The following is a 57,671-nucleotide window of genomic DNA, read 5'->3' on the forward strand; positions in this document are numbered from 1 at the left end:
AACTGGTATGAAGTCCAAAGGAATTTATTCACTTCAGTTATACGTGAGCATATTTTGGCAAACCTGAGCCGTGATGGTATCGTCTAGAATACATAGATGATATTTTTTGTCAATGCGTAAGTCCTAGGTAATTGATAATTGGTGGACTTTTACCAAAATAATTGGTTTAAAGCCTCTCCTTTTAGCGAAAAATTAAAATCGGACTATTCATTACCCTTTGAGGGAGACATTAAAGTCAGACTATTCATTACTTCAATCCTATTCTTTCTAGGTAGAGGTTGCTCTCAAACTGTCAACTGTCAACTGTCAACTGTCAACTGTCAACTGTCAACTGTCAACTGTCAACTGTTTAATCAAATCCTCTTCCTTCCAGGTAGAGTTCACTGTCAACTGTTATCCCTAACAAACTTAAGAAAAGCCCATACCACTCGGAACAATATAATTGCCAAAATGCCCAATGCCCGATGCCCGATGCCCCATGCCCAATCCCCAAATCTAAAATCAGTATGCGTCCACTAGAACTTTTGCTCGAAGGATTTACCAGCTTCCGCCGGGAACAACGTTTAGATTTTTCTCAACTCGATTTGTTTGCAATTACTGGCGCTACTGGTGCGGGTAAATCTTCACTGCTAGATGCGATGACTTACGCACTTTTTGGTACGACAAATCGCAGTGGCAAACAAGTAGCTGATTTGGTAAGTCAAGGAAGCGAGAATTTAAAGGTGCAGTTACGTTTTGCTGTGGGTTTGGCACAGTATCGGGTGACGCGGAGGTGGCGTTTTCGTCCGAAATCTCCCGAGAACAAGGTGATTTTGGAAAGTTGGCAAAATGGCGGTTGGGAAACTTTGGGGACGAGTATTGTTGCTGTTCAAAATACGATTGAACAGATTTTGGGAATGGATTTTGATACTTTTACTAGAGCGATTATTCTGCCTCAAGGTAAGTTTGATGAGTTTATTAAAGGAGATACTTCTAAACGCCGAGAGATTTTGCGGCAGTTAGCGGGATTTGAAATTTTTGAGCAGATGAGGAAGGAAGCAAATGAACTCGCAAAGTTGCTGAAACAAGAACGAGAAATGGTGGAAAGACAGTTAGCCGATTTGAGCGCTCCCTCGAAGGATGAGGTAGACTTAAAACGATCGCAACTTTGGATTTTAGATCGGCAGTTACCTCAGTTCGAGCGCGCTGTTATGGAAGCTCAGAAGGCTGTGGATGAAGAAGAACAGCTATTTTCCCAAATCACTCGCTGGCAAGAGTTGCAACAACAATTAGCGAAATTAAATGCTAATTCCGCCGAGATAGCAATTTTAGCACAGCGCTTAGAAAGAGCGCAAGCTGCCAACCATTTACAGGGAGATTGGGCTTTAGTGCGATCGGCTCGCAGTCAGTATGAAACTGCGGAAAGTGCTGCTTTATCAGCGCGAGAGCGGTTAACTAAAGCTCGCTCGGAGCAAGCAACAGAGCAACAGCAATTTGAAGCTGCCAAAGCCAAATTTGAGGTATTAGCACCACAAATTAAGGCTCGCGAAGATGCTCTAGCTGCTGCGAAAGTATATGAAGAACAGCGCACTCAATTAGACAAAGAAGTTGCCCTCGCCCAGAACAATCAACAGGAAAAACTCCGCTTTCTCCAAGTAGCAGATAAAGAACTGCACGCTGCTAATACTAAAATTCAGGTGGCTGGTTTTCGGGTTACTCAAGTAGCGGCAATGCTCGAAAACTATTCGCCGGGAGGAAAGCATTTTGAAAAATTGCAGGAAGTTGCACCTTTATTGATGGAACTTCAGCTAATTGCCAAACAGGTAAAAACTCAGCGCGAACAGTTGAATAAATCTGTCGCCGAAAAAGCAAGTGCCGAACAGAATTACGTGCAGGTTGCAACTAATTTAGCAGCAGCCGAAATCAGGCTAAAAGAGTGCAGTGCCGAGTTAGAAGCGGTGGAAACTGCTAATGCGGAAGCGGCGCGTTTAGAGAGTGTTGCTGCTGTCAGGATGTCGCTGAATGCTGGGGATAATTGCCCGGTGTGCGGGGGGGTGCATCCTGAGAGCGATTTGCTCCCTGCTTTGCCGATTTCTAAGATTGTCGATGTTGCTGGTTTGCGCCGGAAAGTGGCGGCTGCAAATCAGGTTTTGCCAACTGCTCAAATGGCGGTGGCTGAGGGGAAAAGCGCAGTTTTGGCCTGCGAGCAAAAACAGTCAGAAATTGCTCTAGCATTGGAATTGACAGAGAAGAGAGTTGCTCAGTTGCAGCAGGAAATTACTCAAGTTCTGGAAAATCCTGAGTGGGAAGTCTTGCAGTTGCAGCAGGAGTTGGTTATACTTGCAGAGAGCGATCGCCAATACCGCGAAACCGAGCAGCAATTCCAACTCGCATCCTTGGAATATAACAATTACGAACAAAGATTTAATTTTGCGGTGACGGCTCAGGCTGCTAAACAGCAAGAATATCAAGATGCGATCGCCGAATCAGACCGTCGGAAGCAGCAGTTGCAAATTTGTGTGAATGCGCTTTATCAAATTACGGAATATCAACCCTATGCTAATTTAGCAAAAGCCTTAGCAGAAGACAAGCAAGAGTTGGCAGATCTGCTGGCAACTGCCGAAAAATCCTATCAATCTGCTCAAAATACTGCTATTCAAGCAGCCGAGAGAGAGCAACAAGCAGGGGAGGTTTTTGCACGAGCCCAAGCCAGCAAACAGCAGTTAAACCAAGATTGGCTAGCAAAATTAACAGCGGCGGATTTCACCGAAGAGACATTTTTAGCAGCGGTGGCGACTGTTAGCGAACAATCGCAGTGGGAAAACGCGATTCGATCTGTGCGCGAGTCAAAAATTCAGTTGGAGACGCGGGCGAAGGATTTAAGCGAGGCGATCGCAGGCAGGACTACCGATGAAGATACTTTAGCACAAGTGCGATCGGCAAAACACACCGCTCAAGAAAACTTCAAACAAGCCAACAACAACCGCGCCGAGCTTTTAGCGTGGATTCAAGTAGCCGCCCAAACCCTCGAACAAGCCGAAAGACTGTCCCAGCAAATTACAAATTTCACAGAACAAGAGCAAACCTATCATACCTTAGCACAGAATCTCAAATCCAACGAATTTCAATCCTACATCTTAGAACATTTAGAAGCAGAATTAGTCGGCAGTGCCACCTTGATTTTGCAAGAATTAACCGAAAATCGCTACAAGTTAAAAAACCAAGACGGCGAATACTGGGTAACAGATAATTGGAATGGCGGCGAAGCCAGACGAGTGCGAACCCTTTCCGGTGGCGAAACCTTCGCCACTTCCCTATCAATGGCTTTAGCTTTATCAGAAAAACTATCTCAAGGAGCTCAACTGGGAAGCTTATTTCTGGATGAAGGATTCGGCACTTTAGATGCAGAAACCCTCGAAAGCGTCACTCAAATTTTAGAATCATTGCGGCAGCGAGAAAGGCTGATTGGAGTGATTACCCACGTTAGAGGATTGGGGGAAAGATTGCCCGCTCAAGTTAAAGTGTTCAAGTCTCCGCAAGGCTCTAGAATAGAAATAGAAAGAGTTTAAGTAGAAGGAAGTTCGGCAGCGGATTTTGTAACGGATGTAACGGATGGATGGTAGAAGGAGGAAACAATGACCAAAAGCATCTTATCTGAGAAAGGCTATATTCTATATTTCTTGTGTTTCTTCTTCTGTAAAGATAGGAGGCCACAATTCAGAAACTGGCAATTCCCAACCGCGGAAAAGTTCTGGTACTGTTAAAATATCCCCATTTTGCAAGATTTGCGGTTCGCCAGCAGAGCGATAAATCTTCACTGTTTCGGCATCAGGATCGATCGCAATTCCGACAATCGCTCCGAGTTCAACAAACTTCAAAACCTTGGTTTCGAGAGGCTGAGTGCGATCGCTCTGAGACTTAATTTCTACCACTAAATCAGGAACCAACTGTCCAAAATAACGGGGACTTTGGCGCAATCGTGCGGCGCGCACAAAAGAAACATCCGGTGCTTTTAAGTTACTATCTGGCATGATGAAACCGCCTGCGGAGTCAAAAACTCGTCCGAGACGGCGGGGATTTATCCAAGCGAAAAGGAAGGCAATGAGACGGCTGCTGATTTCGCTGGATACGATGTCGGATGGGCCCATAATTGAAAGTCTCCCGCCTTCTAATTCAATTTGGTAATCTAAACCAGCTTCAGAAAAAGCGGTTTGAACTTGCTCAACATCTTTGACAGTCATGGTTGACATAGGAACTTTCTCCCGTTATGAGCCGATATTTAATTTTAGCACGATTTTGCGTTAGCATAAATTATCGGCTAAACTCCTGGCAAAAATCCCTACTTATCTCGAAATTCTCTGCGTTAACCTGTATGATATCGTTTCCGGTTGTATCGGATTTTTTTTACCGCAGAGGGCGCAGAGGGCGCAGAGAGAGAAGAGAGAGATTCATCATTCCTATGTTACTGGATTTGAGATTAATCCAAGATTTATGCAATGTGTTAATCTGCTTGATATCGTTTCTGGTTGTATCGGATTTTTTTTACCGCAGAGGGCGCAGAGGACACAGAGAGAGAAGAGAGAAGAGAGAGATTCATCATTCCTATGTTACTGGATTTGAGATTAATCTAAGATTTATGCAATGTGTTAATCTGCTTGATATCGTTTCCGGTTGTATCGGATTTTTTTTACCGCAGAGGGCGCAGAGGACACAGAGAGAGAAGAGAGAAGAGAGAGATTCATCATTCCAATGTTACCGGATTTGAGATTAATCCAAGATTGAAGTATACTATATAAATTTGCCTGTAAAATTTCCTATAATATATGATCGAAAATCACCTAACTCGAATGCAATCGGTACAATCGCCAATAATTCCAGTAGTTGGCGAATTAATCCGGCAAAATCCGGGAACGATATCTTTAGGACAAGGCATAGTTTACTACAATCCGCCCCCAGAATCATTTAACAAAATTCCCGAATTCTTCGCAAATCCCGACAATCACAAATACAAAGCCGTCGAAGGCATCCCACAATTACAAGATGCCATCGCAGCTAAACTCAAAACAGATAACGGCATAGAAATTAACAACACAAACTGCATAGTCGTTACCGCCGGTAGCAATATGGGATTTACCAACGCCATTCTCGCTATCACCTCGGCGGGAGACGAGGTTATCATTCAATCACCTTATTATTTTAACCACGAAATGGCGGCTGTTATGGCAAATTGCCGTCCCGTGATAGTAGAAACTGACGCCAACTATCAACTCAATATTGCTGCGATTAAACAAGCCATCACCGACAAAACGCGAGCAATTGTCACTATTTCACCCAATAACCCAACAGGCGTGGTTTATTCTGCGGAATCTCTCCGGGAAGTGAACGAGATTTGCCGCCAACACAATATCTATCACATCAGCGATGAAGCCTACGAATATTTTACCTATGACGGCGCGCAACACTGTTCGCCCGCAAGTTTTTCCAACAGCAGCCAACATACAATTTCCCTGTTTAGCCTTTCCAAAGCCTACGGTTTTGCGAGTTGGCGCATCGGGTATATGGTGATTCCACAGCATTTGCTGGTTTCGGTGATAAAAATTCAAGATACTATCTTAATTTGTCCGCCGGTAATTTCCCAGTATGCAGCCCTGGGAGCCTTGCAAGTTGGTAGAGTTTACTGCGATAATTATCTAAGGGCGATCGCACTTGTACGCCAAGTCGTATTAGATGAACTCAATACTATCCAAAATCTGTGTACAATTTCGCCAGCCGCCGGGGCTTTCTACTTTTTCTTGAAAGTTGACACCGAACTCGATACCATGGAATTAGTAGAGCGATTAATCCGCGAACATCATGTAGCCGTACTTCCCGGGACAACCTTCGGTATGGATAGCGGCTGCTATTTGCGCGTTGCTTACGGTGCTCTAGAAACTGCCACAGCCACCGCAGGAATTAGGAGGCTGGTGAAAGGTTTGAAGACAATTTTAAACAAGTAATATAGGATATTAAAATAATGGTTGTAACTAACTTTAAATCTGAACCCATTCTGGAGAATACCTCCGTTGAAAAAATTGCTACTTTGCGTGCTTTGATGGCAAACTATGACTTAGATTGCTATTTCATCCCAGCCGTTGACGAACACTTAAACTTATCAGTCCCAGCAGCAAAGCAGCGACGAGCTTGGATTTCCGGTTTTACGGGTTCGGCTGGCGATTTGTTAGTTGGCAAAAATTCGGCTTGGTTGTTTGTCGATTCCCGCTATTACGAACAAGCAGAGTTACAAGTCGATGCCGGATTGATTCAAATATCGAAACTCGGCTTGGAAGGAAATTTAAGCTTAATTGAAACTTTAGAAAAATTAGCAACTGAATCCGCACCAAAATCAACTAAGATTAGATTCGGTTTCGATCCGTTTACCGCAGCCACAGAGCAATATCAAAATTGGGTGAAAAAATTTGCAACAGCGGGAATTGAACTCGTACCGATACCGGAGAATTTAGCAGACAAGGTTCGACAAACAACAGAGACTTTACCCGCAATTGACGAATCTCCTATATTTAGCTTACCAGCATCCTTGACCGGAGAAACCGCCACGCAAAAATTAGTCCGAGTCAGGGAAGCGATGCAGAAAGCCAACATCGACTTGCTCCCAATTACCAACCTCAATCAAATAGCGTGGCTGTTCAATCTGCGAGGCTCGGATATTCCCCACATTCCCATTTTCATATCCTACGCGATTGTCACGGCAGATGCAGCATTTTTGTTCACAAATCTCGAACGAGTTTCACCACAAATCGAGCAAGAATTGGCGGCGGCTGTAACTTTGCTTCCCTACTCCGACTATCCGTCAACGTTGGAACGTTGTTTGAATTTGCAAAAACAAGTTCGGGTGCTGTTAGATGCGAAACACAGTACAGCAGGTACTTACCAGTTATTGTTAAACCAGCAAAAAGCTAGCGAAAATAAGATAGAAATAGTTTTCCAGCTAAATCCCGTAGAAGGGATGAAAGCTCGGAAAAATCCGGTGGAAATCGAGCAGATGCAATCTGCCAATTTTAAGGCAAGTCGAGCTAAAACTCTAACTTTAAAATGGTTGAGCGAACAGCTAGAAAATGGTAAAGTTCTTACCGAGTTTGATGTTAAAGAAAGCATCGAAAGTTTTTATCAACAAGAAGCTGACTTTCATATTTTAACATTTAGAACGATCGCAGGTGCGGGAGCAAATAGCTCGATCGTACATTACGGCACTCCCAGCCCCGAAATCACGCTCAAACCCGGAGAATTGCTGCTGCTAGACTCAGGTGCACAGTATCTAGCTGGAACAACCGACGACACCAGAACCATGATAGTCGGGGAACCGACAACGCAGCAAATCGAACACTACACCACAGTTTTGATAGCACACATCAACTGTGCCATGCAGCAATTCCCGAAAGGTACAACCGGATCGCAGTTAGATGCGATCGCCCGTGCGGTATTATGGCAACAACAGCTAGATTACGGACACGGTACAGGCCACGGAGTTGGCGCATTTTTAGCCGGTCACGAAGGCCCCAACGGTATCAGCAAATTTGTCCAATATCCCCTGGAACCGGGAATGATAACCAGTATCGAACCGGGATATTATGAACCAGGCTGGGGCGGAATTCGCCTCGAAAATCTCTATGTTGTCAGGGAAATGCCGTCTAAAAACGGTACGGCTTGGTACGGATTTGAACCGCTGACGTATATTCCGTTCGAGCAAAAATTGATAAATGTCGATCGGCTGTCAACAACTCAATTACAATGGTTAAACAACTATCACGCTTCGGTAGTTGAGAAACTCTCACCCGTATTCGATGCTGCCACAATCGCCTGGTTGAAAAAAGCCTGCACTGCGTCTTGAAAAAATAGGTACGTTGTTGGGCTTTAGCCCTCTTTATTTATATCTTGAAAGAGGGCTAAAGCCCAACAACGTACCTTGATTTGGATTATAATAAATTTGCCTTAAGCAAACGTCTTTTCAATCCAGAGCGACTGCTATATTTATTATGCAGTTGTTGAACCCGTGTTAAAAATTTAACTGTTTGGTTTTGATGATCCGCTAAATCTTGGAGTTTTAAAAGTAACGGCACTACTTCATCGTAAGAGCTAGAAGTTCCTTTTTGAATAAGAGCGTCTATATCTTCCCAAGCAGCCGGTTCTCGCTTCGCCAAAGCTTCTAATTCTCTGATTCGTGCAGCTTTAGCTAGCTCTTTCTTTGTGTATTCTTCCTCTATTTCTGCCTTTTTTGCGCTTTCTAAAAGCTGACGAATTGTTCGTTTACCAGGATTCTCCTCTTTCTTAACTTCTATCATTCCTGATAATTTCTTAGTCAATTCAATAGAGAGATTAGCTTCTCCATTGAGCAAGCGGAGTAAAAAAGTATCTACTTCAGAACGATCGAGTTTTTTGATAGCTTCTTTCAGATTCTTTTCAGGAATTGAACGTTTAGTAACACTAGCACTGATTGCAGCTTTGAGTAGATGCTCATCCAATTCAAAAATATCGATAAAAGCCTGTAACGATGGAGATAACTTGCCAAAATTAGGAGGAACAGGTGGCTCTAGCCTTTCTTTTGCATCATCATCTTCTTCTTCTTCTTCTTCATAATCCTCCTCATCTTCGTCGTCGTCTAATCCCTCAAGATAGGTAATTGCTTTCAACCAAGCCAAATAAAGTAAACGATAATCTCCCTGCAAAATTTCCTGACGCAAACCTATCAAAGAGGATAAACTGCCTTCTCCCTCTATCCAATCATCAAAACCTTCTTCCTCATTAATTAAAATTTCTAAAATGACATAATTATTAAGTTCAGAAACCTCCACTATATCTTCAATGCAATATTTTCGCATCTGTTCTACATCAATCAAACCTTTAGGGAAACGAAACATTAGTTGTATTGTTCCCCAATTAGCTATGTAAAACATAGCATCAAAATATTTGACTAATAATTCTTTTTCATTGCCCGGTAAATCTCCATAGCTATAGACAAAAATAGCTTTACTAGAGCTTATTCTCGCGCGACTAGAGAGTTGGCTGAGTGCTTCTTGTTCGGATTGAGTCAAACGTCGATCGACACTTTGAAACTCGTAATATTGATATTCGCTCATTTTGGGTTATTCTAAGTACATGGAAGAAATGGCAAAAGCTTCTTCAGGGTACCGTAGAAAGTGCCATTTCGGAACATACAAGGCTCGTATTTTTCACTGCTATAGGCATAAAACCCCAGAGTCCAAGCTTCTTCATCACTAAAGTAACGCAGCCGACACAGGTGAAGGGGGGTATTTCGCCTTCTTTCTAAATATTCCTCACGAGATACAGACAAATCTTTCGCCGGAAAATCTAGGGGGACATCAGGTTCTGTATAGGCATCAATGTAACAAAACTGACTGCGAAAACGGATGCCTAGGCGAGTGTACTTACCTGCGTAGTGAGCGGCAGCATAACTGAGAATACGCTGTTTCACCCGTTGTTGCACTTCCGGTGGGATTTTAACTCCTCCTGAATGTGGATCTTTTACCCAAGGGGACATTTGACTGCTCCTGTAGACCGATCGCAGAATTAGTTTATAATGAATTGCTAAGTTGAGTGGCCAACATTTAATTAAACTTTAGAATCAGACGCTCAAGTTTGCGATCGCCCGATTCAATATAACCATAGATATTTCTATTTTTGGAAAAAAGATTGCGTTAACAATCAAAATTGCTGAGGCGGATGATAAGGACTTTGAGGCGCTTGCGGGCAAAAAAAATTAAGGCTAGAAGTTTTATCTAGCCTTAATTTCATTAAGTAAGCTGGTGACAAGACTCGAACTTGCGACAGGCTGATTACAAATCAGCTACTCTACCAACTGAGTTACACCAGCAGTTAAACTTAATATAGCAAACTTATCGCCATTAGCGCAACCCCCCCAGCAAACTTTTTTTTCAAATTCGCCCAAAACCGCTTCCGGTAAGGGCAGAACCGAAATTACTGTCCCCGAGATTCAGAAACCGGGTTTCTTTCTATATTTCTCGTTACTCAACCCAAATTTTTTGTAGAAACCCGGTTTCTCGCTTCCGTGGGTAAAGTTTGTTGAACTTCTCGCTGCTGGCTTCAAACCGGGCGGACTCTGGGCCAAAGCAGATTATCTAAACTAATGACTAATGACTGATGACTAATGACTAATGACTAATGACTAATGACTAATGACTAATCGCAACGCCAAATCTTAATTGTCTCATCCGCGCTGCCGCTGGCTAGCAAATTGCCCGAAGGTGCGATCGCCACCGAGTATACTGTACCCGAATGTCCTTCAAGAGTGCTCAACAGCTCCCCTGTCTGCAAACTCCAAATATTAATCGTATTGTCATCGCAGCCGCTAGCCAAAGTCAAACCGTCCCTACTGATAGCAACCGAATCGCCCCGACTTACATAATTCCGCAAAATATGCACAGCCTCATTCATCCCTAAATTCGCTATACCCTTCCCCTTGGCAGAATTAGAATTTAAGATCCGCAACAAACTGCCCGTGTGCAAATTCCGCAGCTTAATCGTATAATCATTGCTGACGCTAGCCAGAATTTGACCGTCCGGCGCGATCGCCACAGAATTCACCCCAACATTCAAACCCGAAAGAGTCCGCAGCAACTTACCGCTTTCCACATCCCAAACCTTGCTCGTCGCATCCGAACTGCCGCTCGCCAATATCTTACCATCCGGGCTAAAAACCACCGCATTCACATTGTCTGAATGACCCCTCAAAGTCCGCAGCAACTCACCAGTCCGCAAATTCCACAGCTTAATCGTATTATCAGCCCCGCCGCAGCTAGCAATCACCTGCCCCTTCGGGTTGATCGCCACCGAATTCACCTCCATAGAATGTCCTGGGAAAGTACACAATAGATCGCCGTTGTACAAATTCCAAAACTTAATTGTTTCATCCGAACTGCCGCTGACCAACATTTTTCCATCATAGCTAATCGCAACCGAATTTACGCGATCGGAATGTCCCGTCAAAGTGCCAACTAATTCCCTTGTTTCTAAATTCCAAATCTTAATAGTTTTATCCCAACTACCACTAGCCAGAATTTCGCCATCAGGACTAATCGCCAGAGAATTCACAAACGATGAATGTCCCGGCAGGGTGTAAGCGCACCGCCATTTCAGATTTTTTAATTTGTGAGCGAACTCCTTCGCCCGCTTTGATTTCGCCTCAGCTTCCTGTCTGCTTTTTATTGCCTCCTCCTCCAAACGCTTGCGTTCCGCCCTAGCTTTCGCCTCTCGCAGTGCTAACCGCCGCATCTCTCCCTTATAGGTTATTCGCTGCTGCTCCTGAATTTCTTTAAGAGTTTCTATATACGGTAGAGCCCAATCTTGAGAAAACCATTCCTGAGCAAATTCCGCCTCTAAATTAAATAGCTGAGGTTCGTGAGTAAAATCTATTTTTAAATAATACAAATCCGCTAAAAAAGCAGCCAGCAACTTATGAATTGTCACAATTATTTGCCGAATAATCCGCAGTCTCACCTTTTCATCTTTCCCCTCGGCTTCCAACTGGTGATAAACTTCTTCCCAATTCCAAGGCTGCATCGCCACTAGGGAAACATTCTGATTGATTATCCCCCAAAAACCGACATGAAAATTAACTTCATAATCGCTGATGTCGCTGTACAATATAGCGGTTGGCACGGGAGACAAAACAGTCTGCAACCGCTCCACATCAATATCAGAAATAGGGTTTTTGAAATAATCTCCGTAAAACTGAACTGGACAGGATTCTCCGTGCTGGGGGTAGTGCTGGTTCAAAAAAGTTCTCAACTTAGCCGGCAGCTCGATATTCAGATTGTGGCGAAACGAATCCGGGCAATCTTGGCTAATTTTTGCCGGAGCAACTAACAACAGCAATCGGTGCTGCTGCTGCTGCAAAATCTGTTCAGTTTCCTGCCTGCTCAAATTAGAAAACCAGTTGTCCCTGTCCCAAATAATTTGAATTTCGTTCAGCTTAACTCGAATTGCTTCTGATTGAATCTCCCGCATTAACTCGCGGCCGAGCCGGCTAATAGCCCGCTGATCTCTCAATTCTTCCGCCCTAATTCGATTGGCGCGTTCTTCCTTTACATTTTCTTCTTCTATGCTGGCGATCGCAATTAACTCTTGTTCTCGGGCCTGCTGCCGCTGCAAATACTTCACTTGTGCTTTAATCCAGCGGGGGTCTTTTTTGATTTGCTGGTTCAAAGCAGAAGAACCAGACGGCTCAATTTCTGCATAGCGTTCGTTGACAGCACTTGCTCCCAATCTTTCTCCCAATTCGCAGGCTACAGGTTTCAACAGTTCAATTAGGGTGTCTGAGACGGGGCGGGGTAATGACATACCAGTTAAAACTTTTTCTTACTTTGCGGGCGACAAGCAGCCAGTCAGGCTTATCCCGCTGGGCACAGACTCTTAGCACGGCCTTACATTTGGGCGATCTATTGGCGATCTATTTTAGATTTTAGATTTTAGATTTACTCCACAGATGAATCAGGCAGCTAAAACTTGAGTCTGCTCGCGACAATTGTCGGGGCACGGTATCCGTTTTTGAGCGGAGCCAGCGTATCCGTAAGGCGTATCGTACAGCGGCGCAAGCTTAGCACCTTAACTCAATCATAGTGTTTGTACGGTTTACATTTTACGGCGAATCTGAGTGGAAACCACCGAGGCAAAAGACTTGAGGATATTCGATCGACTCTGAGTGCCAGAATTCGTTTTTTTTGTTGCGATTGTTACCCGCCCTTGTCTATAATCGTACTTCCCCACCATAATTACGGTATTCCGACCTAATAACCGTACTTTAGTAGAGGAACAAATATAGTCAGCAACTCAGGGAATCAACGCCACTGAGCTTGTAAGAGCAATCGAGCAAGCTGTGTTGACGGGCCAAGCGTCTTAACTGACTACGTTATTTGAGTCACGACACCCTGGGATGCGTAGCTAGTTCCTTGCTCTGTCATCTGCAATTAAACAGTTTGAAAGTCACGCTCAACAGTGTTGCAGGTCTCTCAAGCTCTCATAACATTGGGCGTTGCCTAACATTACCCGTAAGGGCTTGGAGACAACCATATCTCCGCAGAGGGGCAACCATACCCCTCTACCCCGCAAGGGGATTCACGGCGGTTGAAACCGCTTTCTTCGTTTCCCTCTCAGGACTAAAGTCTCTGAGTTTTCCACTTACCGAGTGTTTTTATGAGCCCGTTGCAACACCTAACTCAACAATTTCACCGACCACAACAGCTACCAATTGGCAAAAATCGATCGCTCGCTGCACTGAAAAGATTTGTGTCGCTATTTGTAGTAGGAATAACTTTAAGTTTGGCAATTGTATCCTGCCAGCAGGGAACCCCGAACAACTCCGCCACCACTCCAGGCGGTGCTAACCCAGCCAAAAAAGGCAAAGTAGAATTAACCCTCGTTTCCTTCGCCGTCACCAAAGCCGCCCACGCAGCGATAATTCCCAAATTTGTCGAACAATGGCAAAAAGAAAAAGGACAAACCGTCACCTTCAGCGAAAGTTATGGCGGTTCCGGTTCCCAAACTAGAGCAGTAATTGACGGATTAGAAGCAGATATCGTACACCTAGCCCTCGCCCTCGACACCTCGAAAATCGAGAAAGCCGGACTCATCCAACCGGGCTGGGAAAAAGAATTTCCCAAGGGCGGCATCGTCAGCAAATCCGTAGCTGCAATAGTTACCCGCGAAGGTAATCCCAAAGGCATTAAAACCTGGGAAGATTTAAGCAAAGACGGAGTTAAATTAATTACCGCCGATCCCAAAACCTCAGGAGTTGCTCGTTGGAATTTCCTAGCACTTTGGGGTTCGATTCTCAAAACCGGAGGAGACGACACCAAAGCATTAGACTTTACTACCAAAGTTTACAAAAACGTTCCGATTCTGACTAAAGATGCCCGTGAAGCTATGGATGTATTTTTTAAACAAGGCCAAGGCGACGCCTTAATCAACTACGAAAACGAAGTTATTTTAGTAGCTCAGAAAGGCGAAAAACCGAGTTATGCTATTCCAGATGTGAATGTGTCGATCGACAATCCGATTGCGATCGTCGATAAAAACGTGGATAGACACGGCAATCGCGAAGTCGCCGAAGCCTTTGTCAAGTATCTGTACACTCCAGAAGCCCAGCGAGAATTTGCCAAAGCAGGATTTCGCCCAGTAGATGAGACAGTAGCCAAAGAAGCAGAATTTGCCCAAAAATATCCCGCCGTCAAAACCCTATTTACAGCTAAAGATTTGGGAGGTTGGGGAGAAATTCAGAAGAAATTCTTTGATGACGGAGCCACGTTTGACAAAATCCAAGGATCTATTAAACGCTAATTCCCGAATTACCCGCTCGTAGTGAGGACTTCAGTCCTCTCCAAACGGTTCGATCGTTCGGACTTCAGTCCTCCCCAAAATATTAGCTTTTCAAGGATTTGCATTCCTTACTACAAACGAAGAAATACTCAAACCTAAATGGCAGTATCATCTCCAGCAACCAACTCTCAATCGGCGATCGCAAATATCAAAAGAGCGATCGGCAAAATCACACTACCTTGGGGAATCACCATCGGCTACCTCAGCCTCATGCTACTTCTCCCAGTCACAGCCATGCTGCTAAAAGCGAGCACAGCAAACCCCGGCGAATTTTGGAAAATCGCTACAAGCCCGATCGCCCTTTCCGCCTACGATGTCACCTTCGTCACATCATTAATCGCCGCCCTAATCAACGGAGTTTTCGGCACATTAATAGCCTGGGTATTAGTCCGCTACGACTTTCCCTTAAAACGCATTGTCGATGCAGCAGTCGATTTACCCTTTGCGCTACCAACATCCGTCGCAGGTTTAACCCTCGCCACAGTTTACAGCGATAACGGCTGGATCGGCTCCCTATTTGCACCATTGGGAATCAAAATATCATTCACTCGCTTGGGCGTAGGCGTAGCCATGATCTTTATTTCCTTACCCTTCATCGTGCGAACTGTACAGCCAGTTTTACACGAAATGGAAAAAGACATCGAAGAAGCAGCTTGGTGCTTGGGTGCTTCTCAATTTCAAACCTTTTGGCGAGTTGTTTTACCGCCGCTCTTTCCGTCAATTTTAACCGGAGTTGCTCTCGGATTTTCCCGAGCCGTTGGCGAGTACGGTTCGACGGTAATTGTAGCAGCTAACGTACCGTTTAAAGATTTAATTGCACCTGTTTTAATTTTCCAAAGATTGGAACAGTACGACTATGCAGGAGCCACAGTCATCGGCACTGTCATGTTAGGAATTTCCCTAGCAATGCTGTTCACAATTAATATTTTACAGGCCTGGAGGAGACGCTATGACGGGTGATATCAATTTATCTAAAAATTACACAGTTCCGCCAGCGGGTTCGTCGCGGGGTAACGAAAAAGCATGGGTAAAGCCAACGTTGATCGGAATTGCGATCGGCTATCTCGCCCTCGTCTTATTTATCCCAACCCTCAACGTTTTTTACCAAGCTTTCAAAAAGGGAATCGAGCCATTTTTCGCCAACTTAACCTCACCAGATTTTCTATCAGCAGCCCAACTTACCCTGCTGATAGCTCTGATAGTTGTACCTATAAACACAGTATTTGGTTTGTGTGCAGCTTGGGTAATCGGCCGCAACAAATTTCCCGGACGTACCCTATTAATCACCATTTTAGACGTGCCGTTTGCCATCTCTCCCGTAGTCGCAGGTTTAATGATTGTACTGCTTTACGGTAGGCTGGGATGGTTCGGCCCGTGGCTGGAAAGTGCCGGGATTAGGATTATCTTTGCTTTGCCAGGAATGGTGCTAGCTACTGCTTTTGTCACTCTACCTTTTGTTGCCCGCGAAGTGATTCCTGTTTTAGAAGAAGTGGGAACCGATCAAGAAGAAGCTGCGAAAACTTTGGGAGCAAATGATTGGCAAATCTTCTGGAATGTGACGCTGCCGAATATTCGCTGGGGCTTGCTTTACGGTGTGATTTTGACAAATGCTAGGGCAATGGGAGAATTTGGAGCTGTTTCTGTGGTATCGGGAAATATTGCTAAAAAAACTCAGACTTTGCCTTTGTTTGTCGAGGATGCTTACAAGCAGTACGCGACGCAAGCAGCTTTTTCCGCTGCGGTAGTTCTCGGTTTTTTAGCGGTTGTTACTCTGGTGCTTAAGGAGATTTTGGAACGAAAAACTACCATTAAGGAAGTTAAGGAATAGTCATTAGTCATTAGTCATTAGTCATTAGTCATTAGTCATTAGTCATTAGTGCTGTCCCCGCTCGCCAAAGTCTAACGTTATTAGTTAGTGCGAGCGTCCCCGCTCGCGAACGTTATTAGTTAGTGCGAGCGTCCCCGCTCGTGAACAGCATTAGTCATTAGTCATTGATAGGGTGCGTCGCCTTCGACAATCTCCTTGAAAGCTGGAAAATCTCGCAGCGAGGCACCCTACCAGATATTGGTGGAATCTGCAAACAGAAACAAACATTGGAGGTTGAAATGTTAAATCACAACAATAACAATACCGAACCTGAATTTGAGCCGATCGACAATTTCCACCAAACTCAACAATCAGACATACCGCACACTGAGTCAGGAGACAGCAGACCAACTCAAACCCGCATTCGGATTCGCATTCCCAAAGAATACCATCAGGAACCTGTCATCTCTAACCTGATTTCGGAACACGGTTTAAAGGTAAATTTTAATGCAGCTTTGTTGGGTGGAAAAAATTCCGATGACGGTTGGTTTGATTTGGAGCTTAACGGTACAAGCCAACAAATTGAAAGTGCTCTGATTTATCTCAACGATTTAGATGTGGAAATCTGGAGCAATTCCAATCATCCCGATGAGGAAACTTGGTAAACGTTTGTAGTGAGGACTTTAGTCCTTATTAAGACTAGGACTGAAGTCCTCACTACGAACCAATTTTATTGCGGTTTTGCGATCGCCCAAACTATCATTCCTTAGCCCAAAAATACCAAATAACATCAGTTTACAGCCGATCGCCGCGACTGATGACTTTTTACTGACAAATATCGATCGCCATTAGTTATTTTTTTGCTTGACATTTATGACAAAACGTTGTACCTGACAGAGTGTAATCGCATCAAAAACTAGGCGCCAGTCTTCTCAAATATTTTTGTAACATCCGGAACAATATCTACCTTGCAAACTTCTACACAATCAAACTAAACTTAGTATATCCTAGGAGAGCATAAAAAAAGGTTTTTGTCAATCTTCCATTGAGGTGAAAGTTAGGGCGATCGTCTTCCAGGGCTTTGTCAACGACTTGCATCCGCAGCGGAATAAGATCGATCGCTGCTGCGTTTGGTTTGTGCTATGAATTTAATGTGTGTGTGTACCAGAGGAATTTAATCATGGAACTCTATAAAGAACGGAAACACCAGATAGTTTTTGCGGATTCACAAGTTAAAGATTGCGAAAGTTTAACGAAAACCGCGAATTCCGATACAGAAGTTATTATTCTCAAGGCCGATCGCGACGGCATCGCGCAAATCGCCGAAACACTTAAACAGCGGCAAAACATTGCAGCAGTTCATATTCTGTCTCACGGCTCAGCAGCCAGCCTGCAACTGGGAAGCACAGAACTCAATCTCAGCAACATTGAAACCTACCGCAATTATTTAGAAAAATGGTTTGCTTTGCCAGCAGCCGAAGCAAACTCGAACTCTTCAACTACTGCTAAACCAGAAATTCTGCTTTACGGTTGCAACGTCGCCGCCACAGAAGCCGGTGTCGCCTTCGTCCAAAGGCTGAGCCAGCTCACGGGGGCAAATATTGCCGCATCCGATAACTTGACCGGCAGTGCCGCGCTGGGCGGAGACTGGGTGTTGGAAGTAACTACAGGGAAAATAGAAACACCTTTAGCATTTTCCCAAGAGGCGAGGGAAGCTTACAGTGGAGTCCTGATTCCCCTTACCCTAGACGTTAACAATTTTAGCGAACTAGACAATGCTATTAAAGTTGCCAACACCAACGATGGCCCAGACACAATCAACATTAAGAGCAACTTTACCCTGACAGGGTTGCTACCCAGAATTACCGGCCCTACAAATATTGTTGGTGGCGGTTTCAAAATCACCGGTACTCCGACAGCCCGAGCCTTTGTCGTTGATAGTACCGGCCCAGTTAACATTTCCAACCTCACCATTGATTCTGCAACAGCAGTAGGAGGAATCGCACCGGCTGGTGGTGGTGGTGGTGGTGCTGCGGGTTTAGGGGGCGCACTTTTTATCAACAGCGGCACTGTAATAGTTGACAGAGTGACTTTCTCGAATAACCAGGCTATCGGTGGTGCAGGTGCTGCTGGAATCGGTGGCAAAGGTGGCACTGCTGATTTCGGTGGTGTTCCCTTTGGAGGCAGCCCAGGCGTTGCTTTCCCAACAGCAGCCACCGCAGGTGGTAGTTTTACCCCCAATGGTAACCCCGGAAACAACGGTTCTCCTGGATTCTCCGCAGGCGCTCCGGCTGGTAATGGTGGTGCTGCTGGGGCAGGTGGTAATGGAGTCGGGCCTGCTGGCGTAGGTGGCATTGGCGGTATTGGTGGCGCTGGTGTGAGCGGCTCTATTGGTGGTGGCGGTGGTGCTGGCGGTGCTGGCGGGAATGGCGGTACGGGCGCTACGACCAACGGTGGCGGTGGTACTGGTGGCGCTGGCGGTGCTGGTGGCTTCGGGGGCGGTGGCGGTGCAGGCGGTACTGGTGGTACTTCTACTCCCCCTGCTCTTGCTGGTGTTAACGGTGCAGGAGGTGTTGGAGGCTTCGGTGGCGGTGGTGGCGCGGGAGCTACTCCCGGTCTCAGCACTGCGATCAATCTCTTTACCCCTGGTGGGACTGCTGTCGCTGCCGCAGGTGGCGGTGGTGCTGGTTTGGGTGGTGCGATTTTTGTCGGCGGCGGCAACTTGACCTTGACCAACAGCACCTTATATAGCAATACAGTCAGGGGTGGAAATGCTGGTGCTGCTACCGCAGGTGCGGGTACAGCCGCAGGCGGTTCAATTTTTGTCAACTTTGGTGCCACAGCTACCCTGACTAACAACACGATCGCCTATAACTCTGCCACAGCAGCGACAGTTGGTACACCGGCCAGTCTGATTGCTAATGGCGGAGGAATTTACAACAACGGCGGTACTGTCACGGTCAAAAATACGATCGTCGCTGGCAACACAGCTACTACCAACCCCGATGTTACAGGGGCATTTACAGGAAACAACAACCTGATTGGAGTTCTAGGCACTAGCACCGGTTTAACAGGTCAGGCATTAGCGGTTCCTCTAGCGACGGTATTAGCACCAGCCGCTGCTGCCGGACTCAACGGCGCAACTGCTCCCGCTCCTTTCACCCTCGCCCTAGTTAGCAACCCCGTCGTCACCACGAGCACTAATCCGGCAATTGGTGGAGGCGACCCAACCATAACGGTAGTGGGCACTACTGCTTTCGACCAACGCGGCACTGGTTTCCCTCGCAAAATTGACAATACTCTCGTTGGTAAACCAACTATTGACATCGGTGCTTACGAGTATGGCCCAGTTGTTCAGGGTCAGAAATTCAACGATATCAACGGCGACGGCGTTAAAGCTGCGACAGATCCAGGTCTAGGGAATTTTACCATTACCGCAGGAACCCCGACTTCTACTACATCTGTCACTACTGCTGTTAGCTCTAGCGTTCCTGCAACTCTCGGTCAGTACACCCTTACGGATACTAAGGCAAACACTGCGATCGCCGAAACGTTACCACCAGGTTGGGTGCAGACTGTCGGTCCGACTCCGCCCTCTACAGGTACTGCTGATGTCCCTAACGCTAACTTCGGTAATTTCCTAAAAACTACGATCGCGGGCAAAACCTTCACCGACCTCGCAGGCAACGGTTTCACTCCCGACGACACCGTATTACCGGGCGTCGTAGTCAATCTCTACAGAGACACCAACGGCGACGGAATATTCCAAGCCGCCACAGATACAGTTGTCGGCACTCCGCAAACGACTACGGCAACAGGAGATTACAGCTTCGCGGACATCGGCCCGGGCAAGTACCTGATACAAGCCGTTCCCCCGGCCAGCTCCAGCATCTCTTTCCCCGCTGGCACAAATCCGGCTATTGCGGTTACTACCGAAAGCGGTAAACCCGTCGTCGGGCAGAACTTCGGCATTTTCAAAAACGTCACTATCACCGGTCAGAAGTTCAACGACCTCAACGGGAATGGGGTCAAAGAGGGCACCGAACCAGGATTAGAAGGCTGGAAAATCTTACTAGAACCACAGACCTTTATCGGCACAGCAGTACCGCGATCGACTACCACGGATGCCTCTGGGAATTACACCTTTACTGAAGTTGGGGCTGGTACATTCCTCCTGCGGGAAGAGCAAAAGACTGGTTGGCAGCAAACTTTCCCTGTTCCCCCAGCCGCCACGAGGCTTACTACCGCAAGTGGCGTTAACATTGCCAACACCGCCGCCCTTCCCACCAACTTCGGGAACTTCCAGGTTGGCAAGATTAGCGGGATCAAATTTAACGATCGCAACAAAAATGGTGTCCAAGATGCCGGCGAACCAGCGCTAGCAGGCTGGAGAATCTACCTAGATGCCAACAACAACGGCACGCTAGAGCCAACCGAAACCGCTACTGTCACCGATATCACCGGTAAGTACCAGTTCAACGACTTGCCATTCGCCACCTACAACGTCCGGGAGTTAGTAGAACCGGGCTGGACGCAAATCGCCCCGGCAGCCAGCGGCACCGCGCCTACCCTTTCAGGTGCCTACAGGATCGCCCTCACCAGCGGTCAAGACTCCCAAAACAACAACTTCGGCAACTTCTTCGAGGCGAGCACGATTAGCGGTCAAAAGTTCAGTGACCTCAACAACAACGGCGTTAAGGATGCCACAGAACCGGGCCTACAAAACTGGCAAATCTTTGTAGATACCAACAAGGATGGAGTCTTCCAACAGGGCGAATTGACTACCATCACCGATAAGGATGGCAACTACACGATCGACGACGTACCTGTAGGCACTCACCAGGTAAGGGAAGTTCAGCAAACCGGCTGGACTCTGACAACCGCGCTCCCTGCCGACGTTGTTATAGCTAAAGCCGGAGAAAAACCCACCGGCATTAACTTCGGCAACTTCTTGCCGCAACCGGGCCAGATCCGCGGTCTGAAGTTCCAAGACAACAACAAGAATGGCGTTCAGGATGCCGGAGAACCGGGTTTACCCAATGTCCAAATTCAGTTGACCAAAGTCGTAGCACCCACCCCAGGAGCTCCTGCTGCTGCTCCTGTTACTACTACCACAGACAACAGCGGCAACTACCTGTTCGCGAACCTAGCGCCGGCAACCTACCGCGTCCGGGAAGTCGTGCCAGTTGGTTTCACTCAAAGCAGCCCCAACCCCGCCGACATCGTGCTGGCTTCGGGCGCTATTGTCAGCGGCATCAACTTCGGGAATTCGGTTATAACAACACCGACACCTTCACCAACGCCGACACCGACGCCAGAACCACCTGGCAGGACATCGCCGACACCGACGCCTGCGCCGACGCCAACACCGACGCCTGCGCCACCGACGCCGCCGACACCGCCAACACCACCAACACCACCGACACCACCGACGCCGACGCCGACGCCGACACCAGAACCGACGCCGACACCGACACCGACACCGACACCTTTAGTGACAGATTTGGTTTGTCCCGATTCCTTCCCCAGGGTTACCCCTCCGAATCTGCCCCCCAGTCCTTCGCGGAACGGTGTCATCAACGGCACTAACGGCAACGATACCCTCGTGGGCAGTGCCAATGCTGACTCGATCTTCGGGTTAGGCGGCGCCGATTTGATCTTCGGCCAAGAGGGCGGCGATTACATCAATGGCAATACCGGCAACGATACTATCTACGGGGGCAAAGATGGCAATACTATCTTTGGTGGTAAAGGCTTTGACCTGATTTTTGGCGATCGAGCTGATGATACTCTTTACGGCAATCGCGGCAACGACTCGGTAAGTGGCGACGATGGCGATGACGTATTGTACGGCGGCAAAGGCGACGACGTGCTATTGGGAGAAGGCGGCGACGACATACTATTGGGCGATCAAGGTAATGACACTCTCTGCGGTGGCGACGGTAACAATACCTTGCTGGGCGGCAGCGGCGACGATATACTCTTTGGTGGCACCGGCGATGACTTGCTCTTTGGCGGCCTTGGCAATGACACTCTGATCGCTAATGGCAACTCACAAGACTTTGTATTGGCAGCGATTCAGGGCACTGACACGATTATCAACTTCAGACCAGAATCTGATTCGATCCAGTTGGTGGGAGGTTTGGACTTCAGTCAACTGTCGTTAACCGAAACTAACGGCTCAACTGCGATCGCGATCGCCAGCACCAACCAGACTTTGGCTATATTGACGGGCGTTGTCCCCAACCGGTTAGCTGCAAGCAGTTTTAACGTGCTGGTGGTTTAATCTGTAGTCCTTAGTAGGCATCGCTTTCAACTTAACGTCAAACCTAGTGGCTGTCTTCTGTTTGGCGATCGGAGCCAGATCCCCCCTAGCCCCCCTTCTTAAGGGGGGGACAGGATTTTCCTCAAAGTCCCCCTTCTTAAGGGGGATTTAGGGGGATCGACGCTCAGGGTAAACGAGAGATACAAAGGTTTTCGGGGTTAAGTTGACACCAATCCACAGTAGGATGCACACTTCGCGCACCTACTCTTAGCTGGACAATCAGGATTAGGGGAACGAAATTCCGTTCCCCTTTTTTTGTTAAATTTGTTGGAGATATTTCAGCAAGTCGGCCATTTCTTGCGGGCTCGGCTGAAACTGTGGCATTGGTGGGGTTCGCCCGCTGGTGACTTGGCGGATCAGCTCGAATTCGGATTTGCGCTCTGAAACTCGGTGCAAGTTGGGCCCAACTTGAGTCTCTCCGACGGATATGTGACACCCCGCACAGTTCATTTGAAAGATGGCGGAACCCTGAAACTGGTCGCCAGTAAGGGAAAGTACGCTTTTGACGTAGGGATCGGCAACTTGAAACTGACGAATTGTCATCGTCGCCAACATGATGGCAAGCAACACCGCTATCGCAAATATGACCAGTCGCTCGATCGGGTTTTTAATTTCATTCGTGGCAATTTGGTGATTCAAAGGAGTGCAAATTTAAAATAGTATCTACAAGAAAATTTATTTCTCATCACATAGCTTAATCGTTTCCAGCGGGGATATCAAGATCTGATACCCCCAGAACTCCCAAGAATAGGAAAATTCATCTGTCTCAGTGCTGGTAATATTAAAATTAGATTGTTAAATCTTAACGTTAAGGAGCTCTCATGGTAGAACCGCTGCTTTCAGGTATTGTTCTGGGTTTAATCTTTGTTACTCTGGCGGGGCTGTTTTTTGCTGCTTACCAGCAATACAAGCGCGGCGATCAGTTGGGTATCAACAAGTAAAAGGGCCTATAGTGCCTCGGTGAAGCGGAGGGGAGGGGGAGGAGATGGGGAGATGGGGAGAGGGGGAGAGGGGGAGATGGGGAGATGGGAAATATCTTTCTTCTTTCGTCTTCTGTTTTCCTTCTTTCAACTGTCAACTCTTCCTTTTGTCAACTGTCAAATCTTCCCTCTTCCCTCTTCCAACTGTCAACTGTCAACTGTCAACTGTCAACTGTCAACTGTATCGATCGAGAATAGCAGCAGTTTCCACGCCTGTCTTTTCCCAGCTAAACAGTTTCGATCTGGCCAAACCTAGTTCCCGCAAGTGCGATCGAGCTTTGGGATCTGTTGCCAGCTCGTGCATAGCAGAGGCTATTTCCTGGATGCTGTACGGATTGACTAACAATGCTGCATCCCCCCCGACTTCCGGCATAGAAGATAGGTTAGAAGTGATGACAGGAGTGCCACAGGCCATTGCTTCGAGCACCGGGAGACCGAATCCTTCCCAAAGACTGGGGAATACCAGGGCGATCGCCCGGTTGATGACTTTCGGCAAATCAGCCGCGGGGAGGTAATTTAGGAATTTTACGCGATCGGACAATCCCAATTCTTGAACCTGGGCCTTCAGCAGCGGCGTATAGCGTTGATCTTCCGATCCCGTTATCCACAATTCGTACTCGGAATTATTGGGTAAAGTCGCAAAGGCTGCTACAACTCGCTGGACGTTTTTATGTGGATTGTGGCGGCCCATATACAGGAAATAATTGCTAGTTGGTAAGTCGAGAAACTTAAAAAAACTGGTATCGTAGCCGGGAAAAATTCGTGTAATTAAAGAACTTGGAATCTTACAAAAGTTAGTAATATCATTGGCGGTTGACTCGGAATCGCAGATGATATGTTCAGCCTGTCGCAACACTTGGGGAATGTAGTAGCGGTGATAAACCGCTAAAGGATCGAAGCGGCGGGGAAATCGTAAAGCTATTAGGTCATGTACTGTAATTATATACCGACAACCGCGAAATAGAGGAGCTTCGGGAATTGGCGAAAATAACAGGTTAGATTTTAGCTTTTTGTATATTTTGGGGATTTGGGTTTGTGTCCACAGCAATCGGTTGATGTGTCCTTTGATTCCTTGTTGTGGTGTGAGGTTGGCTGGGATTTCGTAGCAGTTATTATTGGGTATTTTTTGGGCTGTTAGTAAGGTTGGATTGAGGGTTTTTAGGTGGGGAAATAGGTTTTTGGCGTAGATGGCTAAGCCTGTTGGTTCGGAAATTAGGAAGGAGAGATTAATTAGTAGGTTTGGTTGGGGGTTTGGCATAGCGTGATATGAGGATTGCGGTTTTTTGGTTGGGATTTTTTTTTGATTAACCGCAGAGGGCGCAGAGGGCGCGGAGAGGGGAAAGAAGAGTGGGAAGATTTACAGATGTTGAGGATTGCGGTTTTTTGGTTGGGATTTTTTTATTTAACCGCAGAGGGCGCAGAGGGCGCGGAGAGGGGAAAGAAGAGTGGGAAGATTTACAGATGTTGAGGATTGCGGTTTTTTGGTTGGGATTTTTTTATTTAACCGCAGAGGGCGCAGAGGGCGCAGAGAGGGGAAAGAATAGTGGGAAGATTTACAGATATTGTTGTAAGATTTTGGCGGTTGCTTGTCCGGTTTTGTGCCAGCTAAATTCGGTCGATCGCGCTAAGCTAGCTTTTTTTAAGTGCGATCGCACTTTGGAATCTGTGGCTACTGTTTGCATGGCTGCGGCTATTTCTCCGACGCTGTAGGGATTGACTAATAATGCCGCATCTCCGGCTACTTCTGGCATCGATGACAGGTTGGAAGTGATGACTGGCGTACCGCAGGCCATTGCTTCTAAAATCGGCAAGCCGAATCCTTCCCAGAGTGTGGGAAACACTAGGGCGATCGCCTGATTCATCAGTACGGGCAATTGCGAGTAGGGAACGTAACCGAGAAACTTTACTAAAGATTGTATACCCAATTGTTCTACTTGTGCGATCGACTGTGGGGTGTAGGCGTTGGGTGGCCCGGCTAGCCAAAGTTCGTAGTTTGTGCGATCGGGTAAACTTGCAAATGCAGCAATTAATCTTTCCAAGTTTTTGTAACTATCGTGTCTTCCGGTATAAAGAAAATAGTTTTTAGCTGGCAAGTCGAGAAATCGAAAATTAATATTATCACAAGCTAGGGGAATTGCGGTCATTTTCTGACGCGAAATCTGATAAAAGTTAGCAACATCTGTCGCCGTTGCTTGGGAATCGCAAATAATATGTTCGGCTTGTCGCAAAACCTGGGGGATGTAGTAGCGAAAATAAGCTGTCAGCCGAGAGAACTTTTGGGGGAATCGTAAAGGAATCAAATCGTGAACCGTAACTATGTAGCGGCATTTGGAATATAAAGGCGCTTCTGGAATCGGCGAAAAGATTAGGCTTGACTGCAATTTGTCGTAAATTTTAGGCAATGCAAATTGAGTCCACAGCAGCCTGTTGATTTGTCCTTTTGGCCCTCGATCCGGTGTGATGTTATCTGGGATTGGATAGCAACTATAATTGTCAATTTGCTGGGAAGTGAGTAATGTTGGTTCTAGCTGTTGCAGTTGCGGGAAAAGATTAGCTGCATAAGTTCCGATTCCAGTAGGTTCGGGAGTCAAAAATGACAAATTGATTAACAGTGGATTGGACACAGTTTAGATTAAAATAAACTTTAATATGAACAATATCAGGCGATTGAAACCGCGTCTATATAAACACTCACACGAGAAGTGCAGGTTGCAAAACCGGCAGTTAAAATACGTTGTTTGCTTCAACCAGCAGAGGCGGACATAATTGGTGTAAGCCTGGTTTTAACCGCCGTCTACGTTTCTGCCTTTTCCTTACCAGAAAGAATTGGTTGAAAGCCAGAACCTCGATCGGGAGAAATTAAAATCAGACGATTTATTACTTTAATCCTTTTCCTTCTTTTGTCAAGTCCTGTCAACTGTCAACTGTCAACTGTCAACTGAGTCAATGTATGCTTAAGGTCGATCGAGCATTTGAGCAATCTCGCCTGGATTTGGCAGCCGAATTGTAGCATACTCCTGCTGAACAATCTCAAAAAAACTCTTGACTTTGTGTTCAAAAGGTGGGAGTCTAAAGTTCTGACTGCGTTGCTGTGCGCCAGCTTGAAGTTCTGCCAGCAAATCGGGATTGACAATTAGTTGATGTGAATAGTGGCAAAGTTCCTCAACCGTATTGAACAAAAAGCCCGATCGCCCGTGTTCGACAATTTCCGGTTGTCCACCGCCACAAAATGCGATCGGAGCACAACAGTTTTGCATTGCTTCCACCGTTGCCATTCCAAAATGCTCAAACCTTTGAGGATTGACTTCACCCAAACCGCAGCCATGCCAAAATATACTCGATTTAGCATAAAGCGATTTTACCTCATCTAAGGAACCATTGACTTTAAGTTCGATCGCCCTTGAATCCTGCTTCAACAAATTCTGCACCGTCTTTAAATAAGGATTTTTCGGAACACTGCTACCCGCTAAAATCAGCCGCCATCCTTGAAGTTCATCGGGATAATCTGCTAGCAAATTGCGGAAAGCTTGAATTAGTTCAATTTGCTTTTTTGTTCCTCCAGCTTCAAACTGTCCCACAGCTAAAATACTCTTTTCCTTCGGCACTTTAGCTGTTGCCATTTCTACGGGCGGATACAGCATAAAAGTGGGTTGCAAATTCCAACGTTTCTCCAGCCACTTGACAGTAAATTGACTGTTGGCAATAATAAAAGTGTAATCATCCACAGCAAAATGACGGTTGCGAAAAGTATTCGGAAAGTGGCAGAAAAATACTGATATCGGCGACAGCGGTTTGACTTTTTCGAGTTGGTTGGCGTTGACAAAAATATCGTAATTTTTGCTTTCTCTACCAATTTCATCAAACGGATTTTCCATATCCTCAGCGATGATACTGGAATCGATGCACTGCATTCCGCGTTTCTCGTAAAATTGCAACGGAATAATCTTGATTTTGCATCCTGAAAGGTTGAGCCCGTACCACGACTCTAAGTCAGAAACAGCAACGGGTTTGTTGGCGATGAAGGTAATGTCAAATTCATTTTGCAGCAGCGAGGCGATGGTAGCGACGTATTTTTGTCCGCCGCCGATAAAATGCAATCCGTGATCGTAAATTGCGATCGACATTTTGCGATCGCCCCTAACCACCTCCAATCGAGGTAAAATGCGATCGATCTTCATTCTACTGTAAATCACCGCCAACTTTTCCGTCAACTGCGGCAGTACAGTGGCGACGATTTCCGGCTTCTGACAATCTAGCAGTTTTTTAATCGCCACAAACAAACTCTCAAACAGTAAATCGTACTGTTTGCTAGTAAAAAAATCCGAAGTATGAATTGCTTTAGCTAATTGCAGGGGTTCGTGTTTCGCCAAATATAAAAAACGATTGCGGTTGCAAAAATACTCAGTGAGTTTGCTACCTTTACTCGAACCGCGATACTCATGATGGGCGATAGCTGCGGGAGTATAAAGCATTTTCCAACCGCGTTTTTGGCAGCGTTTGGAAAACTCTACATCCTCAAAGTACATCACAAAATCTTCATCAATCGGCCCGACATTTTCCAGACATTCCCTGCGGAAAAGCACCGCCGCCCAACAAAGCCCTTCTACTTCCCTTTCTGTATTATATTGTCCCGAATCTTTTTCGCCAAAGCCGATATCTTGCCAATAAAAATTAGGTAATTGCTGAATGCCCGCACTATTAATTCGCCCGTCTTTAAACAACAATTTGCCGCTAGCAGCACCGACTTGGCTGTCAGTGTCTAGACGTTTAACTAATATTTCCAGCCATTGACTGTCAAGAGTTGCATCATTATTGAGAAAGCAGATGTATTGCCCTTTTGCTTCGCTGATGCCGAGGTTGAGGGCTTTGGCAAAGTTGTTGGCGGTATTCACAAAGATGCGAACTTTGGGAAACAGTTCGCGCAGGGAACTAACGGAATCGTCTTGAGAGCAATTATCAATTACAATTAAATCGAGTTGTGATTCTGGGTACGCAAGTTTTTGTAGAGATTTTAAGCAGTCTTTGGTGTGGCGCAGACCATTATAGTTAACTATAATAAATGAGCATATAGGAAGTGTAGTCATCTTTGATGCTTTATGGTTGTCGATCGCCCAATTGAGCGGTAATCTCCTGTAAAATAGCAGTATGTTGCTGCTGTACTGCTTTGATTTGCTCTACTTCAGACTGAAAATTTGCGATCGCCCGTTGTTGACTCTCAAGCTGTGCTGTAAGTTCGGGAAACCCGCTGCTGAATTCCGATGTAAGTTTTTTCTCTAGAGTTTGTTGATTTTCTTGCAATTTTTGCAACTGCGTGCTCAATGTTTGCACGACGCGAGTATTGGCAAAATTATAAATTACTTGTCTGTCTAGTACGGGCTTGAGCAATTTTCGGACGATTTTTCTGACGGCGATGACTGCGGAACCGAGCCGCCTTTGGTAAGATGTAATTGGAATGTTATAAATGTCAAAACCCGCTTTGAGAAGGGCAATGTCTTCGTCATCTTCATTTTGGGCGATCGCACTTTTTGCTCTTTCCGGCAGCGGCAACTCAGCAATACCAATTCGCGGCTCCAAAGTTTGGCGCAATTTATCTATAATTTGTTGAGTCGGTATTTCTTCGTACTGCAATCTGTCGCCTCCTTTTAATTTATGGTGCGCCTCGGCACACCATCTCGTAGGGTTAGCAACCCGCACCACTGGGTAAATTGCCCCTACGAGAATAGTGCAAATCCCAAGTTAGACTAACTCGATTTGACTGTCATCACCAATCATAAACCGCAACGCTTTAGGGCGCGGCGGCGCATTTGTGAGTTGAGCTCGCTGCCCGATCACGCTGTCAACAATTCGCTGGTGAATGCCAACAATTTTCGCCCCTTGCAATATTACACTGTGTTCGATATCAGCATCAACCATCGTCACGCGATCGGCAATACTGCTGTAAGGCCCGATAAAGCAATTTTCAATGCGGCAATTTTCCCCAATTACCACAGGCCCGCGAACTGTAGAATTAATAATTTCACTGCCTTCGCCTATTTGCACTCGCCCAATAATTTGACTTTTGGCATCTACTTTTAATTCAGTTGAAGCTACGATACAGCTATCTAAAATGATTTGGTTTGCACTCAGCAAATCATCTTTTTTCCCCGTATCCAACCACCAACCATCTAAATTGCAGGCTTCTACGTGTTTTTCTTGATTGATTAACTGTTGGATAGCATCAGTAATTTCGAGTTCCCCGCGGGCAGAGGGTTGAATTTGATCGATCGCCTCGTGAATAGTAGGAGCAAAAAAGTAAATCCCCACCAGTGCTAAATTAGACGGCGGAACTATGGGTTTTTCTACTAACTGTAAAACTCGCCCGTTCTCATCAACCTTTGCTACACCGAAAGCACTGGGATTAGGAACTGGGCGCAGCAAAATTAGAGCGTCTAGTTTTTGCTTATTAAAATTCTCTAAAAACGGATCTAACTGACTCTGAATTAAGTTATCTCCTAAATACATAATAAATGGAGAATCACCCAAAAATGGTCGAGCAATTTTTACTGCATGAGCGAGTCCCGCCGGCTCTGATTGTAAGATATAAGTAATTTTTGCACCGAAGCGAGAGCCATCTCCTGTTTTTGCCTTCACCTCTTCACCAGTTTCAGGACTAATAATAATCCCGATATCCGTAATCCCAGCCGCCACAATGCCTTCAATTCCGTACCACAGTATCGGCTTATTTGCCACAGGAACCAACTGCTTAGCACCCGTATAGGTGAGGGGACGCAAGCGTGTTCCTTTGCCGCCAGAGAGGATGAGTGCTTTCATTGGGTGAAATCTAAGTTATCCTTTAGGGTTTGCGGTGCTGGCTTGACTTGCCTGCACTTATTCGCTCTCGTTAATTTTAAAGCACAGCTACCCCGCTGGCAATAGCCGATCAAAAAGAAGGAAGAGTTGACAGTTGACAGTTGACAGCACACCAGTTGACAGTTGACAGTTGACAGTTGACAGTTGACAGAAGTAATCAAAGCAGGGGTTTCAGCAATTAAGAACGTTTTTAATATCAATACTTCGGACAGTTTTAGATATAATTGAGTATCTCAAACCTTTGATGGCTATAGGGATGAGTATTTTTTCAATCTTTAAGTAAGCGTCCTGAGTTTTAAAAAAACCATTAAAAATGCCAGGGCTTACGCTGTAACGCTTACAGAGTCGTCAAAAAACTGTCCGAAGTATTGTAATATAGCGGTTCTCAAAAAGTGAGGTATGCCCTATGCCCTATGCCCTATGCCCTATGCCCTATGCCCTATGCCCTATGCCCTATGCCCTATGCCCATGATTACCTGATATGAGATGTCGAAACGCTATATCTTGTCGGTTCCAATCCAACAAATGATTTCTAGCGATCGAGCATTCAGTCATCTAAAATCTAAAATGGTTTAATAGTGGCCGTATCGGGCGATAACTTGACTACCACTATTCTTGTTATTTGTCAACCACGCCCACATCTGATCGCCCACAGAAAAATGCCACCACTCGTTAGGATGTTGCTGAAAACCAGCAACTATCATCGCATCTTTCAATATTTGCCTGTGCAGGTGGTATTGCTGTTCTTGCGCGTCTTTGCTATTACCAAAATAATCGGGATAAGAACGTTCCGATATTTCATCAATCGGAGAACCCATATCAATTTGTCGATTATTTTCATCGACTAAAGTTATATCCAAAGCTGCGCCTGTACTGTGAGGGGGAGGCGTAGCGCGATCGAGGCTCGGCACAGCCCAAAATTGATATACGTGTTCTATAATAACTTGGCGTTGGTCTTCGGAAACTGGAAATTCGCAGCCTTGAGCTACGGCAATTTGATTGAAAGTATAATCTACCATAAATTGCTGAACTTCCACGGGTCGATAGGCATCAAATATGAGAATTTTCAAATTTTGATGATTTTGCTGTAGATGCGTTTTAGCTGCTACCAGATTATCTACAACTCCTTGCCGCAAATAGTAAGGTGAATCTGCTTTGCTGTTGTGATAGGGAGCACCCAACTTTTGATAAGGGTGCGGAATTTCAAAGGCAAAATGTTCGGGTGGAATTGGGACTAAAGGCTCACCGCATTCGTCAATTTCTATTTGCTGATATGGCTTCATATCAAGGTTTTACCTACTTGATGATACTGTACAAAGGTTTGTAGTGAGGACTTCAGTCCTAAAATATTTATGAGGACTAAAGTCCTCACTACAAACACTATAGCAGCATAAATATCTTCATCTTCTAAATCGTCACAATCATCTATAATTTCTTTAGCATTCATACCTGAACAGAGTAATTCAAGAATCAACTCTACTGGATATCTGAGACCGCGAATACAGGGTTTTCCGTGACAGATATTTGGATCGAGTGTGATGCGTTGCAAAAGTTGGTTGTCCATGTTTGAGGAGCCACTGTTAAATATATTCTAAGATAAAGATCGTAACTCTAGCTCGGTTTGTAGTAAAGACTTTAGTCCTCAAAAAAATCAGCGGACTAAAGTCCTCACTACGAACATTTAAAAAAATCCTAACTTTGGCGGTAAGCAACTACTGCATAAAATGGATCGCCGCCTCCCATCCCCAGCATTTGCATAAAACTCGGCAAGCTAGACTGTTTAGCAATTACTTCCGGCTTGCTAAATCCGGGTATGTTCGCTCCTTTGACAGAATTAAAGTAACCCTGAACTAATTTTACCCGATCGCCCTCCGAACCTTCCCGCCAAGCGGCAATTGCTTTCTGATAAAACATCCGGTTGGAAAAACTGATAATTGCTACGCCCCCCGGCTTCAAAATCCGGTGAATCTCCGCAAAAATTGCATCCGCGTATTGCAAATATTGTACCGAAACGCAGTTGACAACCGCGTCAAACTCTGCATCCGGCAGCGGCAATTTAGGATTTGCGTTCAAATTCTGCACGAAATAATGATTCAGTCGGGGATTTTTTGCCAACTCCTCTTCATTCATCCCGTGCCCTTCGACATGAGCAAATTCCATTTCCTCGGGCAAGTGAGACACCCAACTGCTCATCATATCGAAAATCCGAGTATTTGGTTTCAGCCGTTCCCGATACAAGTCGGTTAGTTGCTGAATGAATCCCTCGTCTACGTGCGTCACAAACCGGGGATAGGAATAGAACAGATTGTCGTCTGTATCGTCTAACTTGGTGCGCTGATTTTCTTGGAGTGGCATAACGTGCGATGTGCGATCGTAACTTTACTCTTCTTATTTTACTAATAATTAAGAAATGTAAACAGATTCCCCAGGATAAACTTTCCAGCACTCGCCTGCTCCTGTTTTAAATCATTATCTTCAGAGTTTACTCAGTATTTTTATTATGCAAGACTCTGCTTCATTCAGCTTGTCACCACACATTCCGGCTCGTTTATACGTTGATTCAAGACCAAGAATAGCTGAATGAGCGGCTTCAAAATAAGGCAGTATCTGGCTCTTTATAGACGGATCGATCGACTCATCTTTTTTTAAATTATCGCACAGGCGAGACACGGCCCATTTGGCATCACTCATCATTGTTGTTTCGTAGGCTTCTTCCACCTCGGATTGGGCGTTCTTTAATTGCTGAATGATTTGATGCAATTTTTTTCTTTGCTCTTCGCACATCACATTCATCACTCCTTGAGAGACTAAATTATATAGGAATAGAACAAATTATTATCGTCGGTATTATTTAACTTGGTGTACTGATTTCCTGGGACTACAATAAAGTGCGATCGCAACTTTGAGCTTCCTATTTTAGGAATAATTAAGAAATCCAAACAAGTTTGACGAAAATTTAGCTGTTTTTTGCGATCGAGCGTGGGCGATCGCCCTCATTATACTGACTTACTTGCTGCCGACTCTATCTCAAATCTCAAATCCGATGACCGAAAATCTGCGATCGCCCCTTGACAGCTCCCAAATAACATCTTACACTTATAGTAAGAACGCTAAGTAATAAACAGATGGTTACTACATCGACAGTCGATCGCAAATATCTAGCTAGGTGGCACGACGTTCTCGCCCCCCACAGCCTGGGCTACCGCATCAAACTGCTAGGGCAGCTAGGGACTCGCAGGTTGCAAGAAATCCTCGAACCATTTGGGCTGACACCATTTCACTGGTTGGTACTCTGCTGCTTGTGGCAAGAAGACGGCTTGCCAACTTCCAGTATTGGCGACAAACTGCAACAGGTAGGCGGTACACTGACAGGCGTGCTCGATCGCATGGAAGAAAGAGGTTTAGTCCGCCGCGAGAGAGACACGCGCGATCGCCGCATTTGGCGCATTTGGCTGACAGACTCGGGTACGCAACTGCAAGAGGTGTTGCCGCCGCTGGTAGCAGATATCAGAGAGAAGTCAATGACTGGAATTTCAAAGGCCGATCGAGAACTCTTCTCCCAATTGATCGATCGGGCGATCGTCAATCTTTCCTAAACCGCCAACAAATAGCTCTTTCGACTGAAGTGCAGCAGCATCTACCTCAACTACATTAAAAACAACTCAAAAATATTACGCATCCTTAAAAAAAGCAGTCTTACTAAATAAAAACTACGCACCCTAAACAAACGACATCTTACTAAAGTATCAGGAGTCAAATACCATGAAAGGCACAAACGAAATCAACCCAGCAGAATTCAACGGTAACGGCAAAGGCAAAGCAGTAGCTGTCTTAGAAAAGCCGATCGACAACACCCAAGCTAAAATGGTGCCTGTCATACCCGCCCCCGAGACAGAAGTCAGCGCCCCCGCAGAGCTAAAAACCAGCCCAGAAACAGAAATCCAAGCACCCCTACCGGCGCCGGAAACACCGAAGAAAAAAGCCCCGAAAGCGATAATTTTAGCAGCGCTGGGCATCGGGGCGATCGCAGCAGGCAGCTTTGGCTACAATTATTGGCAATACGCCTCCATCCACCAAGAAACCGAAAACGCCACAGTAGCCGGACACATCCACCAAGTCAGCAGCCCCATCAACGGTACTGTCGGCGAAGTCTTAGTAGAAGACAACCAACAAGTAAAACCCGGCCAACTGCTGATTAAACTTGACCCCCGCGACTACCAAGTTAAACTGCAACAATCCCAAGCAGCCCTAGAAAACGCCCGCCGCCAAGCCGAAGCAGCCCAAGCGAATATTTCCCTAGCCTCTCAAACCAGCCAAGGTAAAACAGCCCAAGCCCAAGGAGATATCAGCACCGCCAACGCTGGCATTTCCACCGCCCAAGCAGCAATTAGGGAAGCCCAACAAGGCGTACCCGCAGCCGAAGCCGCAGTCGCCCAAGCTGAAGCAGGCGTACCCGCAGCCGAAGCCAAAGTCGCCCAAGCCGAAGCCGGAATTCCCCAAGCCCAAGCTAAAGTGACGGAAGCCGAAGCCGGAATTGCCGCAGCCCAAGCTCAGTTAGTGCAAGCGCAAGCTAATCTTGTGAAAACGCAAGCAGATTATAGACGGTACGAAAGTTTGCAGCAAGAAGGTGCGATCGCCCGCCAGCAACTAGACGCAGCGAGAGCAGCCTACGAAGTCGCCCAAGGCCAAACTACCGCAGCCCAACAAGGAATTGCCCAAGCTAGAGCGCGGTTAGCCCAAGCCAAGGAAGGCGTAACCGCAGCCCAAGCAGCAGTAGCGCAAGCTCAAGAAGGAGTAAAGCAAGCTGAAGCTCAAGTCGCACAAGCTAAAGTCGGCATCGCCAGCGCCCAAGCTAAAGTCGCTGTAGCCCAGGAAGGAATCAGCACCGCCGAAGCCAAACTGGCTGCATCGAAGGGCGGATTGCAACAGGCTCAAGCTACGGGCGAGCAAACTAAGGTCAGTCGATCGCAGTATGATGCTGCTAAGGCTGCGATCGCCCAATCGGAAGCTGCGGTGAAAGACGCTCAACTGCAACTTTCCTACACGAATATCACCGCACCCGCCACCGGACAAATCGGGCGCAAATCGGTTGAAGTGGGGCAGCGGGTGCAGTCGGGAACTCCGTTAATGGCGATCGTCAGCAACGATTTATGGGTAATTGCCAACTTCAAAGAAACGCAACTGGCAAACATGAAACCAGGCCAAAAAGTAGAAATCAAATTAGATGCTTTTGGTAGCCGTAAATTTGAAGGGCGTCTCGATAGTTTCTCACCTGCTTCTGGCGCTCAATTCTCCCTATTGCCTCCAGACAATGCGACGGGAAACTTCACCAAAGTAGTGCAGCGGATTCCAGTGAAAGTTGTGTTTGATGCCGACAGCATTAAAGGTTATGAATCGCGAATTGCACCGGGGATGTCTGCTACTGTCAACGTTGAATTGAAATGATAGAATTTTAGAAGTCGGGGATTTGATTTTTTCGGGCTTTGGCGCCTAGCACCATAAATCCTCGACTTTTTTGTGGGAGTTGGAAGATTTTGAAAAGTCAGGAATTTGATTATTTGCGGTTAATGGCGATCGACCTTATAATATCATTTTGTAAAGTTAAGCTCCCTATTACTTGAGTTTCTGAACAAACCATTCAATAGAAGCACTCATTGTCACAATATTTTCAGAGTCCACGATGTCAACACTAATAGATAACATTGCTCTACTTCTTGCTTCTAGAGCATTTATAAACCGCTGAAAATCGTCATCGGAAACTTGAGCTTTTCCATAGATCTCTCCTGTCGCTGGTTTCTTATATTTAACTTCAACTCTTCTCACCACTGGAACGTAGTCAGATAAATTTCCCTTGAAACGACTTAATAAATATTCTCCACTGCAAGCTTCAGCCAGAGCGAACTGAGCACTCGCATGAACAGTACCCAGGTGATTTTGGTAATTGGGAGAATTGCTCAGTTTAAGCAGAACTTCACTGGAGTGACTCGCTTTCTCAATGCCAATAAAACTGTTGAACGGTACTTCAATAATCTCCAAAACTCACCTCTGTAAATAAATTTGATAATTTGAGATAAATCAGCAAAACGCTCATCTTTATCGACGCGCGCAATCAAAAATCCACTCGATCGATTAGCAAGAGCTAAACTCACACTTGTGGTATAACTTCATTACAGTACCATGAAACTACGAAACTCGCGGTGACGATCGCGCTGACTATGCCTTGGCTGCGAGGATGTGATGTTTTCGGTTAAGGGCGATCGATAGATAAATAAATAAATAAATAAATAAATAAATAGATAGATAGATAGATGACTACTCTAGCTGGCAATCTCTTGTTTCATATATAGAAAAAAATTAAAGAATTTGGAGAAAATTATGTAATTAATTTTGCTTTACTCCTTAACTCTTTCTGACTCTCACGATTAACCAGTTGAAAGACATTCTTAATATCTCGATCGCCTTGAATCATAATTGCTGTCACAACCCTAAATAAAAAAATTGGATCAAACAACAATTTATTGCTTTAATTTGTTGGTGGATCGCAGGGTGTTAAATTTCATTTCTACGAAGACTCTATATCCTTCAGTTTGCGCTACGGTACTGTATCAGCCAAATCGCCAAATGTCAACTTTGACTCAATTATTCGATCGCACATCCGAACTCCAGCCTCAAACTGTACTATACTATAGAGCGTCCCACTGGCGACCATCACTCGCGAACACCCCGATCGCACTCCGATGAGTAAATCTAAAATATAAAATCTAAAATCGACTAATCTATTACTTACTATAATGAAAATTGCCACCTGGAACGTCAACTCAATTCGCACCCGCCTCGAACACGTTACTAACTGGTTGCAAACCAACCAAATCGACGTTCTCTGCTTGCAAGAAACCAAAGTTACAGACAAAGACTTTCCCCTGCAACCCTTCCTCGACATCGGCTACAACTGTTACATCTCCGGTCAAAAATCCTACAACGGCGTCGCTATTTTTAGTCGATCGCCCCTGTCACAAGTCAGCGCCGGATTTTCCCCCATTCTCGGCACCGAAACCACAGGTATCTTCGACGAACAAAAGCGTCTCATAGCCGGGGTTATAGACGATATTTGCATCATTTCCGTATACGTTCCCAACGGTTCCGAGGTTGGTTCCGAGAAGTATCAATACAAACTGCATTGGCTCAAACTGCTGCAAGAATACCTGAAAATAGCACTAGACAAATCGCCCAACCTGTGTATTTGTGGCGACTTCAATATCGTACCGGACGATCGAGATATATACAATCCCAAAGCTGCTGCAAACTCCGTTGGCCTATCAATACCCGAACGCCAAGCATTAACAGAAATCACCGAATTAGGATTGAGCGACCCCTTTCGCAAATTCACCTCAGAAGGCGGACATTATAGTTGGTGGGACTATCGCGCCGCCGCATTTCCCCGCAACAACGGCTGGAGAATCGACCACCATTATCTCAGCATTCCCCTGTACGAACAAGCAAAAAACTGTACAATAGATATTGCTCCCAGAAAATTAGTCAAACCCAGCGATCACACCCCCGTAATTGTCGAAATTTGAATTATCAGTTATAAATTTAATAACAACTCACATCGGGCATAATTCTCAATAAACTCCTCAGTCCTCTTCAGAGGACTTAAGCTATGAGGCAGGGGTTTAAACCCCTGCCGGACTGCGACGGTAAGTGCAAAATCTCAATAACAACCAACACCTAAAAATCATGTTCTTAGTAACCGGAGCAACAGGCTCCCTAGGCCGCCGAATAGTACGAGAAATCAGACAGCAAGACAAACCTGTCCGCGCATTTGTTCGCCTCGCTTCTCGCTACTCAGAACTAGAAAACCGAGGCGCCCAAATCTTTATCGGCGACTTAAAACAAGACAAAGATATTAAAAAAGCTTGTCAAGGAGTGCAATACATCATCAGCACCCACGGCACAGGCGGCGACGTTCAAGCAGTACACTACCGCGCCAACATAGAACTGATAGACTGCGCCAAAGAAGCCGGAGTGCAGCACTTTGTCTTTCTTTCGGTACTGGGAGTCGATCGGGGATACGAAGATTCAGCAGTATTCAAAGCCAAGCGAGAAGTCGAAAAATACCTGCAAAACAGCGGATTAAATTATACCATTTTGCGGCCAGCCGGTTTCGCTTCGAGCTTGCTGCCCCTAGCAGAAAGATTTCGAGAAACCGGGCTTTACCTGCTGATTGGCGACGGCAAAAACCGCACCTCTGTTGTCAGTACCGACGACTTGGCTCGCATCGCAGTAGACTCACCAACAGTAGAAGGCGCGCGCAACCAAATTTTATCAGTCGGCGGCCCCGATGTGCTGACCAGAGACGACATTGCCCGGATTTTCGGACGCTTGTTCAATCGCGAACCCGTGGTAATCAACCCGCCGTTGATGGTATTTGATGGCTTGCGAAATGCCTTGGGTTTGTTGAATCCTCAGGCTCAAAAAGGCTTGGGAACTTTGCGGGTATTGCTGGGTAACGAGTTTTTCTGTACTCCCGAAGAAGTGCAAAAATTGGAGTTAATCTACGGCATCAGAATGGAATCACTAGAAAGCTTTTTGCGGCGCAATTTGAGCGTTTAAAAAACTGGTTTGCAGTTGGCACGCAACCGCAACTGCAAACCTTTTAAGCAGACATAGGTAGAACTTCAACACTACCAATATAGCGAGTATTAGTTATTGGCGGAGCAGTCGGCTTAGCAATCAAATAACCTTGGACAAAAGTTGCTCCCCGTTTCCGTACCCAATCGAACTCCTCCAAACTTTCCACACCTTCAGCAACTGTTTTAATCTCTAATTTAGCGGCAACTTCCAACATTTTTTCAGTAATTAGCGCCTTATAAGAATCTTGATGGACGTTCCGAATTAATTGCATATCCAACTTAATAAAATCTGGACGCAACTGGTGCATCAAATTTAAATTAGAAGAACCGCTGCCAAAATCATCCATTGCAATTAAAAATCCCGCTTCTCGGTAAAACCTCAGAATCTTAATCAAGTGATCCATATCGGGAGGGTGTTGAGATTCCGCCACTTCAAAAACAATATTGCTATGAGGAATTCCCGCTTCATCAATAGCCTGCACAGTCCTTCGCAGACACGTAGCGGGATCGTAAACAGAAGTAGGAGAAAAATTAATAAAAAGTAGTTCTTTGATACCGTACACTTTGGCTTCCCCAATAGCGCGAGTCCTGGCTAAAGCATCTAGTTGAAAAATTATACCCGCTGATTCTGCTTGGGCAAAAATCCGACTCGGAGGAATTAAGTTTCCTTCCTTGTCAATTCCTCGGAGTAGCGCTTCGTGGGCAAAAATTTTAGAAGTATCTGAGGTATGAACAATCGGCTGAAAATGTGTAGTAATGCGTTCTTCGGACAATAAATCTAACAGCCAATCAGATTTGCTGAAGTTAATAAAAGAGTCTAAGGAAGTGCTGCGATAAAAATCGTTAAATTGGGGTTGTTCAACTTCGCGCATCCACAAAACTTTGGTCTCTTTCAACTCTTGATTTGTCAGCTCTGATGATGCTAGAGAGCTAAACTTTTCTTTGGCTATTTCCTCAATCGCAACGTGCAAACACTTGCTCTCTTCTAAAAACCGGAATTCAAGTTTTGCCTTGGCCAGTGCAGAAATAATCTTGTTCAAAGTGTGCGATACAGGAAACCACAGGTATAAACCTCCGCTACCCTCTATTTTTTCGGGTACTGTTTCGCAGCGAGAGCAGGAGCCGAAGGTTTTGCCACTTCTTTGCACTAGAATATCCTCCGATTTTTGGATCAATTTTCAAACTGCTCGCAATTAATCCTTAATATAAGCTGATCCAGCAATTAATACATCTATCTCAAGATGTAAATGTTGATGAACTTTTTTTGAATAATCATTTCCGTATTTTTACTTGTTTGTGGTTTCCAACTAGGGCAAATTTTCTCAGCATTGAACAAGTAAGTGTAGTTAAATATAGTCCGAAATCCCAAGAGAGGGAGAAGCCAAAGACTTGCTCTCTACTCTCTACTGCTGCTCAGATTGTTGACACATTATTATCTAATTGCTTTTGCAAAAACAGCGGCTACAGTTGATTTTTTTGCTCATGGGAATTAACACGCCCGATCGACAATTTCAGCCCCACTAAGCTGCGGATCCTCTAAATTATCTGTTATGTTTTAGCGAAATATAGCCTTTCGATCTCCCATATGAGGTACTATGCTGCATAGGGCATACTTTACCGCGCGATCGAACCGGTATACCAGCGGAAAACGGCATATCATAGGAGAGCTACAAACCTGAAACCCGTTAGCTGTAAGGAATTAAATGCAATCGGGATGACAGGATTTGAACCTGCGACCCCCTCGTCCCGAACGAGGTGCGCTACCAAGCTGCGCTACATCCCGAAATTAGTCAATAGATTTTTATTATATCACATTTAAGTGAAAACTTAGCAACCTCCTAGTATAATGTTTTGTAAAACACTACTCAGGCGGAGGCAGGCGTGACAGTTAAGCCCCAGTGGTTGCGAGTAAAAGCCCCCCAATGGGAGCGCGTCGGCAACGTCAAAGAAATTTTGCGGGATTTATCCCTGAATACGGTTTGCGAAGAGGCTTCGTGTCCGAACATCGGCGAATGCTTCAACGCAGGTACTGCTACATTTTTGATTATGGGGCCGGCTTGTACCCGCGCCTGTCCTTACTGCGATATCGATTTTGAGAAAAAGCCCCAAGCTTTAGATCCGACGGAACCCCAAAGATTGGCGCAGGCGGTGCAGCGGCTCAAACTCAATCATGTTGTGATTACTTCTGTTAACCGGGACGATTTGCCGGATGGGGGCGCGTCTCAGTTTGTCGAGTGCATTCAAGCTGTACGATCGACAATGCCGGATACAACTATAGAAGTTTTGATTCCCGACTTGTGCGGCAACTGGCAAGCTTTAGAAATTATTCTCGCAGCCGGGCCCGAGGTACTCAACCACAATACCGAAACCGTAAAGCGACTTTACCGCAAGGTGCGGCCGCAAGGAAAGTACGATCGCAGCCTGGAACTATTGCAACGCAGCCGCGAACTCGCACCTGGGGTTTACACCAAATCCGGCATCATGGTGGGACTGGGGGAAACAGATGCCGAAATTCGCGAGGCGATGCAGGACTTGCGGGCAGTTGGCTGCGATATTTTGACCCTGGGACAGTACCTGCAACCGACTCAAAAGCACTTGAACGTTGAAAATTTTGTGCCGCCGGAACAGTTTGATGCTTGGAGAGAGTTTGGCGAATCTTTGGGATTCTTGCAAATTGTCGCTTCTCCCTTAACTCGCAGTTCCTATCATGCCGAACAGGTGAGGGAATTGATGAAACTTTACCCGCGCTAGTAATTTTAATTGGAGTGCACTGACGCGAGAGAGAATGATTGTCACTCAAAGTCGATCGGGTAACAGCATTGGTGACAATTTAAGCGAGGGAAGTATTTGTCCCTCAGCAATTATACTTAAAATTTGCTCAAATTTTGGGTGAAAAACTGAGATTTAGGCGATCGTCTTCGAGGGCTTCGCCAACATTCGGAGGGCCATATTTATGCCCACTTACCCCCGCTAATTTTTCAATACTCTCAAAAGCAGTTTTTTAAGTAATCTTACTGATTGACAAGTGCAAGGCCAGTTTTAACTTTTCAACAATCCGGTAACAGCGATGAAAACCTACGCTTTCTGTGCCAGCGGGAGTTCAAAAGACCCGGTTTTTGATGCTGCTCATATTGGGTGAGGTTAAAAGGGAAGCCCCAGCCAACACCAAAAAAGTTATAGATCGATCGCCATATCCAACTCCCAACCTACGCCAAATACATCAAGAAACCGGGTTTTTTCTGGGAATTCCTGGGTTTAAATGCAGAATTTTTGTCAGGAAACCCGGTTTTCCCCTTAACCGCCAACTCGATAAGGGAGGCTCTAAAAACAATGAATCTCATATGGTGCAAGGAATTAAGCTTCCTGTGAGCTGTGGGTATTTAATCAAGAACGCAGGATTATATAAAGTTTTATTAAAAAAATCCCTATTTTTCCGAAGTGATCGGGAACCAGGTTATTAGTGATGAAGATTAACTTAACTTCTGACGAAGGTCACTTGTTTATAGCCAGTCTCTATCTATACTAGCTATATAAACAAAGAAGTACAACGCACTTTTCGGGCCTTCAAACTGTTACATCAGAAAGTTCTTAGCGTTTTCCCGAATCTTGGTAAAACAAGTGGGGCAGCAAAAGTTCGATCTCGACCACAGCACAAAAGTCAGAAAAGTTAGTAAAGAAACAAACAGCGGTGATGCTTCGTCTTAACAAAGTGGGCATCATAATTATAAATAACCGCTAAGCGTAGCATCTTTTCACCCGGAGCCATTGAGAAAATCACTATGCCAGCCACCTCTTTTTACGCTCAAGCTGAATTCGACGAACAACTGCGAGTCAATCCCTTGCAAGATGTAGATGTGTTGGATGAAGATGCTGAAGAAGCTGGAGACGAACCCATCGACCAAGACTCAGCAGAGACTGAAGATGCAGACACAGCATCCAAATTGCAAAAAAATGCTAGCCGCCGCACTACAGATTTAGTGCGTCTGTACTTACAGGAAATCGGTCGGGTGCGTCTCTTGGGTAGAGACGAAGAAGTCTCCGAAGCTCAAAAAGTTCAGCGCTACATCAAATTGCTGGAATTGCGGAATACCGTCGCCTCCCAGGAAGAAGGGCTGATTCAAAGCTTCGTGCATTTAATAGAAGTGCGCGATCGCCTGTCTGCACAATTGGGACACAAACCTTCCCTGGAACGCTGGGCATTAACTGCCGGCATCAGTGACGTGCCAGAACTGAAGCGAATTATGTCCGAAGGCAAGCGCCAGTGGGCAGAGTTGGCAGAGATGACGGTGGATGCGATCGAAAGAATTCAAGCTGAAGGCATCGAAGCTAAAGACCACATGATTAAGGCGAATTTGCGCCTGGTGGTTTCGGTGGCGAAAAAATATCAAAATCGCGGTTTAGAATTGCTCGATTTAATACAAGAAGGTACTCTCGGACTGGAACGAGCTGTCGAAAAGTTCGACCCGACACGGGGCTATCGGTTTAGCACATACGCTTACTGGTGGATTCGCCAGGGAATCACGCGGGCTATAGCGACTCAAAGCCGCACCATCCGCCTCCCCGTCCACATCACCGAAAAACTTAACAAAATCAAGAAAGCCCAGCGCAAAATTTCTCAAGAAAAAGGTCGCACAGCTACGATCGAAGATATCGGCGTCGAATTGGACATGACTGCCGCTCAAGTTCGGGAAGTATTGCTGCGAGTTCCTCGCTCTGTTTCTCTGGAAACTAAAGTGGGCAACGAAAAAGATACAGAGTTGGGCGACTTACTCGAAACAGACAGCATCTCGCCAGAAGAAATGCTGATGCGAGAAGCTCTGCACCGCGATTTGCAACAATTGTTGGCAGATTTGACTAGCCGCGAACGAGATGTAATTCTGATGCGCTTTGGTTTGGGCGACGGACACCCCTACTCCTTGGCAGAAATCGGTCGCGCTCTCGACTTGTCCCGCGAGCGAGTCCGCCAAATTGAAGCCAAAGCTTTGCAAAAACTCCGCCAACCCAAGCGTCGCAACCGCGTGCGCGACTATCTGGAGTCTCTAACTTAAGTTAGCTGGTGTGCATTTACTGCCCAATAGGGTTTAGAGCCTCGTCCTTCTTATAGGACGGCTTTCATAATTGGCTATGTATTGTTGGTACCCGAGCGCTAAAAATCCGGTCTCAATTCTATAATGGCAAAACAATCCTATAGGTTGAGGCATCAAACTAGGATGCTCGGCAATATCAGACAAGGAATGCTTGCTTTGTCTGTTTAAATCCAGAATCCCCATTCTTCAAGGTTCGGGAGTAGGTCAATGTATTGGTAATGTCCGTTTCTGGCTCTAGGTAGAAGGCAGAAGACAGAAAGCATAAAACAGAAGTAATGATTGTTACTTCTACACGATTTCTCTGTCCTCTGTCTAAATTTTTATCCCCAGCTTTTTTCAATAAGCTCCGATATTTGCAAAATATCTCGCTCGTTATGTATTATTGTCAATAGGCAGACTTTCTTGAGAGGGTCACTATGGCACTTTACACCGCGTCCTCATTCAAATCCGAACTCAATGACAAAGGCTGGCGGATGACTCCCCAACGGGAAACCATCTTGCACGTGTTTCAGAACCTCCCCAAAGGCAACCACCTGAGTGCGGAGGATTTGTACACTTTGTTAAAAAATCGTGGCGAAAACATTAGCTTGTCCACCATTTACCGAACTTTAAAGTTAATGGCAAGGATGAGCTTGCTCCGCGAACTCGAACTAGCCGAAGGTCACAAACACTATGAAATAAACCAGCCTTACCCGCACCACCACCACCATCTAGTCTGCGTTCAGTGCAACAGAACGATCGAATTTAACAACGATTCGATTTTGAAAATTGGCATGAAACAAGCTGAAAAGTCTGGGTTGCACCTGCTAGACTGCCAGTTAACGATTCATACGGTGTGCCATGAAGCTTTGCGGATGGGATGGCCGTCTTTGGTTTCTAGCAATTGGTCTTGTCCGAGGTCGATCGCCCAGAATGGCAACAGTGCTCCTGATGCAATCGAGTGATAATACACTATTTTGGCATTTCAAGTACGGTTTGTTACAATTTTTAGCAAAACATCTTCGGCGCAAGTGCGATCGCACTTGCGCCGAAACCGAGTTTCTGGGGGACAATAGATCCAGATCGGGAATGAGTCAGGAACCAGAAACCAGATTTATTTGATGTCGCATCCGCAACTTGGGTGCTAAAAAGTTTGGCTCAACAAATCGTCGCTGCTCACCCCGTAACTGCGCACAGATCGATCGAGAGCGTCTTTCGTCGGAGCATCAAAAACTCCGGTAATTGAGCCTGTATAAAAGCCGAGGCCTTGCAATCGTGTTTGTAATTGGTGAATGCTCGATCGAGAATTGACACTGCTAATCGGCACAGCAGGAACAGTAACTCGCCCAGCTAACCCGTTTTGGATTGCGGCCAAAGTTGCCGGAGTGGCAATACCCGTAGCCGGGGACAAATTGCGCTCGCGTTGAAAGGACAGCACCGCCCACTCAGTCTCGGCTCCAAATACTCCATTCACCGGGCCAGGGTTTTTCCCCAGACTTCTGAGCGCAGACTGAAGCTGTCGGACACCAGGCCCAGTATCCCCCCGCCGCAGACCCGTTGCAACGGGCTGCTGCGGCTTTGCAGCCTGCCTGTTGGCTTGTCTCAAAGCCGATCGAGTGCTGCGATCTACTGTGCCAGTCCCGGACAGCCCGCTATCTCTCTGAAATCGGATCAAAGCTTCTTGAGTTGGTCGATCGAACCAACCGTGAATCTGGCTCCTGTAATAACCCAATTGTTGCAGCCGCCGTTGCAACAATTCTACTTCTCTGCCTGTGTCGCCCAAATCCAGAAAATCTCCAGCATTATTACTCTGCTCGTCATTTTCTCCTGGATATACAGTAATTTGAGCTTCCCTCATCTGGGCATCTATCGCCTTCAAAGTAGCAGTGTCAGCGCAGCCGTCAGAAACCAGATTGAAATCTTGCTGAAAACGAGTCACAGCGTAGAGAGTGCGTTCGCGAAACTTGCCGTCAATCCCGCCCTCAAAATAGCCTAAAGCTTTTAACTGCCGCTGGATCAAGTCTACCGTCGCCCCTCTGTCGCCGAACCGCAGCCCCTTGCAACCGCCATTTTCCGAAATATCAGGAGGAGTAACGGGGGGAGTTGGCCTGGTGGAAGCAAACAGCAAAGCTAAAGTTTGCCTGTCAGCAACTCCAGTCACCCGCAGTCGATTAATCCGCTGGAAGTATCTCACCGCATTCAGAGTAATTTCGCGAAAACTCCCTGTGGGATGCGTGTTGAAGTAGCCTAGCTCTTTCAACCTGCGCTGGAGAGCGGTAACATCTGCACCCGAGTCTCCATAACGCAGCTCGTTATAGCTATAGTTTGTATAAGTAGTTTTAAAAGATCGATCGTCCTCGTCTAAACTGTTGAGCACTATCACCGTAGATCGATCGGGTTTACCAGTCAGCGACAGTTGATAGTCTCGTTGAAAGTTAGTCAGAGCTTGTTTTGTTACCGGGCCTAGCTGACCGGTAGAAGATCTGGAAAAATAGCCAAGATCCCGCAATCTGTCTTGAACAGAGCGCAAATTGGGATTTCCTGGATCTATTTGAGCAAAAGCCGAACCGGCTGCACTCAAAACCGACAGCATCAAAGCCAGAGACAGCAAACGGACATAAGTCTGAGTCGATAGGTTTTGCCACTTGGGCGTATCAAAAATTTTCGACTCTTGTGCGGGTGCTTCGCAAACAAGAGCAAGTTCGAGGTAGGCGAGAGATTCCATAAATTTTTAGTGTGAAATTGTGGCTGTGATGTACGAGCAAACTCAAGCTGAGCTTTGGGTTGCTCAGGATCTATCAAGACTAAGTTTTACCTGTTTGCGCGAAGCACCCGTGTTAAAAAAAAATGCCTTCAAAAATAATTACAGGTAACAACCACGATAGCATCGCTGTTTCGAGAGACGCGAGTGTCAGGAAAATAGTTTGCAGCCACATCTTAGCCTTGCTGAGGGAAAAATGACCAGTTTTTGGCTATTATTGGCTAAAAATGAAATTTTGTATTAGAAAAATATTAGTTGTTGACGATCGACTAAAAATCCCCACCCTTGCTAGTTGCCAACAGGATGGGGATTTAATTTGTTAACTATTAATTATTCTCTACAAAGTTGAAATTAACTTAAATTAAACCGAACCGATCGCAAATCAAAGCTACTCCGGCTGCAAAAACAGTAATTGCTAACGCTACCAGAGGGTTTTGCCCTCTGCTGACTGCAAAAGAAGTGACCACTCCAGCTCCTAAAGCCGCAGTTACAGCAGCAGTCGCCAAATCTCGATCGGGACGTTTGTCGTACATATTTTTTATGGTTGATAGCTGTTAAGCTGAAAACTTAGATCTTGTGATCTAAGCTACCATTCTTGCCTCTACTGCGGTGACAAAAGCCTACGATTTGCAACTAAGCTTAAAATTTTGCTAAGTTTCTTAACATAACTCTCAGTTGAGAGTTGACAGTTGACAGTTGACAGTTGACAGTTGACCTGTCGTAGGGGTGGTACACCGCCGTGCGGGCCCTCTTGGTTGACCGCTGACAGCGAACTCTATCTGGAAGTCCGAGGATTGGAGTAATGAATAGTCTGCTTTTGATTTTTTCCGAAAAAGCTTGGGGGTTTAAACCAAATCTTTATGCTAAATAAATTTAATTTGACTTTTCAAAAAGAATGTGATATGTAGGATGGGTTGAGCGGAGATAAAGATTAGACTTATTGCATAGATCTGCGAGCGATCGGGCAACCGCAGAGCAACACAGGCCAACGCGGATAATTTCTAGACACCAGCCTTTGTGCTATTCGCCCTCAACTTTTTCAGTATTGCCGCCCTTCACCCAACCTTCGCGATTGCCATCCTCAACTCGAATTCGCTGCCACTCTTTGTCTGGTGAATCTTCCAAAACCACAACTTTTTCCTTGTAACCTACACCGCCAATTCGGTTCGAGTCTCGGTTGCCACTATCCCGGAGAATTAAGCCGATCGGCTGAGTCACCAGAGCTCGGTAAGCTCCCGGTTCCAGGGGTTTCTCAGACGCGGCATCGCCAGACGCAGCATCGCTAGACGTAGAAACTGGGCTGGCCTTGGCTGTTGACTTCGCCCCAGCACCGGCAATCTGTGCTGCTGTTTTGTCGTTGGGAAAAACAGGCCTGTCGGGCACAGTAGTTAGCTTAGCGGCAAAGTAAAGTGCAGCCGCCACGCTAGCGCCTGCCATCAGCACGATCGCTAGCAGAAAACCCACTAAAAACTTGAAAACGCTATATACACTGTTCATATGAAGGAAGAGTTGACAGTTGACTTAACAGTTGACAGTTGACAGTTGACAGTTGACAGTTGAGTTGACAGTTGACGGTTGACAGTTGACAGTTGACAGTTGAGAGCTTGCTTAGAAAAGGTTTGATAGTTGAGAGTTGACAGTTGGCGAAAGAGAAGGGTTGATAGTTGAGAGTTAGTCGAAAGAATAAGGAATAGTTGACCGTCGATCGCCAGAATAAAGAATCGGGAAAATCGGGAAAATCGGGAAAATCGGGAATTGAGAAATTTGGGCTGGGTGGGATAGACTTCGGGAAGACAAGTTCAGATTCGGGTACATACCGAATACTGAATTATCTGCACAATGTTTGCGATCGATTATCCCTGAATCCGGCGGCTCAAACTGCCGTATCTCGAAGCAAGGCGAGCTTTCCCCGCCGCCGCCCAATCTTGCAAAAATTGGATTTGCTCGCTCGCTGTTCGGGCTAACGGCACCATCTGACTAGCTGATTCTAAAATATCATCTGTGGTAAAGTCTCGATTTTGGCTAAACCCAATGTGCATTGCTTCAATCAAAGTTTGCTCGATTTCGGCTCCTGAAAAATCTGGAGTTTCGTAAGCCAAGCGCTCTAGATCGTAGTTTTTGATGCTGTGCGATCGCAACCGCAACAAATGTACCTCAAAAATCGCCCGCCGTTCCTCCTGACTTGGCAAACCCACAAAAAATATTTCGTCAAACCTGCCTTTTCTCAGCATTTCCGGCGGTAAAGACTGGATGTTGTTCGCCGTGGCGACGACAAACACCGGTGAAGTTTTTTCGCCCAACCAAGTAATAAAAGTTCCGAACACGCGGCTGGTTGTCCCAGAATCGCCTTTACCATCCAATCCCGAAAAAGCTTTGTCAATCTCGTCAATCCACAGCACGCAAGGCGCCAAGGCTTCCGCTAGCTGAATCATTTGTCTGGTGCGCGATTCCGATTCCCCGACTAATCCGGCAAACAACCGCCCGACATCCAACCGCAACAAGGGTAAATGCCAGTGGTGGGCGATCGCCTTTGCTGTTAAGGATTTCCCGGTGCCTTGAATTCCGACTAATAACAAGCCTCTGGGATGTGGCAAACCGTATTGGCGCGCGCGATCGGAAAAAGCACCGCCGCGTCGCAGCAGCCATTCTTTGAGATTGTCCAAACCGCCGATATCGGAGATGTTTTCGCGGGCTGGGTAAAAATCGAGAATTTGAGTTTGGCGGATGGTTTGGCGTTTTTCTTCTAAAATCAGTTCGGCGTCGTCGGGATGCAGTTCGCCTCTAGTGGCGATCGCCTTTGCTAACACTCGGCGGATTCGTTCGATCGACAATCCTTGACAGGAGCGCACCGTTTCGTCCAGCAAACGCCCTTCTATGGCTTGTCCGGTAGCGCCTAACAGCCTTTCTACCTCCATTTTTATTTCCGCAGCCGCAGGCAGGGGAAACTCCAAAACAGTGATGACTTCGCTGAGGTCATCCGGGATCGAAGTTATCGGAGATACGATGACTATATTTTTGGGAACAGATTTGAGGAGTCTCGCCAAATTTCGCAACTTCCTAGAAATCGAGACATCTTCTAGAAAGCGCTGAAAGTCTCGCAAAATAAAGATTGCTGGTGCGGATGCCGGCAATTTTTCAAGAAATTCTAAAGCTTGTAGGGGGTTGCGCTTGCCAAAACCCGCATCGTTGGGATTGCCTTGATAGCCCTCTACAAAATCCCAGATGTAGACGGCGCGAGAACCCTGTTTTTTGGCGCATTGGGCGATCGCGACTTCGACGCGCTCTTCTTCCCGTGTGGGAATGTAGATTACGGGGTAGCGCGATCGTAGCAGCAGTTCAAACTCGTCGCTAAAAATAGTCATTTGTCAGTTGTTAGTTGTCAGTTGTCAATTGGTAGGGGCGGTGCCCCCGTGCCCGCCCTCTTAGTTGTCAGTTGTTCGCAGTCATTAGTTAGCTGGTGTGATTTTTTTGCCCTGGTTATTTCACAGTTATTCGTTGTTCTGCCAATATTGAAAAGTATGGCTGCATCATAGATTGTTGTAGGCGCGATGAAGATATCTTTAAAGACACGGAATGGATCCGTATCCGGCGCGACTAGCTGGGACTTTTAAATTGGTATAAGAATAAGATTCAGGATTGTAGCAATACCTTTTTAAATTGGTATTAGCTAATGACCGCTGCCAACTGCTAACTGCCAACTGCCTAAGGCAATTGCCGTTTAAGTGCCGCCAGAGATGCCCAGCGACTGTCAGAGACTGTTTCTGAACTTTCTGTCTCTTCTGCATCATCCTCATTTAAATCTATTCCCGGACATTCAACATCGCATAGCTGTTTGTGCGGGAGTTCCAAGCACATTTGTTGGTACACCCAATCAGTCGGAGAGAAATAGCCTGTGGGAGATAAATTTTCCACCAAATCTTCTAAATCAACTTCAAATTCTCCTGAACTTGCATCAGGATCGCTCACTTTTTCTTCGAGCCAAATTATTTCAGATGATTGGATTTTTAAACGGTGGTTGTATTGTTTTAGGCATCTATGACAGCTAAGAGTCACAATTGTTTCAGCGTTCGCCTTCACATCAAGAAAATTACCTTTGTGAATAACTTGCAGCCGTCCCCGCACGGGAGTTAGAGTTTCTAAATCGGGGATAATTTCTTCAAAATCAATGACCTCTTTCCGCTCGGTTTTTGTGAGCAGATGAGGGATATAAATTGTCTCCATAATCATCTTTCGCCGTTTTATTATCCTCGTCTCAAGTCACAAGCCAGTCGATTTTAGATTTTAGATTTTAGATTTACTTCACAGATGAATCTGGGATATTAAACACGAGTCTAAAATTTGGGGGGCATCCACGAAGGGCATCGGGGCTTGTACCTGTTTTTGGGCGGGTAACGGGTAAAAAGTTAAAAGTCAAAAGGAATAGCTCATTTTTGGCTTTTTCCTTTTTCCTTTTTTCTTTTTTCCTTGTTACCGTCAGCGCAGTCGCACTACCAAACGCCGATCGGGTTCTTGTCCTTGACTGTAAGTTTCTATATCCTCACATTCGCTCAAGAAACTGTGTACTTGACGGCGTTCTGCCGAAGACAGCGATTTGATTTCAACTTCTCCTCCAGTCGATCGCGCTTGATCTGCTGCGTACTCTGCCATCGATCGCAGTTCTGCTTGTCGGCGGATGCGATAGCCGTTCAGTTCGACTGTATAAGCAATCGGTTCATCTGATTCGTGAGCGATGTTTGCAACTGTGTTGCAGAGGTACTGAATCGCATCTAGGACATTACCGTCTGGGCCGATTAAGATGGCTACTTGTTCTGGTGTCAGATTGCTGTCATCTATTGTCATCCAATAGCAATCATCTTGCTGTTGGGTTACCACTGTTGAGGGAATTGCGGACAGTTTTAGCAATTCTTCTAACCATTGCTGTCCGCGCTGCATTTCTGATTCTTTCATTTTAACAATCAAGCCTTTTTCTTAGAACGGCCCGGCTCGAAGGGAAGTGCATCTAATCCCTGTTCTTTTTTAGTTTTCGCCTCTGCTTCGTCCACGATTTTTTGGAGATTTTCCGGCAGCGGTTCTCTGGACAAAATAAACGATTGAACTGTTTGGAAGATGTTAGCAATCAGCATATACATCAACACGCCTGCGGGCAGCGGGAAGAACAAAAACATCCCCGAAAATATAACTGGCGTCAGTTTGTTGACTGTAGCCTGTTGGGGGTTGTCGTTTGGGCCTTGTGCTTGTCCCGAAAGAGTTTGGTTGATATACAAACTGATACCGAAGCCGAGGATCATCACCAAAATATCCCAGTGGATTGTGCCGTCTGGGTCGATCGCGCCCACGCGGCCTAGAGCTTCGATAAACAGGAATCCTTTGTTAGTAGCCAATCCGGGGACTGTGCCTTGAACTGTGGCTTCACCGGGCGCTAAAGCCACGATGTTGCCCTGTTCGTCTACCTTGACAAATTCTTCGCCTTTGATGACTTTCCATTGGGGAACAAAGTCAATTTCGCTCTTATTTTCTGTCGCTAGAGTTTGGAGAGATTTACCGTCTGGGGTCTTAAATTCAACCTTGGTTGTATCGCCGACTCCAAGTTTGTCACCTGCTGGAATCACGCCCACAACTGGGGCGTGAAATGTACCAGTCACGTAAATATTTTGTGGAGGCGTAGCAAAGGCTTGCGGTTGAACAGTTTCGATTTGTTCTTTCGGCAAAACTTGGACGTTGACGCTGTAATTTACGTCAGAAAAAGGCGAACCCCTCAGCGTTGCAAACAGTGCAAACAGCACCGGCATTTGCAGCACCAACGGGAAGCATCCTGCTAAAGGATTGCCAAATTCTTTGTATACTTTGCTCATTTCCTCCTGCTGTTTGGCAGGATTTTCTTTATACAGTTTTTGAATTTGATCTACTCGCTCTTTCATCAACGGCTGCGCTACTTTCATGCGCCGCATATTGCGAAGAGATCCTGCATTGAGAGGATAGAGAGCAAAGCGAATCACGAGCGTCAGAGCTACGATCGCTAAACCGTAGCTTGGCACGATCCCGTAGAAAAAATCTAGGATCGGCAGCATTAGGTTGTTGGAGAGAAACGAGATACCAAAATCCATTCGCTTTGAGTTAATTTAGGTGCTCTTAGTTTACTGTTGAGAACTATTTTTACCCGCTGAATGCGGGCCGCCTCAACTTTTAGGCTTTTGTCTCTATCTTAGGACATTGCCTGTCGATCGACCGCCCGCTCACAGATTTTTGTAATGACTAAAGCCACTACTCGCGCTGACTTCACCCAAAAAACGCATACAAGCCTCCGACAATCGTCGTGGATGCTCCCCAAATTTTAGACTAAGAGTTCAACCTCGCAGATTCATCTGTGGAGTAAATCTCAAATCGCAAAATGGAAAATCGACTGATTTCGCCCTCAAATCAGGGTGAAAGCCTTTTGGTTATTTAGCTTTTGCTGCTGCGTTGGCTTTTTGAGCTGCTGCGGGCAGTTTTTCGTTAATGTAGTCATATACTGCTCGAAATTTCGGAATCGATCGCAGTTCCAAGCGGCTGCCATTTTTCATTGTCAGCACCATGTCTCCGTAAGTCCCGAAACCGCGAGGTACTGTGACAATTTTGACTATATCTGAGTAGATAACGTCGATGCGATCGCCGCCCATCCAACCGCTAGTTACCGACACTCGGCGGTTGGTGATCCGGTAGCGCAGCCACAGTGCCCGGACAATTGCTCCTACTGCGAGGGGGATTCCCACGACAGTCAGCCCCAGCAGTAAGTTGATAATCAAGTCTCCCAGGGCGGGGCCGCCTTCATAATATACTTCTTCTCGAATTCCCATCTAGTACCTCGGCTTCTACCAACAACTGCTCTAATTCTTGCAGAATTTCTGCATAATTGCACTGTTGTGCGATCGGGCGCACCACAATTACTAAATCCCATCCGAATTTTAATCGGGGCAATAGCTGTCGCAAAGCGGCGCGAATCTGGCGCTTGATCCGGTTGCGGACTACGGCGCGCTTGCTGACTTTCAAGCTAATAGAAATGCCTGTGCGACTCGGTTGCAAGGATTTATCGGCTGTGGGTTTGCCAATCTCGACGCTTTTGGGTTTGCGGAGAGCTCTTAAGCTGAAATGAGCGGAGTTGCGGCGCATTCCCTTGCGGTAGACAGCGCTGAAGTCTTTTCGGTGCTTGAGTCGGTTTGTCAGAGGCAACATGGCGTTGGGCGTGCGATCGGGCTCATTGCTTGGCCGTGCTAGACTGCAAGGCGGTGGCGACCTTTGCTGCGGCGTGCTTTGATTACCAATCGACCAGTTGCGGTACGCATTCTGGCGCGAAAACCGGATGTTCTTTTTCTTTTGCGGCTGGTTCCGTGCAGGGTTTGCTGTGTCATTTTGATTTCTCCCGGCTTGTTACTTTACTTTTGATTAATATTCACAATCTTCTAGTATACCATACAGTGGTTTTCTTGGCAATATTTTTTGAACTTGCGATATAATCAGACTTTAATATTGTTAGTTGTAGGGAAGGATAATCACAACTCATTTAAGTATCGAAGAGTCTCCCTTACCCGAAATCTAGCGGATTTCAGGTAAGGGAACTATGTTGATTTAGCCGATCGCAAAAAAGCCAGTTTCCTAACTTATATATTGCAACTCATATCGTCAGATAATTGACTGAAACGAGCATTTTCACGATAGTCTACCGGGCAGTCAATCACGCAGGGGACATCTTGAGCCAGCGCTTCCTTCAGGATAGGAATAAAATCGGTACCGGATTCCACGCGATAGCCTTTTAAACCCATACTTTCGGCATATTTTACAAAATCGGGATTGCCAAATTTGACGAAATCTGAATGGCCAAAGTGATCTTCCTGCTTCCATTCAATTAACCCGTAGCCACCATCATTAAAGATGAGAGTGACAAAATTAGTACCTACGCGCAACGCAGTTTCTAACTCTTGAGAGTTCATCATAAAACCGCCGTCACCGGTAGCTGCTACTACTTTGCGATCGGGATAAACGAGTTTTGCCGCCACCGCGCCGGGAATCGCAATCCCCATCGCAGCAAATCCGTTGGAGATTAAACAGGTATTCGGGCGATCGCAATGATAGTGCCGCGCGATCCACATTTTGTGAGCCCCTACATCAGATATGAGAATATCTTCCGGGCCCAGCACTTGCCGCAAATCGTAAATCAGTTTTTGGGGCTTGATCGGGAAACCATCATCCTTAGCATATTGTTCGTAGCCAGCGCGAATGTCCGCCCGCAATTGCTTAGCAAAAGGATCTGTCTTTTCCATGCGATCGGCACGCTGCAAAATTTCATTTAGCGAATCCGAAATATCGCCCACAACTTCTACCATCGGAATGTAACTGCTGTCAATTTCTGCGGGCAGAGCTCCTACGTGAATAATTGGAATTTTGCCATCAGGATTCCACTTTTTCGGGGAATATTCAATCAAATCGTAGCCAACAGCAATCACTAAATCAGTTTCTTCAAAAGCACAGCTAATATAATCCCGTTTTTGCAATCCCGTCGTCCACAAAGCTAAAGGATGAGTGTAAGGAATTGCACCTTTGCCCATAAAAGTATTAGCTACCGGAATATTTAAGCGAGTAGCAAATTCTGTCAATGCTTCGCTGGCGTTAGCGCGAATCGTACCGTTTCCAACTAACAGGAGAGGACTTTTTGCTTTGGAAATTGCCACAGCGGCTTTATTGAGGCTTTGGTAGGCGCCAAAAGTTTTTTCGCGGTTGTCTTTGGTTAGCGGAGTTCCTTCTACAGGCATTGCCGCGATGTTTTCTGGCAAGTCAATGTGGACTGCTCCCGGCTTTTCACTTTGAGCTATTTTAAAGGCTTTACGGACGATTTCTGAGGTTGTGCTGGGGCGGACAATTTGAGCGTTCCACTTAGTAATTGGAGCAAACATAGCGACCAAATCTAAATATTGGTGCGATTCTATGTGCATTCTGTCTGTGCCGACTTGTCCGGTAATTGCGATTAAAGGAGCGCCGTCTAAGTTGGCGTCAGCAACTCCTGTCATTAAGTTAGTTGCGCCGGGGCCCAAGGTGGATAAACAAACGCCTGCTTTGCCGGTAAGGCGGCCGTAAACGTCTGCCATAAAAGCGGCGCCTTGTTCGTGGCGAGTAGTAATAAATTTAATTGAAGAGTGCCTTAGGGCTTCTAAAACTTCTAAATTTTCTTCTCCGGGAAGTCCGAAGACGTATTCTACGCCTTCGTTTTCTAAACATTTTACCAAGAGTTGAGCTGTGTTCATTTCCGTTGTTTTCCTTTGTTATTCAGGATTTTTTTTGCTCAAATAATCTGCAATGTCGGAATTTATTGTACCACTGTTGAGGCTGACAAAGTTTTTAGCCGATCGCCCTCGGGAAACTTTTTACAAAAAAATTTGAGTTTATGACCGCAGATAAAACAACGGGCGGGATATCCATGCCACAATCAAGAAGCGGGATACCCGTGCCCTAAAGGGGCGAGATACCCCTGCCCATGCCACCATAAACCCAGATAAATTTAGATTTTGCGAAAAGTGTATCGAGCTTTACTTATTTTACCCACACTGTTTTAATGTTGACAAATTCGTGAATTCCTTGGATGCTCAATTCGCGTCCGTAACCGGAGCGTTTGATGCCGCCAAAGGGCAATCTGGGGTCGGATTTTACTAAGCCGTTGATGAATACGGCGCCTGCTTCTAGTTCCGAAATAAATCGATCGCCTTCTGAGCTTACTGTAGTCCAAGCTGTCGCGGCTAAGCCAAAAGATGTATTGTTGGCTAGTTCGATCGCCTCATCGATGTCTGCAACCCGAAATACTAAGGCCACGGGCCCGAAAAATTCTTGTTGGCGCGCCGCAGCATCTAGGGGAATATCTGTCAAAATAGTTGGCAAGTAGAAATTGCCGGCTTTCTCTGACAGTGCGCGGCCGCCTGTCAAAAGTTTTGCTCCTGACTGAATGCAAGCTTGCACTTGATTGTCCAATTCTTTAAGAATTGTCGGAGTAGCTAAAGGGCCGATATCGGTTTCTGGCAACATCGGATCGCCTACTTTCAATTCCTCGAATTTTTTGACAAATCCTTTGATAAATTCGTCGGCGATTTCTTCTGCTAAAATAAAGCGTTTAGCAGCTACGCAAGTTTGCCCACTATTGAGCATTCGTGATATCACAGCAGTTGATAAAGCTGCTGGTAAATCGGCGCTGGACATCACAATAAATGGGTCGCTTCCTCCCAATTCCAGCACAACTTTTTTCAAATTTTTGCCTGCATTTGCTGCTAAACTTTCGCCGGCTGGTTCGCTACCGGTGAGAGTTGCTGCTTTGACGCGATCGTCCGCAACGATCTTAGCTACTTTGTCGGCTCCCACTAACAAGGTTTGAAAAACTCCTTCGGGAAACCCTGCTTCGGCGAAAATCTCTTCAATTTTTAGAGCGCACTGAGGCACGTTGGAAGCGTGTTTTAGCAAGCCCACATTGCCCGCCATCAGCGCCGGTGCCGCAAACCGAAAAACTTGCCAAAATGGGAAATTCCAGGGCATAACGGCTAAAATAGCGCCCAGTGGTTGGTAGCGGACAAAGCTGCTGCTAGCGTCGGTGGTTGCGGGTACGTCTGCCATAAATTGAGCGGCATTTTTGGCGTAGTAGCGGCAAACCAAAGCGCATTTTTCTACTTCGCCGATCGCCGATTTCAGCGTTTTGCCCATTTCCAGCGTCATCATTTGGGCGAAATTTTCGCGATCGCGCTCCAAGATATCCGCAGCTTTCTGCATCCAGATTGCTCGCTGCTCAAAAGGCAGGTGGCGGTATTTGTTAAAAGCTTGCTGTGCTAATGCCAGCTTAGCTTCTATTGCTTCATCTG

The 57,671-nt window shown here is 46.0% G+C and carries 48 protein-coding genes, 2 tRNA genes and 1 pseudogene (1 of these 51 running past the window's edge); 19 read left to right on the plus strand and 32 right to left on the minus strand.

Going from position 1 to position 57,671, the window contains the following annotated elements:
• Positions 1 to 138 precede the first annotated feature (138 nt).
• Both QZ918_RS06730 and QZ918_RS06735 read left to right on the plus strand, forming a co-directional pair.
• Positions 139 to 519, plus strand: coding sequence for a hypothetical protein (locus QZ918_RS06730; RefSeq protein WP_293332693.1), 381 nt, complete (start codon positions 139 to 141; stop codon positions 517 to 519).
• The gene (locus QZ918_RS06735; RefSeq protein ID WP_293332696.1) at positions 507 to 3,548 is read left to right on the plus strand and encodes an AAA family ATPase; all 3,042 of its coding nucleotides are present in this window, start codon (positions 507 to 509) and stop codon (positions 3,546 to 3,548) included. Before QZ918_RS06730 ends, QZ918_RS06735 begins: the two co-directional genes overlap by 13 nt.
• Positions 3,549 to 3,650: 102 nt before the next feature.
• Here the strand turns inward: QZ918_RS06735 and QZ918_RS06740 are convergent, their stop codons facing one another.
• Positions 3,651 to 4,229, minus strand: coding sequence for a Uma2 family endonuclease (locus QZ918_RS06740; RefSeq protein ID WP_293332699.1), 579 nt, complete (start codon positions 4,227 to 4,229; stop codon positions 3,651 to 3,653).
• 573 nt (positions 4,230 to 4,802) lie between these two features.
• On the opposite strand from QZ918_RS06740, the gene QZ918_RS06745 reads away from it, so the two are divergent.
• Positions 4,803 to 5,975, plus strand: coding sequence for a pyridoxal phosphate-dependent aminotransferase (locus QZ918_RS06745; RefSeq protein ID WP_293332702.1), 1,173 nt, complete (start codon positions 4,803 to 4,805; stop codon positions 5,973 to 5,975).
• A gap of 17 nt (positions 5,976 to 5,992) precedes the next feature.
• Positions 5,993 to 7,864, plus strand: a complete 1,872-nt coding sequence (locus QZ918_RS06750; RefSeq protein ID WP_293332705.1) for an aminopeptidase P family protein — start codon at positions 5,993 to 5,995, stop codon at positions 7,862 to 7,864.
• Between the two features lie 85 nt (positions 7,865 to 7,949).
• Here QZ918_RS06750 and QZ918_RS06755 read toward each other — a convergent pair whose 3' ends face one another.
• From QZ918_RS06755 to QZ918_RS06770, 4 genes are all read right to left on the minus strand, one after another.
• Positions 7,950 to 9,110, minus strand: coding sequence for a hypothetical protein (locus tag QZ918_RS06755; protein WP_293332708.1), 1,161 nt, complete (start codon positions 9,108 to 9,110; stop codon positions 7,950 to 7,952).
• A gap of 11 nt (positions 9,111 to 9,121) precedes the next feature.
• Positions 9,122 to 9,532: a hypothetical protein gene (locus tag QZ918_RS06760; protein WP_293332711.1), complete on the minus strand. Its 411-nt coding sequence runs from the start codon at positions 9,530 to 9,532 to the stop codon at positions 9,122 to 9,124.
• A gap of 260 nt (positions 9,533 to 9,792) precedes the next feature.
• Positions 9,793 to 9,865, minus strand: a tRNA-Thr gene (locus QZ918_RS06765).
• Positions 9,866 to 10,191: 326 nt separating this feature from the next.
• Positions 10,192 to 12,351, minus strand: a complete 2,160-nt coding sequence (locus QZ918_RS06770) for a WD40 repeat domain-containing protein (protein ID WP_293332713.1) — start codon at positions 12,349 to 12,351, stop codon at positions 10,192 to 10,194.
• Between the two features lie 852 nt (positions 12,352 to 13,203).
• Between QZ918_RS06770 and QZ918_RS06775 the strand changes: the two genes are divergently transcribed.
• The 5 genes from QZ918_RS06775 (at position 13,204) to QZ918_RS06795 (ending at position 22,478) form a co-directional block, all read left to right on the plus strand.
• A complete protein-coding gene (locus tag QZ918_RS06775) occupies positions 13,204 to 14,346 on the plus strand; it encodes a sulfate ABC transporter substrate-binding protein (protein WP_293332715.1) in 1,143 nt (380 codons plus the stop codon).
• Positions 14,347 to 14,484: 138 nt separating this feature from the next.
• A complete protein-coding gene (cysT, locus tag QZ918_RS06780; RefSeq protein WP_293332717.1) occupies positions 14,485 to 15,345 on the plus strand; it encodes a sulfate ABC transporter permease subunit CysT in 861 nt (286 codons plus the stop codon).
• Complete coding sequence (cysW, locus tag QZ918_RS06785; RefSeq protein WP_293332719.1) at positions 15,335 to 16,213, plus strand: sulfate ABC transporter permease subunit CysW; 879 nt, start codon at positions 15,335 to 15,337, stop codon at positions 16,211 to 16,213. Before cysT ends, cysW begins: the two co-directional genes overlap by 11 nt.
• A 278-nt stretch (positions 16,214 to 16,491) precedes the next feature.
• A complete protein-coding gene (locus tag QZ918_RS06790; protein WP_293332721.1) occupies positions 16,492 to 16,857 on the plus strand; it encodes an NIL domain-containing protein in 366 nt (121 codons plus the stop codon).
• A gap of 515 nt (positions 16,858 to 17,372) precedes the next feature.
• The gene (locus tag QZ918_RS06795; protein WP_293332723.1) at positions 17,373 to 22,478 is read left to right on the plus strand and encodes a DUF4347 domain-containing protein; all 5,106 of its coding nucleotides are present in this window, start codon (positions 17,373 to 17,375) and stop codon (positions 22,476 to 22,478) included.
• 297 nt (positions 22,479 to 22,775) lie between these two features.
• Here QZ918_RS06795 and QZ918_RS06800 read toward each other — a convergent pair whose 3' ends face one another.
• Complete coding sequence (locus tag QZ918_RS06800) at positions 22,776 to 23,156, minus strand: c-type cytochrome (protein WP_293147850.1); 381 nt, start codon at positions 23,154 to 23,156, stop codon at positions 22,776 to 22,778.
• Between the two features lie 182 nt (positions 23,157 to 23,338).
• Here QZ918_RS06800 and petG point away from each other — a divergent pair, with 182 nt between their 5' ends.
• Both petG and QZ918_RS06810 read left to right on the plus strand, forming a co-directional pair.
• Positions 23,339 to 23,458, plus strand: coding sequence for a cytochrome b6-f complex subunit V (petG, locus tag QZ918_RS06805; protein WP_006632329.1), 120 nt, complete (start codon positions 23,339 to 23,341; stop codon positions 23,456 to 23,458).
• Positions 23,459 to 23,542: 84 nt separating this feature from the next.
• Positions 23,543 to 23,695, plus strand: a complete 153-nt coding sequence (locus QZ918_RS06810; RefSeq protein ID WP_293332725.1) for a hypothetical protein — start codon at positions 23,543 to 23,545, stop codon at positions 23,693 to 23,695.
• Here QZ918_RS06810 and QZ918_RS06815 read toward each other — a convergent pair.
• The 10 genes from QZ918_RS06815 to QZ918_RS06860 form a co-directional block, all read right to left on the minus strand.
• Positions 23,673 to 24,755 carry a glycosyltransferase family 4 protein gene (locus QZ918_RS06815; RefSeq protein ID WP_293332727.1) on the minus strand — a complete coding sequence of 361 codons (1,083 nt, stop codon included), beginning with the start codon at positions 24,753 to 24,755 and terminating at the stop codon, positions 23,673 to 23,675. The two genes, QZ918_RS06810 and QZ918_RS06815, sit on opposite strands and share 23 nt — an antisense overlap.
• Positions 24,756 to 25,050: 295 nt before the next feature.
• Positions 25,051 to 26,121, minus strand: coding sequence for a glycosyltransferase family 4 protein (locus QZ918_RS06820; RefSeq protein ID WP_293332729.1), 1,071 nt, complete (start codon positions 26,119 to 26,121; stop codon positions 25,051 to 25,053).
• Between the two features lie 330 nt (positions 26,122 to 26,451).
• Positions 26,452 to 28,581 (minus strand): glycosyltransferase, encoded by a 2,130-nt coding sequence (locus QZ918_RS06825; RefSeq protein WP_293332732.1) that lies wholly within the window; start codon positions 28,579 to 28,581, stop codon positions 26,452 to 26,454.
• Between the two features lie 10 nt (positions 28,582 to 28,591).
• The gene (locus tag QZ918_RS06830) at positions 28,592 to 29,125 is read right to left on the minus strand and encodes a hypothetical protein (protein ID WP_293332735.1); all 534 of its coding nucleotides are present in this window, start codon (positions 29,123 to 29,125) and stop codon (positions 28,592 to 28,594) included.
• Positions 29,126 to 29,233: 108 nt separating this feature from the next.
• Positions 29,234 to 30,307: a glucose-1-phosphate thymidylyltransferase gene (locus QZ918_RS06835; protein ID WP_293147840.1), complete on the minus strand. Its 1,074-nt coding sequence runs from the start codon at positions 30,305 to 30,307 to the stop codon at positions 29,234 to 29,236.
• On the minus strand, positions 30,304 to 30,546 hold the full coding sequence (locus QZ918_RS06840; RefSeq protein ID WP_293332737.1) for a hypothetical protein: 243 nt from the start codon (positions 30,544 to 30,546) through the stop codon (positions 30,304 to 30,306). Before QZ918_RS06840 ends, QZ918_RS06835 begins: the two co-directional genes overlap by 4 nt.
• A 372-nt stretch (positions 30,547 to 30,918) precedes the next feature.
• Positions 30,919 to 31,629 carry a M15 family metallopeptidase gene (locus tag QZ918_RS06845; protein ID WP_293332739.1) on the minus strand — a complete coding sequence of 237 codons (711 nt, stop codon included), beginning with the start codon at positions 31,627 to 31,629 and terminating at the stop codon, positions 30,919 to 30,921.
• On the minus strand, positions 31,626 to 31,910 hold the full coding sequence (locus QZ918_RS06850; RefSeq protein WP_293332741.1) for a DUF433 domain-containing protein: 285 nt from the start codon (positions 31,908 to 31,910) through the stop codon (positions 31,626 to 31,628). The genes QZ918_RS06845 and QZ918_RS06850 overlap by 4 nt, the downstream gene beginning before the upstream one ends.
• Before the next feature lie 128 nt (positions 31,911 to 32,038).
• Positions 32,039 to 32,701 carry a class I SAM-dependent methyltransferase gene (locus QZ918_RS06855; protein WP_293332743.1) on the minus strand — a complete coding sequence of 221 codons (663 nt, stop codon included), beginning with the start codon at positions 32,699 to 32,701 and terminating at the stop codon, positions 32,039 to 32,041.
• Between the two features lie 120 nt (positions 32,702 to 32,821).
• Positions 32,822 to 33,133, minus strand: a complete 312-nt coding sequence (locus QZ918_RS06860) for a hypothetical protein (RefSeq protein ID WP_293332745.1) — start codon at positions 33,131 to 33,133, stop codon at positions 32,822 to 32,824.
• Positions 33,134 to 33,471: 338 nt separating this feature from the next.
• Between QZ918_RS06860 and QZ918_RS06865 the strand changes: the two genes are divergently transcribed.
• Together QZ918_RS06865 and QZ918_RS06870 are read left to right on the plus strand one after the other, a co-directional pair.
• Entirely contained in the window at positions 33,472 to 33,942 is a 471-nt protein-coding gene (locus QZ918_RS06865) for a MarR family winged helix-turn-helix transcriptional regulator (protein WP_293147828.1), read from the plus strand.
• Between the two features lie 166 nt (positions 33,943 to 34,108).
• Positions 34,109 to 35,791, plus strand: coding sequence for an HlyD family secretion protein (locus QZ918_RS06870; RefSeq protein WP_293332747.1), 1,683 nt, complete (start codon positions 34,109 to 34,111; stop codon positions 35,789 to 35,791).
• A gap of 168 nt (positions 35,792 to 35,959) precedes the next feature.
• Here QZ918_RS06870 and QZ918_RS06875 read toward each other — a convergent pair whose 3' ends face one another.
• Positions 35,960 to 36,382: a YiiD C-terminal domain-containing protein gene (locus QZ918_RS06875; RefSeq protein WP_293147824.1), complete on the minus strand. Its 423-nt coding sequence runs from the start codon at positions 36,380 to 36,382 to the stop codon at positions 35,960 to 35,962.
• A gap of 556 nt (positions 36,383 to 36,938) precedes the next feature.
• Positions 36,939 to 37,151: a hypothetical protein gene (locus tag QZ918_RS06880; RefSeq protein WP_293332749.1), complete on the minus strand. Its 213-nt coding sequence runs from the start codon at positions 37,149 to 37,151 to the stop codon at positions 36,939 to 36,941.
• Between QZ918_RS06880 and xth the strand changes: the two genes are divergently transcribed.
• Both xth and QZ918_RS06890 read left to right on the plus strand, forming a co-directional pair.
• The gene (xth, locus tag QZ918_RS06885) at positions 37,138 to 37,923 is read left to right on the plus strand and encodes an exodeoxyribonuclease III (RefSeq protein ID WP_293332751.1); all 786 of its coding nucleotides are present in this window, start codon (positions 37,138 to 37,140) and stop codon (positions 37,921 to 37,923) included. The genes QZ918_RS06880 and xth overlap by 14 nt on opposite strands.
• Positions 37,924 to 38,083: 160 nt before the next feature.
• Entirely contained in the window at positions 38,084 to 38,959 is an 876-nt protein-coding gene (locus QZ918_RS06890; protein ID WP_293332753.1) for an SDR family oxidoreductase, read from the plus strand.
• Between the two features lie 43 nt (positions 38,960 to 39,002).
• Here QZ918_RS06890 and QZ918_RS06895 read toward each other — a convergent pair whose 3' ends face one another.
• Positions 39,003 to 40,127 (minus strand): EAL domain-containing protein, encoded by a 1,125-nt coding sequence (locus QZ918_RS06895; RefSeq protein ID WP_293332755.1) that lies wholly within the window; start codon positions 40,125 to 40,127, stop codon positions 39,003 to 39,005.
• Positions 40,128 to 40,688: 561 nt separating this feature from the next.
• A tRNA-Pro gene (locus QZ918_RS06900) sits at positions 40,689 to 40,762 on the minus strand.
• Between the two features lie 95 nt (positions 40,763 to 40,857).
• On the opposite strand from QZ918_RS06900, the pseudogene lipA reads away from it, so the two are divergent.
• The 4 genes and pseudogenes from lipA to QZ918_RS06920 form a co-directional block, all read left to right on the plus strand.
• Positions 40,858 to 41,730: pseudogene (lipA, locus tag QZ918_RS06905) on the plus strand (lipoyl synthase); the annotation flags it as partial.
• A 1,028-nt stretch (positions 41,731 to 42,758) separates the two neighbouring features.
• Complete coding sequence (sigC, locus tag QZ918_RS06910; protein ID WP_293332757.1) at positions 42,759 to 44,027, plus strand: RNA polymerase sigma factor SigC; 1,269 nt, start codon at positions 42,759 to 42,761, stop codon at positions 44,025 to 44,027.
• A gap of 455 nt (positions 44,028 to 44,482) precedes the next feature.
• The gene (locus QZ918_RS06915) at positions 44,483 to 45,010 is read left to right on the plus strand and encodes a ferric uptake regulation protein (protein ID WP_293147815.1); all 528 of its coding nucleotides are present in this window, start codon (positions 44,483 to 44,485) and stop codon (positions 45,008 to 45,010) included.
• Complete coding sequence (locus QZ918_RS06920; protein WP_293332759.1) at positions 44,997 to 45,167, plus strand: hypothetical protein; 171 nt, start codon at positions 44,997 to 44,999, stop codon at positions 45,165 to 45,167. The genes QZ918_RS06915 and QZ918_RS06920 overlap by 14 nt, the downstream gene beginning before the upstream one ends.
• A gap of 22 nt (positions 45,168 to 45,189) precedes the next feature.
• Here QZ918_RS06920 and QZ918_RS06925 read toward each other — a convergent pair whose 3' ends face one another.
• The 12 genes from QZ918_RS06925 to QZ918_RS06980 form a co-directional block, all read right to left on the minus strand.
• Complete coding sequence (locus QZ918_RS06925; protein WP_293147812.1) at positions 45,190 to 46,770, minus strand: peptidoglycan-binding domain-containing protein; 1,581 nt, start codon at positions 46,768 to 46,770, stop codon at positions 45,190 to 45,192.
• A gap of 392 nt (positions 46,771 to 47,162) precedes the next feature.
• Complete coding sequence (locus QZ918_RS06930) at positions 47,163 to 47,339, minus strand: hypothetical protein (RefSeq protein WP_194010918.1); 177 nt, start codon at positions 47,337 to 47,339, stop codon at positions 47,163 to 47,165.
• A 487-nt stretch (positions 47,340 to 47,826) separates the two neighbouring features.
• Positions 47,827 to 48,303 (minus strand): SH3 domain-containing protein, encoded by a 477-nt coding sequence (locus QZ918_RS06935; RefSeq protein WP_293147809.1) that lies wholly within the window; start codon positions 48,301 to 48,303, stop codon positions 47,827 to 47,829.
• 356 nt (positions 48,304 to 48,659) lie between these two features.
• The gene (locus QZ918_RS06940; RefSeq protein ID WP_293332761.1) at positions 48,660 to 50,168 is read right to left on the minus strand and encodes a Ycf46 family AAA ATPase; all 1,509 of its coding nucleotides are present in this window, start codon (positions 50,166 to 50,168) and stop codon (positions 48,660 to 48,662) included.
• 340 nt (positions 50,169 to 50,508) lie between these two features.
• Positions 50,509 to 51,027 (minus strand): YceD family protein, encoded by a 519-nt coding sequence (locus QZ918_RS06945; protein ID WP_293332763.1) that lies wholly within the window; start codon positions 51,025 to 51,027, stop codon positions 50,509 to 50,511.
• 252 nt (positions 51,028 to 51,279) lie between these two features.
• On the minus strand, positions 51,280 to 51,753 hold the full coding sequence (locus QZ918_RS06950; RefSeq protein WP_293332765.1) for a Jag family protein: 474 nt from the start codon (positions 51,751 to 51,753) through the stop codon (positions 51,280 to 51,282).
• 8 nt (positions 51,754 to 51,761) lie between these two features.
• On the minus strand, positions 51,762 to 52,910 hold the full coding sequence (gene yidC / locus QZ918_RS06955) for a membrane protein insertase YidC (protein WP_293332767.1): 1,149 nt from the start codon (positions 52,908 to 52,910) through the stop codon (positions 51,762 to 51,764).
• Positions 52,911 to 53,243: 333 nt separating this feature from the next.
• Positions 53,244 to 53,639 carry a PH domain-containing protein gene (locus QZ918_RS06960; protein ID WP_293147797.1) on the minus strand — a complete coding sequence of 132 codons (396 nt, stop codon included), beginning with the start codon at positions 53,637 to 53,639 and terminating at the stop codon, positions 53,244 to 53,246.
• A complete protein-coding gene (gene rnpA / locus QZ918_RS06965) occupies positions 53,611 to 54,015 on the minus strand; it encodes a ribonuclease P protein component (RefSeq protein ID WP_293332769.1) in 405 nt (134 codons plus the stop codon). Before rnpA ends, QZ918_RS06960 begins: the two co-directional genes overlap by 29 nt.
• Positions 54,016 to 54,053: 38 nt before the next feature.
• On the minus strand, positions 54,054 to 54,191 hold the full coding sequence (gene rpmH / locus QZ918_RS06970; protein WP_006632320.1) for a 50S ribosomal protein L34: 138 nt from the start codon (positions 54,189 to 54,191) through the stop codon (positions 54,054 to 54,056).
• Positions 54,192 to 54,440: 249 nt separating this feature from the next.
• Positions 54,441 to 56,078 carry an acetolactate synthase large subunit gene (locus tag QZ918_RS06975; RefSeq protein ID WP_293147787.1) on the minus strand — a complete coding sequence of 546 codons (1,638 nt, stop codon included), beginning with the start codon at positions 56,076 to 56,078 and terminating at the stop codon, positions 54,441 to 54,443.
• 286 nt (positions 56,079 to 56,364) lie between these two features.
• On the minus strand, positions 56,365 to 57,671 hold the 3' portion of the coding sequence (locus tag QZ918_RS06980; RefSeq protein WP_293147785.1) for an NAD-dependent succinate-semialdehyde dehydrogenase. It continues 61 nt past the right edge of the window; only the last 1,307 of its 1,368 coding nucleotides appear in the window; its start codon lies beyond the right edge, outside the window — the gene reads right to left on this strand; the stop codon is at positions 56,365 to 56,367.

Origin of the sequence: Microcoleus sp. CAWBG58 (genome assembly GCF_020883045.1) — a bacterium.
Lineage (GTDB): Bacteria > Cyanobacteriota > Cyanobacteriia > Cyanobacteriales > Microcoleaceae > Microcoleus.

Bases quoted from the DNA above. Each gene is read 5' to 3' on its own strand.
- QZ918_RS06810 (WP_293332725.1), top strand. From the start codon at position 23,543: ATGGGAAATATCTTTCTTCTTTCGTCTTCTGTTTTCCTTCTTTCAACT.
- petG (WP_006632329.1), top strand. From the start codon at position 23,339: ATGGTAGAACCGCTGCTTTCAGGTATTGTTCTGGGTTTAATCTTTGTT.
- QZ918_RS06960 (WP_293147797.1), bottom strand. From the start codon at position 53,639: ATGGGAATTCGAGAAGAAGTATATTATGAAGGCGGCCCCGCCCTGGGA.
- QZ918_RS06745 (WP_293332702.1), top strand. From the start codon at position 4,803: ATGATCGAAAATCACCTAACTCGAATGCAATCGGTACAATCGCCAATA.
- QZ918_RS06790 (WP_293332721.1), top strand. From the start codon at position 16,492: ATGTTAAATCACAACAATAACAATACCGAACCTGAATTTGAGCCGATC.
- QZ918_RS06870 (WP_293332747.1), top strand. From the start codon at position 34,109: ATGAAAGGCACAAACGAAATCAACCCAGCAGAATTCAACGGTAACGGC.
- QZ918_RS06845 (WP_293332739.1), bottom strand. From the start codon at position 31,629: ATGAAGCCATATCAGCAAATAGAAATTGACGAATGCGGTGAGCCTTTA.
- rpmH (WP_006632320.1), bottom strand. From the start codon at position 54,191: ATGACACAGCAAACCCTGCACGGAACCAGCCGCAAAAGAAAAAGAACA.
- QZ918_RS06770 (WP_293332713.1), bottom strand. From the start codon at position 12,351: ATGTCATTACCCCGCCCCGTCTCAGACACCCTAATTGAACTGTTGAAA.
- QZ918_RS06815 (WP_293332727.1), bottom strand. From the start codon at position 24,755: ATGCCAAACCCCCAACCAAACCTACTAATTAATCTCTCCTTCCTAATT.
- QZ918_RS06890 (WP_293332753.1), top strand. From the start codon at position 38,084: ATGTTCTTAGTAACCGGAGCAACAGGCTCCCTAGGCCGCCGAATAGTA.
- QZ918_RS06940 (WP_293332761.1), bottom strand. From the start codon at position 50,168: ATGACTATTTTTAGCGACGAGTTTGAACTGCTGCTACGATCGCGCTAC.
- QZ918_RS06945 (WP_293332763.1), bottom strand. From the start codon at position 51,027: ATGGAGACAATTTATATCCCTCATCTGCTCACAAAAACCGAGCGGAAA.
- yidC (WP_293332767.1), bottom strand. From the start codon at position 52,910: ATGGATTTTGGTATCTCGTTTCTCTCCAACAACCTAATGCTGCCGATC.
- QZ918_RS06920 (WP_293332759.1), top strand. From the start codon at position 44,997: ATGCAATCGAGTGATAATACACTATTTTGGCATTTCAAGTACGGTTTG.
- QZ918_RS06950 (WP_293332765.1), bottom strand. From the start codon at position 51,753: ATGAAAGAATCAGAAATGCAGCGCGGACAGCAATGGTTAGAAGAATTG.
- sigC (WP_293332757.1), top strand. From the start codon at position 42,759: ATGCCAGCCACCTCTTTTTACGCTCAAGCTGAATTCGACGAACAACTG.
- cysT (WP_293332717.1), top strand. From the start codon at position 14,485: ATGGCAGTATCATCTCCAGCAACCAACTCTCAATCGGCGATCGCAAAT.
- QZ918_RS06975 (WP_293147787.1), bottom strand. From the start codon at position 56,078: ATGAACACAGCTCAACTCTTGGTAAAATGTTTAGAAAACGAAGGCGTA.
- QZ918_RS06865 (WP_293147828.1), top strand. From the start codon at position 33,472: ATGGTTACTACATCGACAGTCGATCGCAAATATCTAGCTAGGTGGCAC.
- QZ918_RS06755 (WP_293332708.1), bottom strand. From the start codon at position 9,110: ATGAGCGAATATCAATATTACGAGTTTCAAAGTGTCGATCGACGTTTG.
- QZ918_RS06855 (WP_293332743.1), bottom strand. From the start codon at position 32,701: ATGCCACTCCAAGAAAATCAGCGCACCAAGTTAGACGATACAGACGAC.
- QZ918_RS06935 (WP_293147809.1), bottom strand. From the start codon at position 48,303: ATGAACAGTGTATATAGCGTTTTCAAGTTTTTAGTGGGTTTTCTGCTA.
- QZ918_RS06925 (WP_293147812.1), bottom strand. From the start codon at position 46,770: ATGGAATCTCTCGCCTACCTCGAACTTGCTCTTGTTTGCGAAGCACCC.
- QZ918_RS06825 (WP_293332732.1), bottom strand. From the start codon at position 28,581: ATGACTACACTTCCTATATGCTCATTTATTATAGTTAACTATAATGGT.
- QZ918_RS06760 (WP_293332711.1), bottom strand. From the start codon at position 9,532: ATGTCCCCTTGGGTAAAAGATCCACATTCAGGAGGAGTTAAAATCCCA.
- QZ918_RS06915 (WP_293147815.1), top strand. From the start codon at position 44,483: ATGGCACTTTACACCGCGTCCTCATTCAAATCCGAACTCAATGACAAA.
- QZ918_RS06930 (WP_194010918.1), bottom strand. From the start codon at position 47,339: ATGTACGACAAACGTCCCGATCGAGATTTGGCGACTGCTGCTGTAACT.
- QZ918_RS06795 (WP_293332723.1), top strand. From the start codon at position 17,373: ATGGAACTCTATAAAGAACGGAAACACCAGATAGTTTTTGCGGATTCA.
- QZ918_RS06775 (WP_293332715.1), top strand. From the start codon at position 13,204: ATGAGCCCGTTGCAACACCTAACTCAACAATTTCACCGACCACAACAG.
- rnpA (WP_293332769.1), bottom strand. From the start codon at position 54,015: ATGTTGCCTCTGACAAACCGACTCAAGCACCGAAAAGACTTCAGCGCT.
- cysW (WP_293332719.1), top strand. From the start codon at position 15,335: ATGACGGGTGATATCAATTTATCTAAAAATTACACAGTTCCGCCAGCG.
- QZ918_RS06740 (WP_293332699.1), bottom strand. From the start codon at position 4,229: ATGTCAACCATGACTGTCAAAGATGTTGAGCAAGTTCAAACCGCTTTT.
- QZ918_RS06735 (WP_293332696.1), top strand. From the start codon at position 507: ATGCGTCCACTAGAACTTTTGCTCGAAGGATTTACCAGCTTCCGCCGG.
- QZ918_RS06850 (WP_293332741.1), bottom strand. From the start codon at position 31,910: ATGGACAACCAACTTTTGCAACGCATCACACTCGATCCAAATATCTGT.
- xth (WP_293332751.1), top strand. From the start codon at position 37,138: ATGAAAATTGCCACCTGGAACGTCAACTCAATTCGCACCCGCCTCGAA.
- QZ918_RS06835 (WP_293147840.1), bottom strand. From the start codon at position 30,307: ATGAAAGCACTCATCCTCTCTGGCGGCAAAGGAACACGCTTGCGTCCC.
- QZ918_RS06750 (WP_293332705.1), top strand. From the start codon at position 5,993: ATGGTTGTAACTAACTTTAAATCTGAACCCATTCTGGAGAATACCTCC.